This is a genomic window from Lysinibacillus sp. NPDC096382 (genome assembly GCF_044762845.1).
Taxonomy (GTDB): Bacteria; Bacillota; Bacilli; order Bacillales_A; family Planococcaceae; genus Lysinibacillus.
This window is the reverse complement of the sequence record NZ_JBIWFC010000022.1, coordinates 1-57,671: the sequence shown is the minus strand read 5'-3', so window position 1 is coordinate 57,671 and position 57,671 is coordinate 1. Positions and strand designations below refer to the sequence as shown.

53 protein-coding genes and 1 rRNA gene (1 of these 54 running past the window's edge) are annotated in these 57,671 nt (G+C 38.3%); 20 read left to right on the top strand and 34 right to left on the bottom strand.

The features are described from left to right. Both ACIQZA_RS22210 and ACIQZA_RS22205 read left to right on the top strand, forming a co-directional pair. Positions 1-224, top strand: the end of a protein-coding gene (locus tag ACIQZA_RS22210) for a methionine ABC transporter permease (protein WP_402883860.1). Its footprint begins 448 nt before the window's first position; only the last 224 of its 672 coding nucleotides appear in the window; its start codon lies off the left edge, out of view; the stop codon is at positions 222-224. Positions 225-237: 13 nt separating this feature from the next. Further along, positions 238-1,398: an alpha-hydroxy acid oxidase gene (locus tag ACIQZA_RS22205; protein WP_402883862.1), complete on the top strand. Its 1,161-nt coding sequence runs from the start codon at positions 238-240 to the stop codon at positions 1,396-1,398. Positions 1,399-1,816: 418 nt separating this feature from the next. Here ACIQZA_RS22205 and ACIQZA_RS22200 read toward each other — a convergent pair whose 3' ends face one another. The 3 genes from ACIQZA_RS22200 to ACIQZA_RS22190 form a co-directional block, all read right to left on the bottom strand. Beyond that, positions 1,817-1,960 carry a hypothetical protein gene (locus ACIQZA_RS22200; RefSeq protein ID WP_402883864.1) on the bottom strand — a complete coding sequence of 48 codons (144 nt, stop codon included), beginning with the start codon at positions 1,958-1,960 and terminating at the stop codon, positions 1,817-1,819. Between the two features lie 79 nt (positions 1,961-2,039). Then, positions 2,040-3,239, bottom strand: a complete 1,200-nt coding sequence (locus tag ACIQZA_RS22195) for a glycine C-acetyltransferase (protein WP_402883865.1) — start codon at positions 3,237-3,239, stop codon at positions 2,040-2,042. 58 nt (positions 3,240-3,297) lie between these two features. Further along, complete coding sequence (locus ACIQZA_RS22190; protein ID WP_402883866.1) at positions 3,298-4,374, bottom strand: nucleotide kinase; 1,077 nt, start codon at positions 4,372-4,374, stop codon at positions 3,298-3,300. A 426-nt stretch (positions 4,375-4,800) separates the two neighbouring features. Between ACIQZA_RS22190 and ACIQZA_RS22185 the strand changes: the two genes are divergently transcribed. Continuing rightward, positions 4,801-5,229: a helix-turn-helix domain-containing protein gene (locus ACIQZA_RS22185; RefSeq protein ID WP_400940756.1), complete on the top strand. Its 429-nt coding sequence runs from the start codon at positions 4,801-4,803 to the stop codon at positions 5,227-5,229. Positions 5,230-5,525: 296 nt separating this feature from the next. Here the strand turns inward: ACIQZA_RS22185 and ybaK are convergent, their stop codons facing one another. The 16 genes from ybaK to ACIQZA_RS22105 form a co-directional block, all read right to left on the bottom strand. Then, the gene (gene ybaK, locus ACIQZA_RS22180; RefSeq protein WP_402883868.1) at positions 5,526-6,017 is read right to left on the bottom strand and encodes a Cys-tRNA(Pro) deacylase; all 492 of its coding nucleotides are present in this window, start codon (positions 6,015-6,017) and stop codon (positions 5,526-5,528) included. 24 nt (positions 6,018-6,041) lie between these two features. Then, the gene (locus ACIQZA_RS22175; protein ID WP_402883870.1) at positions 6,042-6,755 is read right to left on the bottom strand and encodes a hypothetical protein; all 714 of its coding nucleotides are present in this window, start codon (positions 6,753-6,755) and stop codon (positions 6,042-6,044) included. A 326-nt stretch (positions 6,756-7,081) separates the two neighbouring features. Then, on the bottom strand, positions 7,082-7,645 hold the full coding sequence (locus ACIQZA_RS22170; RefSeq protein WP_142509439.1) for a VanZ family protein: 564 nt from the start codon (positions 7,643-7,645) through the stop codon (positions 7,082-7,084). A gap of 257 nt (positions 7,646-7,902) precedes the next feature. Next, on the bottom strand, positions 7,903-9,441 hold the full coding sequence (locus ACIQZA_RS22165; RefSeq protein ID WP_402883871.1) for an acyl-CoA carboxylase subunit beta: 1,539 nt from the start codon (positions 9,439-9,441) through the stop codon (positions 7,903-7,905). A 453-nt stretch (positions 9,442-9,894) separates the two neighbouring features. After that, complete coding sequence (locus ACIQZA_RS22160; protein ID WP_402883873.1) at positions 9,895-10,677, bottom strand: enoyl-CoA hydratase; 783 nt, start codon at positions 10,675-10,677, stop codon at positions 9,895-9,897. Continuing rightward, positions 10,674-11,591: a hydroxymethylglutaryl-CoA lyase gene (locus tag ACIQZA_RS22155; RefSeq protein WP_402883874.1), complete on the bottom strand. Its 918-nt coding sequence runs from the start codon at positions 11,589-11,591 to the stop codon at positions 10,674-10,676. Before ACIQZA_RS22155 ends, ACIQZA_RS22160 begins: the two co-directional genes overlap by 4 nt. 12 nt (positions 11,592-11,603) lie before the next feature. Continuing rightward, complete coding sequence (locus tag ACIQZA_RS22150) at positions 11,604-11,816, bottom strand: acetyl-CoA carboxylase biotin carboxyl carrier protein subunit (protein ID WP_132360160.1); 213 nt, start codon at positions 11,814-11,816, stop codon at positions 11,604-11,606. A 144-nt stretch (positions 11,817-11,960) separates the two neighbouring features. Then, positions 11,961-13,319: an acetyl-CoA carboxylase biotin carboxylase subunit gene (locus ACIQZA_RS22145; protein WP_142509444.1), complete on the bottom strand. Its 1,359-nt coding sequence runs from the start codon at positions 13,317-13,319 to the stop codon at positions 11,961-11,963. 16 nt (positions 13,320-13,335) lie between these two features. Beyond that, entirely contained in the window at positions 13,336-14,970 is a 1,635-nt protein-coding gene (locus ACIQZA_RS22140; RefSeq protein ID WP_402883875.1) for an AMP-binding protein, read from the bottom strand. A 30-nt stretch (positions 14,971-15,000) separates the two neighbouring features. Further along, the gene (locus ACIQZA_RS22135) at positions 15,001-16,143 is read right to left on the bottom strand and encodes an acyl-CoA dehydrogenase (RefSeq protein WP_402883876.1); all 1,143 of its coding nucleotides are present in this window, start codon (positions 16,141-16,143) and stop codon (positions 15,001-15,003) included. A 236-nt stretch (positions 16,144-16,379) separates the two neighbouring features. Then, positions 16,380-17,030, bottom strand: a complete 651-nt coding sequence (locus ACIQZA_RS22130) for a TetR/AcrR family transcriptional regulator (protein ID WP_400940852.1) — start codon at positions 17,028-17,030, stop codon at positions 16,380-16,382. Positions 17,031-17,726: 696 nt separating this feature from the next. Beyond that, positions 17,727-18,779 carry a YkvI family membrane protein gene (locus tag ACIQZA_RS22125; protein ID WP_402883877.1) on the bottom strand — a complete coding sequence of 351 codons (1,053 nt, stop codon included), beginning with the start codon at positions 18,777-18,779 and terminating at the stop codon, positions 17,727-17,729. 105 nt (positions 18,780-18,884) lie between these two features. After that, positions 18,885-19,991, bottom strand: a complete 1,107-nt coding sequence (menC, locus tag ACIQZA_RS22120) for an o-succinylbenzoate synthase (RefSeq protein WP_402883879.1) — start codon at positions 19,989-19,991, stop codon at positions 18,885-18,887. Then, positions 19,966-20,805, bottom strand: coding sequence for a GNAT family N-acetyltransferase (locus ACIQZA_RS22115; protein WP_402883881.1), 840 nt, complete (start codon positions 20,803-20,805; stop codon positions 19,966-19,968). The genes menC and ACIQZA_RS22115 overlap by 26 nt, the downstream gene beginning before the upstream one ends. 37 nt (positions 20,806-20,842) lie before the next feature. After that, a complete protein-coding gene (locus ACIQZA_RS22110) occupies positions 20,843-21,958 on the bottom strand; it encodes a M20 peptidase aminoacylase family protein (protein ID WP_402883883.1) in 1,116 nt (371 codons plus the stop codon). 5 nt (positions 21,959-21,963) lie between these two features. Beyond that, entirely contained in the window at positions 21,964-22,830 is an 867-nt protein-coding gene (locus ACIQZA_RS22105) for a MurR/RpiR family transcriptional regulator (protein WP_402883909.1), read from the bottom strand. A gap of 414 nt (positions 22,831-23,244) precedes the next feature. On the opposite strand from ACIQZA_RS22105, the gene ACIQZA_RS22100 reads away from it, so the two are divergent. Then, complete coding sequence (locus tag ACIQZA_RS22100) at positions 23,245-25,431, top strand: DNA topoisomerase III (RefSeq protein ID WP_400940795.1); 2,187 nt, start codon at positions 23,245-23,247, stop codon at positions 25,429-25,431. A 783-nt stretch (positions 25,432-26,214) separates the two neighbouring features. Then, positions 26,215-27,102: a helix-turn-helix domain-containing protein gene (locus ACIQZA_RS22095; protein ID WP_400940797.1), complete on the top strand. Its 888-nt coding sequence runs from the start codon at positions 26,215-26,217 to the stop codon at positions 27,100-27,102. A 499-nt stretch (positions 27,103-27,601) separates the two neighbouring features. Here ACIQZA_RS22095 and ACIQZA_RS22090 read toward each other — a convergent pair whose 3' ends face one another. After that, positions 27,602-27,793 carry an SCO family protein gene (locus ACIQZA_RS22090; protein ID WP_402883885.1) on the bottom strand — a complete coding sequence of 64 codons (192 nt, stop codon included), beginning with the start codon at positions 27,791-27,793 and terminating at the stop codon, positions 27,602-27,604. A gap of 459 nt (positions 27,794-28,252) precedes the next feature. On the opposite strand from ACIQZA_RS22090, the gene ACIQZA_RS22085 reads away from it, so the two are divergent. After that, positions 28,253-28,639 (top strand): hypothetical protein, encoded by a 387-nt coding sequence (locus tag ACIQZA_RS22085; RefSeq protein WP_402883887.1) that lies wholly within the window; start codon positions 28,253-28,255, stop codon positions 28,637-28,639. A gap of 170 nt (positions 28,640-28,809) precedes the next feature. Next, the gene (locus ACIQZA_RS22080) at positions 28,810-29,190 is read left to right on the top strand and encodes a hypothetical protein (RefSeq protein WP_400940803.1); all 381 of its coding nucleotides are present in this window, start codon (positions 28,810-28,812) and stop codon (positions 29,188-29,190) included. A 342-nt stretch (positions 29,191-29,532) separates the two neighbouring features. On the opposite strand, the gene ACIQZA_RS22075 is transcribed toward ACIQZA_RS22080, so the two are convergent. The 5 genes from ACIQZA_RS22075 to ACIQZA_RS22055 form a co-directional block, all read right to left on the bottom strand. Beyond that, positions 29,533-30,606, bottom strand: a complete 1,074-nt coding sequence (locus ACIQZA_RS22075) for a glycosyltransferase (RefSeq protein WP_402883889.1) — start codon at positions 30,604-30,606, stop codon at positions 29,533-29,535. 206 nt (positions 30,607-30,812) lie between these two features. Beyond that, on the bottom strand, positions 30,813-31,577 hold the full coding sequence (locus tag ACIQZA_RS22070; RefSeq protein WP_400940807.1) for a hypothetical protein: 765 nt from the start codon (positions 31,575-31,577) through the stop codon (positions 30,813-30,815). A gap of 1 nt (position 31,578) precedes the next feature. After that, positions 31,579-35,361: a DEAD/DEAH box helicase gene (locus ACIQZA_RS22065; protein ID WP_402883891.1), complete on the bottom strand. Its 3,783-nt coding sequence runs from the start codon at positions 35,359-35,361 to the stop codon at positions 31,579-31,581. A gap of 119 nt (positions 35,362-35,480) precedes the next feature. Then, complete coding sequence (locus ACIQZA_RS22060; protein WP_323654144.1) at positions 35,481-36,035, bottom strand: NADPH-dependent FMN reductase; 555 nt, start codon at positions 36,033-36,035, stop codon at positions 35,481-35,483. A gap of 292 nt (positions 36,036-36,327) precedes the next feature. Beyond that, the gene (locus ACIQZA_RS22055; RefSeq protein ID WP_400940812.1) at positions 36,328-37,173 is read right to left on the bottom strand and encodes an NAD(P)H-binding protein; all 846 of its coding nucleotides are present in this window, start codon (positions 37,171-37,173) and stop codon (positions 36,328-36,330) included. A gap of 262 nt (positions 37,174-37,435) precedes the next feature. Here ACIQZA_RS22055 and ACIQZA_RS22050 point away from each other — a divergent pair, with 262 nt between their 5' ends. From ACIQZA_RS22050 to ACIQZA_RS22020, 7 genes are all read left to right on the top strand, one after another. Beyond that, positions 37,436-38,482 carry a PseG/SpsG family protein gene (locus tag ACIQZA_RS22050; protein WP_402883893.1) on the top strand — a complete coding sequence of 349 codons (1,047 nt, stop codon included), beginning with the start codon at positions 37,436-37,438 and terminating at the stop codon, positions 38,480-38,482. A gap of 292 nt (positions 38,483-38,774) precedes the next feature. Beyond that, a complete protein-coding gene (locus ACIQZA_RS22045; protein WP_132360124.1) occupies positions 38,775-38,960 on the top strand; it encodes an SE1832 family protein in 186 nt (61 codons plus the stop codon). Between the two features lie 54 nt (positions 38,961-39,014). Further along, complete coding sequence (locus ACIQZA_RS22040; RefSeq protein ID WP_400940818.1) at positions 39,015-40,580, top strand: ABC-F family ATP-binding cassette domain-containing protein; 1,566 nt, start codon at positions 39,015-39,017, stop codon at positions 40,578-40,580. A gap of 705 nt (positions 40,581-41,285) precedes the next feature. Next, positions 41,286-41,690, top strand: a complete 405-nt coding sequence (gene spx / locus ACIQZA_RS22035; protein ID WP_053484570.1) for a transcriptional regulator Spx — start codon at positions 41,286-41,288, stop codon at positions 41,688-41,690. Between the two features lie 23 nt (positions 41,691-41,713). Beyond that, positions 41,714-42,157, top strand: a complete 444-nt coding sequence (locus tag ACIQZA_RS22030) for a MarR family winged helix-turn-helix transcriptional regulator (protein ID WP_142509466.1) — start codon at positions 41,714-41,716, stop codon at positions 42,155-42,157. Between the two features lie 221 nt (positions 42,158-42,378). Next, positions 42,379-42,522 (top strand): hypothetical protein, encoded by a 144-nt coding sequence (locus tag ACIQZA_RS22025; RefSeq protein WP_402883895.1) that lies wholly within the window; start codon positions 42,379-42,381, stop codon positions 42,520-42,522. A 27-nt stretch (positions 42,523-42,549) separates the two neighbouring features. Further along, on the top strand, positions 42,550-42,888 hold the full coding sequence (locus ACIQZA_RS22020; protein ID WP_402883897.1) for a hypothetical protein: 339 nt from the start codon (positions 42,550-42,552) through the stop codon (positions 42,886-42,888). Between the two features lie 31 nt (positions 42,889-42,919). Here the strand turns inward: ACIQZA_RS22020 and ACIQZA_RS22015 are convergent, their stop codons facing one another. Beyond that, positions 42,920-43,468: an RNA polymerase sigma factor gene (locus ACIQZA_RS22015; protein ID WP_132360114.1), complete on the bottom strand. Its 549-nt coding sequence runs from the start codon at positions 43,466-43,468 to the stop codon at positions 42,920-42,922. Between the two features lie 566 nt (positions 43,469-44,034). Between ACIQZA_RS22015 and ACIQZA_RS22010 the strand changes: the two genes are divergently transcribed. Continuing rightward, positions 44,035-44,904 (top strand): DMT family transporter, encoded by an 870-nt coding sequence (locus tag ACIQZA_RS22010; RefSeq protein ID WP_400940824.1) that lies wholly within the window; start codon positions 44,035-44,037, stop codon positions 44,902-44,904. Positions 44,905-45,076: 172 nt separating this feature from the next. On the opposite strand, the gene ACIQZA_RS22005 is transcribed toward ACIQZA_RS22010, so the two are convergent. Continuing rightward, positions 45,077-45,247 carry a hypothetical protein gene (locus ACIQZA_RS22005; RefSeq protein WP_402883899.1) on the bottom strand — a complete coding sequence of 57 codons (171 nt, stop codon included), beginning with the start codon at positions 45,245-45,247 and terminating at the stop codon, positions 45,077-45,079. A 441-nt stretch (positions 45,248-45,688) separates the two neighbouring features. Between ACIQZA_RS22005 and ACIQZA_RS22000 the strand changes: the two genes are divergently transcribed. Next, complete coding sequence (locus ACIQZA_RS22000) at positions 45,689-46,486, top strand: MerR family transcriptional regulator (RefSeq protein ID WP_400940829.1); 798 nt, start codon at positions 45,689-45,691, stop codon at positions 46,484-46,486. Between the two features lie 18 nt (positions 46,487-46,504). Further along, positions 46,505-47,149: a methyltransferase family protein gene (locus ACIQZA_RS21995; RefSeq protein ID WP_400940832.1), complete on the top strand. Its 645-nt coding sequence runs from the start codon at positions 46,505-46,507 to the stop codon at positions 47,147-47,149. 140 nt (positions 47,150-47,289) lie between these two features. Here ACIQZA_RS21995 and ACIQZA_RS21990 read toward each other — a convergent pair whose 3' ends face one another. Next, a complete protein-coding gene (locus tag ACIQZA_RS21990) occupies positions 47,290-48,147 on the bottom strand; it encodes a M23 family metallopeptidase (RefSeq protein WP_400940834.1) in 858 nt (285 codons plus the stop codon). 287 nt (positions 48,148-48,434) lie between these two features. On the opposite strand from ACIQZA_RS21990, the gene ACIQZA_RS21985 reads away from it, so the two are divergent. Next, on the top strand, positions 48,435-49,817 hold the full coding sequence (locus ACIQZA_RS21985; RefSeq protein WP_400940836.1) for a dipeptidase: 1,383 nt from the start codon (positions 48,435-48,437) through the stop codon (positions 49,815-49,817). Between the two features lie 48 nt (positions 49,818-49,865). On the opposite strand, the gene ACIQZA_RS21980 is transcribed toward ACIQZA_RS21985, so the two are convergent. Beyond that, positions 49,866-50,438 carry a nitroreductase family protein gene (locus tag ACIQZA_RS21980; RefSeq protein ID WP_400940838.1) on the bottom strand — a complete coding sequence of 191 codons (573 nt, stop codon included), beginning with the start codon at positions 50,436-50,438 and terminating at the stop codon, positions 49,866-49,868. A 346-nt stretch (positions 50,439-50,784) separates the two neighbouring features. Continuing rightward, positions 50,785-51,279 carry an amidase domain-containing protein gene (locus ACIQZA_RS21975; protein WP_132360098.1) on the bottom strand — a complete coding sequence of 165 codons (495 nt, stop codon included), beginning with the start codon at positions 51,277-51,279 and terminating at the stop codon, positions 50,785-50,787. A gap of 183 nt (positions 51,280-51,462) precedes the next feature. On the opposite strand from ACIQZA_RS21975, the gene ACIQZA_RS21970 reads away from it, so the two are divergent. Further along, a complete protein-coding gene (locus ACIQZA_RS21970; RefSeq protein WP_400940841.1) occupies positions 51,463-52,485 on the top strand; it encodes a DUF2804 domain-containing protein in 1,023 nt (340 codons plus the stop codon). Between the two features lie 342 nt (positions 52,486-52,827). Here the strand turns inward: ACIQZA_RS21970 and ACIQZA_RS21965 are convergent, their stop codons facing one another. From ACIQZA_RS21965 to ACIQZA_RS21955, 3 genes are all read right to left on the bottom strand, one after another. Further along, the gene (locus tag ACIQZA_RS21965) at positions 52,828-53,058 is read right to left on the bottom strand and encodes a hypothetical protein (protein ID WP_402883902.1); all 231 of its coding nucleotides are present in this window, start codon (positions 53,056-53,058) and stop codon (positions 52,828-52,830) included. Between the two features lie 18 nt (positions 53,059-53,076). Further along, complete coding sequence (locus ACIQZA_RS21960; RefSeq protein WP_403009976.1) at positions 53,077-53,310, bottom strand: hypothetical protein; 234 nt, start codon at positions 53,308-53,310, stop codon at positions 53,077-53,079. 199 nt (positions 53,311-53,509) lie between these two features. Then, entirely contained in the window at positions 53,510-54,229 is a 720-nt protein-coding gene (locus tag ACIQZA_RS21955; RefSeq protein WP_142509474.1) for a glycerophosphodiester phosphodiesterase, read from the bottom strand. A 167-nt stretch (positions 54,230-54,396) separates the two neighbouring features. Between ACIQZA_RS21955 and helD the strand changes: the two genes are divergently transcribed. Continuing rightward, positions 54,397-56,634 (top strand): RNA polymerase recycling motor HelD, encoded by a 2,238-nt coding sequence (gene helD / locus ACIQZA_RS21950; RefSeq protein WP_402883906.1) that lies wholly within the window; start codon positions 54,397-54,399, stop codon positions 56,632-56,634. A gap of 947 nt (positions 56,635-57,581) precedes the next feature. Here helD and rrf read toward each other — a convergent pair. Next, positions 57,582-57,671: ribosomal RNA gene (gene rrf, locus ACIQZA_RS21945) — 5S ribosomal RNA — on the bottom strand; the annotation flags it as partial.

Genomic DNA, 57,671 nt, shown 5'->3' with positions numbered 1-57,671 from the left:
CATCCATTATTTTAGGTTTAACGATTGCCACAATCGGTCTTATAGGAGCAACAGCAATGGCAGGAATGGTTGGTGCTGGTGGTCTAGGTGATCTCGCATACCGTTATGGCCATTTACGCTATGAGGTCGATGTGATGTATGCGACAGTGTTTATCTTAATCATCCTTGTGCAGAGTATTCAATCACTAGGTAACCGCTTTGCTGCGAAGTTAAAGAAAGATTAGTAGGAGGTTTACGATGACAAAGACAACACATAGCGATCTACTGTTAAAAAATATTAATGCACAGGCCCCCTTCCCTATTTGCTTTACAGATTTAGAAAAGGCAGTTGCAGAAAAATTGGAAGCTGGTCCGTTTGGTTACATCCGTTCAGGCGCTGGCGGTGAGCAAACATTAAGAAATAACCGTACAGCCTTTGAAAAATACTCTATCATTCCACGCTTTTTACAAGATGTTTCAAGTATTGATACATCGATTGAACTGTTCGGAAAAGTATTTCCAACTCCGTTCTTATTTGCCCCTGTTGGCATGAACAAAATGGCGCATGACGAAGGAGAGCTAGCCGTTGCACGTGCAGCTGATCAACTAAAAATCCCTTATATTCAAAGCACAGTTTCAAGTTATGCACTCGAGGATGTGGCACAAACAGCTCCCACTGCTACTAAATGGTTTCAATTATATTGGTCAACAAATGAGGAAATTGCCTATAGCATGGCCGCTCGAGCCGAGGCTGCTGGTTTTGAGGCTATCGTTTTAACTGTAGATACAGTCATGCTTGGCTGGCGTGAAGAAGATGTTCGTAATCAATTTTCACCATTAAAGCTTGGGTATGCACGAGGAAACTATATGAATGACCCTGTTTTTACCGCTTCCTTACCAGATGATTCATTCGAGTCATATATACAAGGCGTGTTGCAAAATATATTCCATCCAACATTAAATTGGGACAATGTACGTGAATTAAAGCGCCGTTCGAATCTCCCTATTTTGTTAAAGGGGATCTTACATCCTGAAGACGCAAAACTAGCTATAGAAAACGGCATTGACGGAATTATCGTATCCAACCATGGTGGCCGCCAATTGGATGGCGTAATTGGTTCACTTGATGCACTTCCTGGCATTGTGAAAGCTGTAAAGGGACAAATTCCTGTTATTTTAGATAGCGGTGTGTATCGTGGAATGGATGCCCTTAAGGCACTCGCTTTAGGAGCAGATGCTGTTGCCATTGGTCGTCCCTTCGTCTACGGACTTGCATTAGAAGGACAGCAAGGAATCGAAAAAGTAATGACGAATTTATATGATGAATTAAAAGTTTCTATCGCATTAGCGGGGGCAATATCTATAAAAGGACTACGTGATATCACATTGGTGAAAAAGGATGGAGCCAACTGTAAATGAATTAATACTGATGAACGCTAAAAGCAGCGTACGTCATTCATTCAAAATTAAAGCAGTCCTGCATTACGGGGTGGCGATCCGTCGCTCCGACTGTTTTATCCGGCATTTCGAGGCGGCTTTCCGTCGCTCTTTCTTCTACCTGTCACTTCGGGGGTGCTTTCCGTCGCTTTGACGCTTCTTTCCGTCACTCTGTTAGGGCTATCCACGATTTCGGCCGTTCTTTCCACGACTTTGACGGTTCTATCCACGATTTCGGCTGCTCTATCCACGACTTTGACGGTTCTATCCGTCGCTTTGATCATTCTTTCGATCACTTCGACTCTTCTTTCTTTCGATCTATCTTCTATCCATCGCTTCCGGGCGGCTTTCCGTCGCTTTGACACTTCTATCCATCACTCTGACGGGGCTATCCACGATTTCAGCTGTTCTTTCCAACTTTGACGGTTCTATCCACGATTTTAGCTGTTCTTTCCACGACTTTGACGGTTCTATCCACGATTTTGGCCGTTCTATCCACGACTTTGACGGTTCTATCCGTCACCTTGGCTCTTCTATCCGTCACTTCGCTGGTGCTTTCCGTAGCTTTGACACTTCTATCCATCATAAAAGGGCTACCTCACTATTGAGGCAGCCCCATTTATTTATTGAATAACGCCTAATTCACGGCCGACTTTTTCATAGATTGCTAGAGCGTCGTCTAACATTTCTTTTGTATGTGCCGCTGTAGGCATGTTACGAACACGTCCTGTGCCTTTTGGAACCGTTGGGAAAACGATTGATTTAGCGTAGACGCCCTCTTCAAATAGTCGGCGAGAAAATTCCTGCGTAAGCTTTTCATCACCAATAATACATGGTGTGATTGGCGTTTCAGATTCACCGATATTAAAGCCAAGATTAGCAAGACCCGCTTTTAGATAATCGCCATTTTCCCATAGCTTATCGTGAAGCTCTGTTGAGTCAATCAACATTTGTACTGCTGCTGTAATCGCTGCTACATCACCTGGTGGTAATGCCGTTGAGAATAAAAATGGACGAGAACGCACTTTTAGCCAGTCAATTAAATTTTTCTTACCAGCTACATATCCACCAACAACACCAATTGCTTTAGATAGTGTACCAATTTGGAAGTCAATTTCTTTTTCTAAACCGAAATGCTTCACAGTACCCTTTCCTTTACCTGTCACACCTGACCCGTGTGCATCATCGACGTATGTTATTAAATCAAACTCTTTCGCAATCTCAACGATTTCTGGTAGTTTTGCAATATCACCGTCCATTGAGAATACGCCATCAGTAATGACCATGACTTTATTATATAAGCCTGATTCTTTTGCTTCTTTTGCCTTTGCACGTAAATCGTCCATATCAGAGTGATTAAAGGCAATGATTTTCGCACGTGATAAACGACAGCCATCAATAATCGACGCATGGTTTAATTGGTCTGAAAGAATTGCATCATTTTTATCCATAACAGCTGAAATAGCTGCCATATTACAGTTAAAACCTGATTGGTAAGAGATCGCTGCTTCGGTACCTTTAAATTCAGCAAGTTTTCCCTCTAGTTTTACGTGTAAATCAAGTGTGCCGTTAATCGTACGAACTGCCCCAGCCCCTACACCGTATGTCTCAATTGTTTCTTTGGCAATACGCTTTAAATCTTCATTCGTCGCTAAGCCAAGATAGTTGTTTGATGATAGATTAATTAAATTTTTGCCACGTACCTGAATAATTGGTCCGTTTGCTCCCTCTACTGGATCAATTTCATTGTATAAGCCTTGATCGTGTAAGGCTTTTAGGTTTTCATCTAAAAATGCATTCAATACTTTTGACAAGCGTATCATCCTTTCCTAAGAACACTATTCTAGTTCCTAGTGTAGCACAAGCATACTATTAGAAAAATTACTTTGTTAATCTTTCGAATAGTGGGGCAGTTTTTTCTCGCCAAAGAGATGATGATACACAATTATCTAATAATCGACGGACAGTATACTCCGCTTCTGCGTAACGCTTCGAATAACCCATTGCATCCTGCATCGCCTCTTTATACTTTGCCCGAATATCTTCAATTTGAACTTCTGCCTCCTGTGAAATTGCGCAATGTTTCCCTATATCGAAAATTTCATCCCCTAGTCTTCCGTCCTGTGGGTCAAAGATATGAGGCTCTGTACTATCAAAAATACAGAAATTCAATTCCGGGATAATGACCATGTCAACTGAGTTTGAATCCAAGCCGCACCAAATAATTTGTGCATCGAGCCCTCTTGCATTTGCTTCGTCTGCTAAACCTTTCATTAAAGAAGATTTACCTGTACCTGGCTTCCCTTTGATCATCAATCTTCTAGATACATTTTTTGTTATGCTATCTACGGTATTTTCGGAACCCCTCGGTGTTAATGTTCCGAGTATGCGATGGGTGCGCACTCCTGTTTTATTTAAGACGATTGATTGGAAAACATCTGTCTTTAAATTTTCAACCTGATCATTCAATGCCTGCCAGTTCATGCAACTCTGAGTGACTCCTTCCCAATCATCATGGATCTTTTTTGCATTGTTAAGCTTCGAAATACACTTCTCACGCCATGACTCTCGTTCCGTCATTGCATCAGCGAGCTGTTCGCCAACCCTTTCAAGCTGGATTTCTTCTAAGCAATCATAAAATGACATCACCCGATGCTTTGTTCCAAGGAAAACCGGTTCAATCCCCCAACCCGATGACCATACAAATAGTCGATTACATCCTTGAACATACACTGCCTCAACAATATCCTCCAACAAAGCATGCTTATACCACTCCACCGCAAAGCCTTGCTTTACATAAAAATACCCAAGCTCTTTAAGAAGTTCTGATCCTTTAAACGTCGGTGCACCCTGTAAAATATACACTAATTCAGCCTCATCCATCATTTCTTTATATAAATGTTTAATTCCTTGCCCAGTCAGTGCGTGTCCATAATAGTAGGTCACATTTCCGTTCAATTTCGATCCCCCTTTATCTTATGCCTTGCATTATATGAAGGAACCTTAAAAAAAATGAAGAGCTATTTTTAATTTTTACACATAAAAGTAGCTTCCTATTTAATAAAATAAGTTCATGCCCATAGAGTGCCGCCAATAAAAGCCTCTCGAATAAATCCATTAAACTAACGAGGTAGTAAAAAAAGGGATACCCAAAATGAAGTCGAACTTTTAAGTTTGGAGGGAGATAACTTACATCTCGCCCATATTTTATGGTAAATGAAAAGCTTGTTCATTTTCTATCTATTTTCACCAAAAGTGCCCGATTGCGGAAGTAGCAACCATCTGTTTCAACTGTTTGCTACTCTTAGGTTACATCATTCTACCTTGCGATTCTTACAAATTTTTATAAGCTATTGTAAAAATAAAATGACAGGAGTTGAAATCATGGAGTTCTATAAAAAGCTAAAAGAAGAACGCTTAAAGCATAATTTATCACAAGAAGAATTAGCCATTAAATTAAACATTAGCAGACAATCCGTTTCTAAATGGGAGCTTGAAAAAGGTTACCCCAATATTGAAACGCTTATTGCATTAAGTGATTTATTCAATATTAGTATTGACGAATTAATGAAAGGAGACAATTCCTTAAGAGTTACAAGCATCAAAGAAGAAGAGACGAGAGAATTGAAAATGACAGATCGGTTCAAATGGTTATATGTACTGAGTTCAATTTTAGTAGTATTTTGGCTTTTTGTACTTCCCTGGTCCAAACCATCAGGTCTTACATTAAGTATCATTAATCTCATAGCTGTTATTTACTTTGGAATTGTCGTTAGCTACATCAAAAATAACAAGAACAAATTTTTTAATTAAACACGCAATTATGCCTGTGATGCAGGTCAGTTAACATTAGCTGAAGTTTGGAGGGAGGTGTATGGTAAAAAAAGTAGGGACTACTTTGTTTGCAATTGGTATAGTAATGATGTAAATAGGTATGCCTTATTTATTGGGCTATTCAACAAATGAATTTTTAAAGTATCCTTTATATTTAGAATTGATAGTAGGTTATATTTGCTCCTGCCCCTACAATAATCCTTCTGTGCCGAGCAGTTTACCGCTTATCTATGTGACCCTTCTACAAATTATCAATAAAAAAACTACCCAGCATATCATTGGGTAGTAGTGATTGATGCAATCTTTGCTTTTGTCACAGCGACTAAATCATCTAGCTGTAAGTGGATTTGCATACCGATTTTCCCGGCACTCACTATAATATTTCCTTGCTCTTGGGCCGACGAATCGATGACAGTTGGATAAAGCTTCTTCATGCCGACTGGAGAGCATCCGCCTCGCATATAGCCTGTATAGCCAAGTAACTCCTTGACCGGGAGCATGTCGATTTTTTTCTCTCCTACAACCTTTGCAGCTGCTTTTAAATCAAGCTCATCTGCTACAGGAATAACAAATACAAAAAGCTTTTGTGCACTTGCCTTTGCTACTAATGTTTTGAAAACACGAGCAACTGGGTGACCAATTTTTTCAGCAACCGAAATTCCGTCAACTTGGCCGTCACCAGTCTCATATTCAATTACTTCGAATTGTATTTTTTGTTGCTCCAATAATCTTATCGCATTTGTTTTCGCATGCTTTGCTTTTGCCATACCAAAAATCTCCCATCTGTAGCATTAGGCTATCATGGAGATCATGGAGTCATTTCTCGGTCGATAGCCGTCTTTTGCCATTTGAATATGAGTGGCGTACTTTTCAGAAGCGTGTTTATATGTTCGCGCCTTGTATGCCTCCGCATAACTCTTACCGAAAATTGTATCTACAAATGGATCCAATTTCAATTCCTTCGAAAAACGTTCTGGTACTTTGACTTCAATATCTTCACGTACAAAAGCTGACTCACTATCATCTACCTCTTGACCATTTAATTGCGCTTGCATGTGCTGTATTTGAGCATCTACACGTAAATCCTGTGGTGATGGCTGCACGGGTCTCAGCGCTGTATTCCGCACCCGCTCTAAAATTTGTAACGTTTCCTTGGCATTCGCATCATCTACTATAGGCGCTTCCTCATTTACACGCTCTACCTGTGAATATTGCTTTTGCATTTGCTCATGTGCGAACACATTTTTCGTCTGTTGCATATCTTGAATGATTGCTTGCTGTTGAGGTGTGACCTCTTTGGATTCCTCTTTTTGTTGCTCAAAGAGTTCTTGGTCTGTATGCCCTAAAAGTAAATTTTCTAGCTCAAGCAATAACGGATTTTTCTTTGGTGGAAAATACAGTGCACTTTTTCGATATGCATCACCAGCTTGTTTTCGCTGTAAAATCTTTTTACGATTATAGTGTGATGATATTCTTTCTTGTTCTATTAAACTAGATAGTTTCATATGATTCACCTCGGCTTTCTTATTTAATATGCAAGTTAAATAATAGATATGATAATTTCCTCTATTAACTTTATCTATTCCTTCAGAATAGTTTCTGTACCCTAATTATCGGAATTTTCTTTACCAAATTCAAGAGCAAATTAATACTAAGCTCCTAAAGAAATATTTCACTTTCAACGAAATAGATATAAAGACCTAACAAAACCCTCAATATTATATTCATTTAGTATTTCAATATTTAATTTCAATAAAATTTATTATCGTTACCACTTTATAAATGGTGTTAATTCACCACTAAAAAAACAGCCCCATAACAAGGACTGTTTCTATCTGTCTTTTTTAGGTTTAATAAGTATACTTTTATAGGCTAAGTAACCAAGCCATGCACCGAGTGTATTTAAAATTAAATCATCAATATCAGCCGACCCAACCGTAAAAATAAACTGGATCGTTTCTACCGCTAGACTAGAGAAAAAGCCTGCCCAAATAACTGTCCGCGCTTTACGAAACTTTTTTGATAATAATGGAAGTAAAAAGCCCATTGGGGTAAATATCAATAAATTGCCTAGTAAATTAATAATAATGATATCCAAATTAAAATACTGAGAGTAATTTATATAGCGAAGAATTGTATCAAAGGGAATAAAATTTGTGGTTAAACGCCAGTCACTATAATCAAACAGCCCTAATTCGTCTAGAGAATATTCGCCATTAAATAAAATAATAATTACATTCACTAGTCGATCAATAACTAGTTTATAAAAAGCTATAACGGAATAAATACAAAAAAATATCCAACCTATTATCTTGATTGGTAAATAATATGTATCTATCAATGAACGATAAGGTAACGGTAGCTTGGCACTACCCTGTATATTATTTTTTGTCATGCCTGTACAACCTACCTCCTGTATCCTCTCATAATTTTAATATGCCTCCCTTCCCCATGCAAGTGGCAAAAATAAGATGGGTGAAGCGTTTTAAAGCATACTAGCATATTAGGAATACTTTATCCCCCTTTACTATACGTTTGTCCAGATTCAATTAGAAAAGAGAAAAAAACAAATTTTAACAAAATACAATCCTTAGCTTTTGGTGATGCAAAAAAAGCTGCCTCAATTAAACTGAGACAGCATTCTTTCAGACTTTATACTGGATTTACTCCATGTTTACGTTCCGAGAATAACAAATATTTTGACATATACAGCTCTAAACGTGATTCAAGTGCTTTTCGTAAATCATTTGGCTCAATAACATCGTCAATGATGAGCTCTGAAGCTAGACGATAGACATCGATTTCCTCTTGATATTCCTTGCGTTTCTCTGCAATAAAGTTCGCTTGCTCCTCTTTTGGAAGTTCAGCGATTTTATTTGCATATACTGCGTTGACCGCTGCCTCTGGGCCCATTACAGCAATTTGCGCGTTAGAAAGCGCAATACAGCAGTCTGGCTCAAAAGCAGGACCTGCCATTGCATACAGCCCTGCACCATATGCCTTGCGAACAATGACCGTTAATTTAGGGACTGTTGCCTCGCTCATTGCGAAAATCATTTTCGCACCATGGCGTATAATCCCAGCTTTTTCAACTTGCGTACCAATCATAAAGCCTGGTACATCTGCAAGGAAAAGAAGCGGAATATTAAACGCATCACAAAGTGAAATGAACTTTGCTGCTTTATCAGCTGAATCGTGGAACAAAACGCCCCCCTTTACGCGCGGTTGATTGGCGATAATTCCAACGGATTGCCCATTAATGCGCCCAAGTCCTGTAATTAATTCTGGAGCGAATAATTTTTTTACTTCACAAAACGAATTTTCATCTATAATACGGTCAATTAGCTTATACATATCAAAAGGAACGTTTTGATTTTTTGGTATTAGCTCTTCAATCGATTTATCGAATGTAGCTGGTGGCTTTGGAGCCTCCACCTTACCGCGCTCTGCATAATTGTTCGGGAAGTAGCTCAAATATTTACGGGCATAGGCAATTGCTTCCTGCTCGGTTTTAGCAAGCACATCTCCACAACCGGAAACGGAACAGTGCATTTTCGCTCCACCCATCGTTTCCAAATCTACCTTCTCACCAATAACCATTTCCGCCATACGTGGGGATCCTAAATACATCGATGCATTGCCCTCTACCATAACTACAATATCGCAGAATGCAGGGATATATGCGCCTCCTGCTGCAGAAGGTCCAAACAGTAAGCATATTTGAGGGATTTTACCTGATAGTTTTACCTGATTATAGAAAATACGTCCTGCTCCTCGTCGGCCAGGAAACATTTCTAATTGATCAGTAATACGTGCACCTGCCGAATCGACTAGATACAGTAATGGGCAATTTAACTTTTCAGCTGTTTCTTGAATACGAATCATTTTTTCTACTGTACGTTTACCCCAAGAGCCAGCTTTAATCGTCGAATCGTTTGCTAATACACAAACGGTACGGCCATGGATTTTACCGATTCCTGTTATAACGCCATCTGCCGGTAAGTCACCAACTAAGCAGTTTGCGTACAAGCCATCCTCTGATTGCAGCCCATCATCTAATAATAATTCGAGTCGTTCACGTACAAATAATTTTCCTTGCTGCGCATTTTTATCGTGATATTTTGGCAGACCGCCTGCTAAAATTTGTTCCTTCATTGTTTTAGTCGTATTTTCTGTCGGTACATTGCTCATAGTTAATTCCTCCTTTTGCCCATTCGGTTACGCCTTAGCATAAATAGTTAATAGTATACCTAGATTTCAGTTCATCATCATAGCTTGGGGTTGATTTCCGTTCCGGCTGGGCGCTTTCCTGGGGCGTTCGATGAGCCGCTTCGCTTCGCTGCAGGGTCTCATCTGTAACGCTGATCCCCGAGGAGTCGCCCAGCCTCCACTCCAATCAACTTATGGCATTGCATATGTTATAACTAAGTATTATTCCAAACTTCCGATAATGAACCAAAATCTATTAGAAATTCAACCTTGTATGGTTCATCACTATAACGTGGGTTGATTTCCGTTTCGACCAAGAGCTTTCCTGGGCGCGTTCGATGAGCCCCAAGAAGTCACCTAGCCCCACTTTTTGATGATATGCCAATATTTTAAAATCCCTACTTTAAAACCATTCAAAGTCTATCATCAGAGCTTTTATTTCCCTAAGTATTGCGGTGTTCGTTTTTCTTGGAAAGCAAGTAAGCCCTCTAATCGATCTTCTGTAGGAATCAGAGCATTATATGCAAGTGATTCGATTTTTAAACCCGTAGCTAAATCTACTTCAACTCCTTGATTCATGGCGATTTTCGCCTGTACTAAAGAAAGTGGAGCATTCTTTGCCATTTCGAGTGCAAGCTGCTGAGCCTTTTCTAGTACTTCATGTCCTTCATGAACATACTCCACAATACCGTAGCTTCTCGCTTCCTCTGCATTTAGTCGACGTGCTGTATAAATTAATTCCTTCGCTTTTCCAATGCCAATTAGTCGTGGAAGTCGTTGTGTGCCTCCTGCCCCTGGGATGATGCCGAGAGATGTTTCCGTAAGGCCCATCTTTGCATGTGCAGCTGCAAGACGTAAATCACAGGCTAATGCTAGTTCGAGTCCGCCACCAAAAGCAACACCATTTAATACGGCGATAACTGGTTGAGCGAGTGCTTCTACTTTTGCCACTGTTGCACCGATTAATTGCACAATCTGCTTTACTTGTCGGTCTGGCATCCCTTTACGTTCTTTTAAATCTGCTCCTGCGCAAAAAGCTTTTTCCCCTGCCCCCGTTAGTAAAACGACTCGCACTGCCAGATCACCGTTTATGTTGTCGAGTGTCGTGCTCAGTTCTTGGAGTAGTTGTACAGACATTGCATTTGCAGCTTCAGGTCTGGAAAGTGTAATAAGCCCGATGCTACCATCTAATAATTCAAAACGAACGAGTTGCGTCATAATTGGCTCGCACTCCTTTCATTACGGGCAATCGCCATTTGTTTAGAGGCAACGGCCTTCCCTAGTTTCTGTTCAATAAATAGCGCAGCCTCTAGCACTTTATCCAGCTCTACACCCGTTGTAATACCCATTTCATCTAATAAATACAGTAAATCTTCCGTAGCTACATTACCTGATGCTCCTTTGGCATACGGACAGCCGCCAAGTCCACCAAGCGCACTATCAAACTTCGTAATCCCCATTTTTAAAGATTGAACAATATTCGCTAGCGCTGTGCCACGTGTATCATGAAAATGCATCGCGAAATTTTCTGCAGGATATCTTTTTAGTAATTCTTCTAAAAGATTCTCCACCTGTGTCGGTACACCAACACCAATCGTGTCACCGAGCGAAATTTCATCGACGCCCATTTCTAATAATTTTTCTGTTACTCGCAAAACCTTTTCTGGTTGTATGTAGCCTTCATACGGGCACCCAATTACTGTTGAGATATAGCCTCGTACGTTTTTATGCGCTGCCTTTGCCCCTACCACAACTTCCTGTAGTATCGGAAATGTTTCATTAATTGTTTTATTAATATTACTTTGATTATGGCTTTCACTTGCTGACATAAATACGCTCACTTCATCTACTTCAGCCTGCAATGCACGTTCTAAGCCCCGCATGTTCGGTACGAGTGCTGCATATGTGATATCTTTTTGGCGTTTAATGGCCTGAAGAACCTCCACTGCATCTGCCAGCTGTGGAATCCACTTCGGATGCACAAAAGAAGTTACCTCAATATAATTTAATCCAGTTTGACTAAGTAAATTTACTAATTGCACTTTATCGGCAGTTGCAAGATGCGTTTTCTCATTTTGCAAACCGTCACGAGGCCCTACTTCCTTTAACGTGACATGCTTTGGTAGCTGCATAAAGAAGCCTCCTTATTCAATTTCTAAAATATCATCATCAACGTTAATGAAATCCCCTTCGTTCGCAATGATTTTTGTGACTACGCCATCTTCCTCTGCTTCAATAGGAATCTCCATTTTCATCGACTCTAAAATTGCCACATCTTGTCCCGCTGTAACTTTCTCGCCCTCTGCTACAACAATTTTCCATACTGTTCCTGCCATGCTCGCTTTAACTGTTGCCATTGTAATCCCTCCAAATGTTATGAATGTACTGATAACGCATTCGCACTAATATTTAAGTGCGAATGCTTTTATCAAATTCGCCTTGGCGTAATTGTCGTTGCTGTCGCTTCGCCCTCGCACAGATAAACAATACGTCCAGAGGTTTTATTTTGTCTCTGCTAATTGAGGTAGATAATATTCATCTACAAATTTAGTTGTTGTATAGCCCTTTAAAAATTGTTCATGTGTGACTGTTTTCAGTAGCATTGGAATATTTGTTTGAATTCCTTCTATTTTATACGCTTTAAGTGCCTCAATAAGTCGCTCACACGCAATTGCTCGTGTTTCTCCCCACACAACTAATTTGCTAATCATCGGATCGTAAAAAGGTGTTACCGATGTGCCAGCCTCTACGCCACATTCATGGCGAATACCTTCACCTGTTGGTAATTCAAAAGCCGTGATTGTACCTGGAGAAGGGAAAAAGGTCGAAGGATTTTCGGCGTAGATGCGTACTTCAATCGCATGCCCTTTTCTTTCTATACTATCGCGCGTAAATGCTAATGGTTGTTTTGCCGCAATCTTTAATTGCTCCTCTACAAGATCTAGTTTCGTAATTTCCTCAGTCACCGGATGTTCAACCTGTAAGCGCGTATTCATCTCTAAGAAATAAAAGTTTTGCTCTGCATCTACTAAATACTCAATCGTTCCAGCATTCACATAGCCAATATGCTGAACTGCCTTGACTGAAGCATCTAGCATACTTTTTCTTGTTTCTTCAGAAATGAAAGGAGATGGTGCTTCCTCAACTACTTTTTGATTTCTGCGTTGAATCGAGCACTCGCGCTCAAATAGCGGTACGACATTGCCATCGTGATCCGCAATAATTTGTACCTCGACGTGATGAGGATTAGCAATAAATCGTTCCATATACATCGTGCCATCACCAAAGAATGACTGTGCACGCTTTTGATTTCCCTCAAAGGCCTTTGCCAATCCCTCTGCATTTTCTACGAGTTGCATTCCGATACCCCCACCGCCAGCAGAGGCTTTTAACATAATCGGATAGCCTAGACGGGAAGCAATTTCAATAGCTTCTGTTACATCTTTCACAGGTTTCTCTACGCCTTCAACAATTGGTACACCTGCCGCCTTCATCGTTTTCCGGGCTTCTAATTTACTACCCATCGAAGCAATAACGTCTGCGCTAGGCCCAATAAAAACTAAGCCTGCCTCTGTACAACGTTTAGCAAACTCAGCGTTTTCTGATAATAAGCCATAGCCTGGATGAACAGCTTCAGCACCGCTTTCCTTCGCCACTTCAAGAATACGATCAATATTTAAATAACTTTGTGCAACAGGTGGTTTTCCGATACAGAACGCCTCATCCGCTTCCTTAACATGTAAGCTTTCAGCGTCCGCCTCAGAATACACCGCAACTGTTAGGACATTAAGTCGTTTGCATGTTCTAATAACACGTCTTGCTATCTCTCCACGATTTGCAATTAAAACCTTTTTGAACATAACACCGGCCCCCTTCTTACTTCACTGCTGGAACAAAACTCTCTCGTAATCTATACTTTTGAACTTTTCCTGATGCAGTCATCGGATAGTCGTCGATAAAGAAAATATGTCGTGGTATTTTATGTCTAGATATTTTATCCCGACAATAATCCCGAATTTCTTCCCCTGTTGCCTGCTCTCCTTCACGCAAAATGATCCAAGCTGCCGCTTCCTCTCCATAAACAGGATCAGGAACGCCAGCGACCTGTACATCTGCAATTTTCGGGTGTGTGTAAAGGAATTCTTCAATTTCTCGAGGAGATATATTTTCACCACCGCGAATAATCATATCTTTTAAACGCCCTGTTACACGTACATAGCCCGCCTCATCCATCGTTGCCAAATCCCCGGTATGCAGCCAACCAGCCCCATCAATTGCAAGAAGTGTTTCTTCTTGGTTTTTATAGTAACCTTTCATGACATGGTAGCCTCTCGTACATAGTTCCCCTTGCTCATTTGGCGCAGCTTCTTCGTCTGTACCAGGAACGACGATTTTAACTTCCAGATTCGGTAATGCACGACCAACGGTTTCTACCTTTAACAATAGCGGGTCATCTGCTCTCGTTTGTGTAATAACAGGTGAGGCTTCTGTTTGTCCGTAACAGATAGTTACATCCTTCATTCCCATTTTGTCGATCACGGCTTTCATCACCTCAATAGGACAATTAGAGCCTGCCATTACTCCAGTGCGTAACGTTGATAGATCAAAAGACGGAAAATTCGGTAAAGTAAGTTCACTAATAAACATCGTTGGTACACCATGTAACGCTGTACATTTCTCTTTTTCAACTGTTTGTAGTACTTCAGTAGCTGAAAATTCCTGCACGGGTACCATCGTCCCGCCACTAGTCGTAATGGCTAATGTTCCAATTACACAGCCAAAGCAATGGAAGAATGGGACAGGGATGCATAAACGATCTTCGAAAGTTAAATCCATACATTCTGCAATATTAATCGCATTATTGACTAAGTTATAATGCGTTAACATAACACCTTTCGGAAAACCTGTTGTTCCCGAAGTATATTGAACATTAATAACATCATCATAATGAAGCTCTTGCTGTCTTTTATCTAATTGCTCCTCTGTTATTTGCGCTGCAGCCGATAACACATCAGCCCAGTTTAGCACTCCGGGGTATTTTGTCTCGCCAATTAAAATAACATTTTTCAATAAAGGTAGTCGCTTTGATTGCAAATTACCCGGTTCACAATGTTCAAGCTCTGGACATAACTCTTGCAGTGTATTCATAAAAGAATGGTCTCGATAATTTTCAATTAACATAATCGTTTTTGCATCGGATTGCTTCAATAAATATTCCAACTCGCTTGAGCGATAATTAGTGTTGACAGTGACGATCGGAGCACCCATTTTACCTGTACCAAATTGCAACTGTACCCATTCCGGGACATTGGTCGTCCATACTGCAATATGCTCGCCCTTCTCTATTCCAAGAGCCATTAACCCTCTAGCTACTAAACGACTTTGCCGATTGAGTTCCTCGTAGGTCATCCGTAAATCCCTGTCTGCATACACTAATGCTTCCCGTTGTGGATACTTTTCCGATTGTTCATCTAGCAATTGACCAATAGTTTGATACACAAGTTCCGCCATGAAAATCCTCCTTTTAGCTACCTAAGATCATTAACAGCCTATTAAACGAGAAATAACGAGACGTTGAATTTCAGACGTTCCTTCACCAATTTCCATTAACTTAATATCACGCAGATGACGCTCTACATCGTATTCTTTCATATAGCCTGAACCGCCGTGAATTTGAATGGCTTGATTACAAGTTCGGAAGCCCATTTCAGAAGCAAATAATTTTGCCATTGCCGCTTCCTTCCCGAATGGTTTCTTTTGATCTTTAAGCCATGCCGCCTTATGTACTAACGTACGTGCAAGCTCTATCTCCATTGCCATATCGGCCAATTTAAACTGTATTGCCTGAAGTTTTGAAATTGGTGCACCAAATTGTTCACGTTCTTTTGCGTATTTTAATGATTTCTCATAAGCTGCCTGTGCAATTCCTACAGATAATGCTGCAATGGAAATACGTCCTCCGTCTAAAGTATTTAAAAATTGGCTAAATCCGCGTTTTTCATCCCCTAAAAGATTAGCCCTTGGTACACGAACATTTTGCAAAATAATCTCACATGTATTGGAGCCACGTACGCCCATTTTGTCGTAATTGCAGTTGATCGTTACGCCAGGAGTATTAGTTGGTACAATGATAGCTGAGATGATTTTTTTACCATCCTCACGTTTACCTGTCACTGCCGTCACAATAATTTGACGTGCATGGCCAGCATTTGTGATCCAGCATTTTTCACCATTAATGATGTAATCATCACCATCAATTACGGCTGTTGTACGTGTCCCACCAGCATCTGAACCAGCATTGGGCTCTGTTAGACCAAACGAACCTAATGTTTCTCCCTTCGCTAATGGAATAAGCCATTCTTGCTTTTGCTCCTCTGTACCGAAATTATAAATAGGCGAAGCACCTAAGCTAACTGCTGCTGCATAGCTTAATCCTGTGCCACCACACGCACGACCGATTTCTTCAACAGCAAGTGCGTAGGAAACAGTATCTCCGCCTGAACCACCATACTCTTCAGGAAATGGAATACCTAATAAGCCTAGCTCTGCCATCTTGTTAAAGCTCTCTATTCTCATCGTCGATGTCTCGTCAACCTCACGAGCATACGGTTTAATTTCATTTTCAGCAAAATCACGCACCATGTCTCGAATCATTGCTTGCTCTTTCGTTAGTTCAAAGTTCATCCCCAGTCCCCCTAATGTTTAATGTGCCATAGCGGATTTCGTTCAGATGACAGTTGCAAAAAATCAATTATACCTCGGCATAATAGCGTCCGGAATCGGCCGGAGGCTTTGGGCCAACGTGATGTTGGTCACTCAGTCGTTGCCACAGGACATGACGGTTTTAGACTGAGTTCCTCTATTTCAATGGGTGTTTAAACACCCATTGAAATAAGTTAATACCGACTAGTCGGTTTGTTTTAACTATTAATAAAACCAGTTTTTGCTTCTGGCTTCTCTTTGACCATAAATTGAACTGCTTCTTCCACTGCTTGTTCAGTGACAATCGCACGCAATACCATATCCGTAAAGACCTCTGTAATTTCCTCCATTGTTAATGGACCAGATTGCTTAAACCATTTGTATGTCCAGTTAATCATCCCAACAATAGCCATCGTTACAATAGTACAAGGTAGTTCTGTACGAAAATCCTTTGTTTGTTGGCCTTCCTCTATGACTTTTTGTAAAATATCCCGATATTGATCTCGTTTTTTATGAATAATTTCATTATAATCCCCTGGCAATGAACGGCTTTCCTCATAAAAAACAGTAATATGTGCTTGATACACATCAAATACTTGAGTCAGTGTTTGCAGCATTGCACATAAACGTGTAATCGGTGTATCGTATTTGTCATATGCCTCCTGTGATTGTTTAATAACATAGGAAATAAATACATCGTGAATTTCATACAACAACTCATCTTTCGATTTAAAATTATGATAAAATCCACCCTTTGATGCACCAATATATTCAACAATGCGATCAACAGTGACATTGTGATAGCCATCTTGCTGAAATAGCACTACAGAAGCGTCAACAATGCGTTGTTTTAACGTTTTCTTTACCATAGGCATCTATCATCCTTCTTATAACTCTTTACTCCATCACTCTTTATAATTAGAAAAAGTTTGGGTCATCACCCTAATGTGTGGTTGATTTCCGTTCCGGCTGGGTGCTTTGTTGCTGCCGCTTCGCTTTCGCTACAGAAAACATTTGTTGCTGACGCTTCGCTTTCGCACAGAGCAAAGCTTCCTGGGGGCGTCCGATGAGCCGCTTCACTCGCGATGCTCGCTCCAGGGTCTCATCTGTGACGCTGATCCCCGAGGAGCCGCCCAACCTCCACTCCAATCAACTTACGCATATAGTATATGTTTTAGCAAAATGCCATCCCATCTATCGGCGGAGAAACCTGACTTTTCTTAATTATAAAAAAACTACGACACCATTAATATAGCATTTACAAAAATTAGTGTCTAGCATCGATGTAGATTTTATTTAAAATTACGAGAATTTATTTTACATAAAGCAGAATTTTCAAAACCTATACAAATCGATTTCGCCTTGGTGTAATTGGCCGCTGTCGCTTTGCTTTCTCTACAAGAGAGATTTGTAACTGCCGTTTCACTTACGTTACATAAAACATTTGCTGAATGAAGATAAACAAACATACAATTACTGTATGATTTTCAACTTGTTTTCATTACTAAGATCCAAAAAAATTCCCTAGCGCTGTATAAGAACACTAGAGAATCTCAAAAATATAGTTATGAAGCTTTTGGTATTTTACGTAGCCACGAGATGATAATAGCAATGATTAGTGCAAAGCCTAAATACCCCATTGTTGAATATACCTTTCCAACTAATGTCGTGAACCCTACTAAACTCGCGACAAAGCCTATTAAGCCTATTACCACAATACCCAATTTAAAGCTTTTATGGTCAGGCGCTATAAAACGTACTGTAAATGCATAAAGCATTCCTACAGCTGTATTGTACATCATACCTAATAGAGCAATAGACATTAAAATACCTACTACAGGATGAATTTGTTTTGCTAGCTCTAATGTTGGCATTGCCGTCCCACCAACTACATCCATTTTAACGAACAAAGCAATATTAATAAGTATGATTAAAACACCGAGCATTACGCCACCAAGAAGACCACCTAAACCAGCAATCTTGCGCTCTTTTACCGTTCCCCCCATAACAATTAACATCGCAGTACCAGCAGCTATGTTATAAGATACATAGAGAAGTGCACCCAATATCCAATTAGAAGACGCAGATGTTTGCTCCTGTGCTAACACATGCTGTTCGGCAATTGTTAAGTCCATCGTGAAAATAGAATAAATTAATATAATAAAAACGATTCCCATTAAATATGGCGTCACTAAAGCTATTATATTAATAATGTTTTTTACATTTAATAGCAATGTTAAAATCGTAATGATTACCATAAAAATACTACCAATCATCGGATTTATATTAAACATTTGCTCGAATGTAGACCCCGAACCAGCAAACATCACAACCGCAACGCCAAATAAGAAGAATGTAATGACAATATCTAATAGTACCCCAACATACCGTCCACCAATTTGATAGATAACCTCTTTATGAGAGGTCGTTTGTGAATCCGCTCCTAATTGTGCTAGACTCATCCCTAAAAAGGCAAATGCAATTGTTGCGACAATTCCCCCTGCTATACCGTAAAGACCAAAGCTCGTAAAATATTGCATAATTTCTTGTCCTGATGCAAAGCCAGCACCAACGATTAACCCTACAAATGCGCCACCTATCTGCCAACTTTTTTTCATAGACCACCTGCTTATCTATTTTTTAAAATCCATAAGACGGTTGATTCCTCGTAGGAGTCATCGCCTTATGATTTAAGTTCTATCCATAAGTTTTCTAAGATCGCATTATTTATATATTTTCTGTGCTACTGTGAATAAATCGATTGTCTCCCTACTCACTTCATAGCCGATTCCTGCTTTTTGAGGAACTTCAATATAACCGTCCTTCACTACAACTTCTGGGTTGATGATATCTTTTTCCCAATAACGGTTTGAGCCTGCAGTATCTCCAGGTAAAATGAAATTCGATAATGTAGTTAATGCCACATTATGTGCACGACCAATACCAGACTCTAGCATGCCTCCACACCAAACTGGAATGTTATTTGCCTCACAATAATCATGTATTTTCTTCGCTTCTGTTAAGCCACCAACACGACCAATTTTAATGTTAATAATTTTAGTACCGCCTAACTCAACAGCTTTACGTGCATCTTCTAAAGAATGGATACTTTCGTCTAAGCAGATTGGCGTATCGATTAATTTTTGTAATGCTGCGTGGTCAATGATGTCATCCGACGCCAATGGTTGTTCGATCATCGTTAAATTAAAAGCATCTAGCTGCTTGAGCGTCTCAGCATCTTCGAGACGATAAGCTGAGTTCGCATCTGCCATAAACGCCACATCAGGGAACGTTTCACGTAATGTACGCATGACCTCTACATCCCAGCATGGCTTAATTTTGATTTTCATTCGTTTATAGCCTTCATTCACAAAGCCATCTACTAACGCAATTAGGTCCTCGATTGTTTTTTGAATACCGATACTGATCCCTACTTCAATGTTATCCTTTTTACCACCAAGTGCGGCCGCCAGTGATTGATTCGTCTGTTGGGCGTAAATATCCCAAATAGCACCTTCAATCGTTGATTTCGCCATATTATTTTTGCGAATTGGTTTAAATAGCTCATTGACCTCATCCGGATGCTGAAGCTCTTTATTTAAAATAAGAGGGATTAAAAAATCCTCTAGCATATGCCAGTTCGTTTGCAATGTTTCCTCGTTGTACCAAGGAGAATGGAATGCAACAGATTCTCCCCAACCGATTGTTCCTGCCTCATCCTTGGCCTCTAAAACTAAAAAATCTTTATCCTCGAATGTGCCAAAGCTAGTTGTAAATGGTTCTTTTAATTTCATTTTTAAATGTCTAATGGAAATTTCTATAATTTTCATATTGGTTTACCCCTTCCAGATCTAAAGTTTCTAATTTTACGAGGACATACTCGTTGTAATATTCTTGTTGCTGCAATTGAACTGCCGCATAGCCTTGTGCAAATAAGCGTTGTAATAAATATCTCGTTTTGAAACGCCAGTCCAATGCTAATGCTGGATCTTGTAGCTTCAATGCTTGAAAATCCTTTGGTACAGGCAATGTATATGAGCTTTCCTTATATTTTAAATTTTCAGATATATTTAAACATAGAAATCCTTGTTCATTTAATACACAGCTAGCCACTGGTATGGCATCCGTCGTATCTATTGAAAGATTTTTACTTACGTAATTAGAGGTTATATGCCAACACACCTCAAAACGGTCTGAAGGTAGTCCCTTATTTAAGCCATCCTGCATTTCACCGTAGCAGTTTTCTATATACGTATTACAAATACCATTTAATTTGGACAGATTGAGAAAACCATTTCGAGTTTCCAGCGGATCAAACGTCCACACCATTAAATCGTAGCCCCTCTCAATAGCAATAGCTTGCTGGGCATATTTTAATTGTTCACCTATTCCTTGGGAGCGGAAATTTTCGTCTATCCCTAACATATGGGAACATAAATAGCTTTTGCCCTCTCGAAACCCCGAAAAGCCATAGCTAAAGCCAACTAATTGATCACCATCATAGGCACCAACAACGATACCGCCATTTTTCACAGCTGTTAAAGTTTGATGAATGGGAATTGAAGGCATGCCCCAAACGTTATATTCCAATTGTTGAACTTGCTCCAGCTGTTCGATTGTCTTTATTTCCCTTATGTTAATCATTGCTATCGCTCCTTTCTTAATGGCCCTCAGTTAAGGTCTATAAAGCTCGTAAAATAGCTCTCGTGATAATGTTCACGCCGGTAATAAGCCGCTCTCGATTAAAGGTCATGTTCGGATGATGTAATCCTGGTATTACACCACAGCCTAAGCCTAGCATTGTTGCTTTCAGGTTCGGACGTTCATACGTATAAAAATGAAAATCCTCTCCTCCAGGAGTGACGACTGATGAAGCACATGCTTTTTCACCAACTACGTCAACTATCGCTGCTTTCATATGTTGTAATGCCTCATCATTCACTAATGCTGCAACAATATGTGCATCTACATGTAAGGAAATTTTTGCACCATACATCACTTCTATCGATGCTTTTACACGTTCAATACCATCCGTGAGAGTTTGCATTACTTCATTTGTTTGTGCTCGTGCATCGATGCTAAATGTTGCTTTCCCCGGAATAATATTCGTCGAGGTTCCTCCTGCATTAAATTGTGTCATTTTGACTGAAGCAGAGACATTGGGGTCTGTCCAGAGCTTTTGTAAACCTTCGACAAATGCAGCCCCTACTTCAATTGCATTAATGCCGAGTTCAGGTCGTGCGCCATGAGCCTCTTCCCCAAGAATTGTCCCAGTAAAAAGCTTTGCAGCACCGTGGTACAATGCTGGAGCATACGTCCCGTCCCTTAATTCTTTTAACGGACGAACATGGACACCAAATAAGTATTCTAAATGATCGATAAGCCCCTTCTCGACGAATGCGCGAGCGCCCTGTGCCTTTTCTTCAGCAGGCTGAAAAAGAATACGTACTGCGCCTGGGAGTAAATGCTCCATATCCTTTAACACGAGTGCCGTCCCAATAGCCATCGTCATGTGACCGTCATGGCCACAAGAATGATTAGCCTTAAATTCACCATCTACTTCCTGCCATAGAGCATCAATATCCGTACGAAATCCGACTCTCGGTATTCCTTCACCAATATCTACATACAGTCCCGTCATATCCTCAAACAATTGAGGCTCCATCTGTGCCTCCTTCAATAAACCGGCGATGTATTGCGTTGTCTTCTTTTCTTGCCAGCTAATTTCCGGATGCTCATGTAAATATGTAAAAATATCAGCCAATCTCGGCTGTAAGTTTTGTAAAATTTGATTCATTGTATTCAACTCCATCGATTTGCTAAAAAGCTATGTTGGAAATCATCATATTTTACGCGTTGATTTTCATAATAGTCGTGATTTTGTGCAGTCATACCTGCAATTAGTGTATTTAAAAATGAAATCAGTGCTGGCATTGCATCAATCGTAGACATTTCTTGTTGTTCATTCACTAAGGTAATCGTCGCATATTGCGTGATAGGTGCAATTTTAGAATCTGTAATACCAATAATCTCGCAATTTTTTTCTTGAATTTCGGCTGCAAATTGAATCGGTTCTTTAAAATAACGATGAAACGATAAAATAATGACCACACTATCCTCATCAATTTCTTGTAAAGCTCTAATGATTTCACTAGTTTCAAAATCTAAAAGCACTACGTTAGGACGTAGTATATTTAACGTAAAACACAACCATTGTGCCGCTAAATGGGAGGACCCATTCCCGACAATATAAATTTTTTTCTTCGTATGCAGCAGAATGGAAGCACGATTAAAATCTTCCTCGTTGATGTTCTTCGCAACATTTAAAATACTCGCTGCATCCTTTTCCATCGTTTTTTCATAAAAACGCGGGGTCTCAAAAAGTGCCTGCTTTGATTGCAAATAATTGTGTAAGCTACTAGTATTTCCTTCATTGAATAACTGCATCGTAATCTCACGCTGCAGCTCAGCATAACCCGATAATCCGATAGCGTAGCAAAAGCGGATAACCGTCGTTTCACTTACCCCTGCCTTCTCCCCCACATATGCGGCTGAATGAACACCAACAGTCTGCAAATTTTTGAGGATGAAGATCGCTACCTTTTGCTGACTCTTTGAAAGCTCCTGATATTTATGTTGAATGACTTGTTGAATTGTTTGATTATCCATCAAAGAAGTTCATCCTTCTCATTTTATTTTTTGAAGCTCAAACTGCATTGTTACATACAGTAGCATACTTATTTTCTTAACTCAATATATTTTCTGAAATTTCTGTTTATATTTAAAAAATAAAAATTTTGCAAGAACAAAGAACCATTCTGTGGCACCGGTTTCAATCTACGAAATGAACAACAAAGGTAGCTCATCTTCAAAAGTTGAATCATGTGAATAAGTTGATTGGAGTGGATACTGGGCGATTCCTTGGGATCAGCAAGAGAAACGAAGGCTAAAAGCATCACGTCCTGTGATAACGCCTTCGTGACCAACATCGTGTTGGCAAGGAAGTTTAAGGGTTATACATACTTCAGCTATTACTAACTATGTTACTATTAACAGTACAAGATAGTAAAAGGAGTTCAAAATATGGCGAAAAGTTTAGTTTTAGCAGAAAAACCTTCAGTGGCACGCGATATTGCAAATGTACTGAAATGTAACAAAAAGGGTAATGGATTCTTAGAAGGTGACAAATATATCGTCACATGGGCGCTGGGTCATTTAGTAACACTTGCCGACCCAGAAAGCTATGATGAGAAATATAAAAAGTGGGACTTAGCAGATTTACCGATGCTACCAGAACGTTTAAAACTCACAACGATTAAGCAAACAAGTAAACAATATAATGCTGTTAAATCACAACTAATACGTGGTGATGTAAATGAAATCATAATAGCAACCGATGCTGGACGTGAAGGTGAGCTAGTAGCACGCTGGATTATTGAGCGTGCTAAAGTAAATAAACCAATTAAGCGCTTGTGGATTTCTTCTGTAACGGATAAAGCAATCAAAGAAGGCTTTGCAAATTTAAAACCAGGTAAAGCATATGAAAACCTTTATTTTTCAGCTATAGCGCGTTCTGAAGCTGACTGGTATATCGGACTTAATGCGACTAGAGCGTTAACGACTAAACATAATGCACAGCTAAATTGTGGACGCGTTCAAACACCAGTTGTAGCAATGGTAGCAGCACGCGAAGATGAAATTAAAAATTTCAAAGCGCAAACATATTATGGTATTGAAGCAAAAACATCGGAATTAAAATTAACATGGCAAGATGCAAACGGTAATTCTCGTAGCTTTAATAAAGAGAAAGTCGATGCCATTGTAAATACTTTAGATAGGCAAAATGCAAAAGTAATTGAGATAGAACGTAAACCGAAGAAATCTTTTTCTCCAGGTCTATACGATTTAACTGAATTACAACGAGATGCCAATAAAATGTTTGGCTACTCAGCGAAAGAAACATTAAATATTATGCAAAAGTTATACGAGTCGCATAAGGTGCTTACTTATCCTCGTACAGATTCACGCTATTTATCTTCTGACATCGTTAGCACGCTTCCAGAAAGATTAAAGGCATGTGGTGTAGGAGAATATCGTTCTTTAGCAAATAAGGTGCTTACAAAGTCTATTAAAGCGAATAAATCGTTTGTAGATGACAGTAAAGTATCAGATCACCATGCAATTATTCCAACAGAGGAATATGTTAACTTTGCAAACTTTAACGATAAAGAGCGAAAAATTTATGATTTAGTTGTAAAACGTTTCTTAGCCGTTCTATTCCCAGTACATGAATTTGAGCAATTAACAGTGCAAGCTAAAATCGGCAATGAAAAATTTATCGCACGTGGTAAAACGGTAATTACTGCTGGTTGGAAAGAAGTTTATTCAAATCGTTTTGAGGATGAGGAAACGAACGAAGATGTAAAAGAGCAATTACTTCCTCGTCTAGAAAAAGGACAGGAGTTAAAGGTGAATTTAATTTCACAAACTTCTGGCCAAACAAAGCCACCTGCTAGATTTAACGAAGCTACTCTTTTATCAGCAATGGAGAACCCTACAAAATATTTGAACACGCAAGATAAACAGCTTGCAGATACATTAAAATCAACGGGTGGACTAGGTACAGTAGCAACGCGCGCTGATATTATTGATAAATTATTTAATTCATTCTTACTTGAAAAACGTGGGAAGGATATTCATATCACGTCTAAAGGTAGTCAGTTACTGGATTTAGTTCCGAACGAATTAAAGTCACCTGAGACAACAGCTGAATGGGAGCAAAAATTAGAGTTAATTGCCAAAGGAAAGTTAAAGAAAGAAACGTTTATCAATGAAATGAAGCAGCATACGAAAGAAATCGTAGCGGATATTAAAAATAGTGATAAGAAATTCAAGCACGACAATATCTCAACAAAGACTTGTCCCGATTGCGGTAAACCGATGCTTGAAGTGAACGGTAAAAAAGGCAAAATGCTTGTGTGCCAAGACCGTGAATGTGGTCACCGTAAAAACGTAGCACGTGTCACGAATGCCCGTTGTCCACAATGTAAGAAAAAGCTGGAGCTACGTGGTGAAGGCGATGGACAAATTTTTGTATGTAAATGCGGTCATCGTGAAAAATTATCTGCTTTTGAAGCACGCCGTAAAAAAGAAGGAAGCGGTAAAGTGGATAAACGTAGTGTACAGAAGTATATGAAGCAACAAGAAAAAGAGGCGGAGCCGATTAATAATGCATTTGCGGATTTATTAAAAGGTATGAAATTTGATTAATTTTAAAACAAAGTATAAAGAGGTCCCGCATTAGCGAGGCCTCTTTTAATCTTCATGGTTCATTTTGATCAGCATATTGATTTAAGCCACGTTTTTCTAGTTCTTTAACAAATATTGACCGTAGAGGCACATTACTCATATAAGGTTTTGGTCCAGTAGATAGTCCATCTCCTAGTACTGTTGATGCTCCACACCAGCAATTAGTAAGGCCTACAAGTAAATAAATCTTCGTAAACGTTAATATAGACTAGTGTCTAACTTGGGGAAATGATACGTACTATGAATGTGACAGTACCCCCTGCTCAAATAAAAGTTTACCCTCGCTAATACCAATAATCGTTACCCCTCCGTTAAATAAAATCAAAGTGTGTATTTAATTAATATCAACAGAAATTTAATAGACAAAATAAATTATATTGTTTATCGGATTAATTAATTTAAAAAAATCACGTATTTTGCATGAATAGCAATATGCGTGATTTTTTTATTATTTAAATTTCATATTATCAATTTATGTATGTTTAAACATTTAGAACATCTTTAATTTCATTGGTATGTAAGGAAATATAATATATTCAAAGAATCATTTGATTGATTATTAACTACCAATTAAGTCCCAAATAGAACTGATAATAGTTCCGACATTTACTGTAAAGACCTTTATTCCTAGCAACATCGTCATCTCCTCCTTTCATCTTACTATATATATTATTGGTTTTTTATACATTTTTTGTTAAAATGTAAACAAAAGTTAACATCTTAAAGTTGGAGGAAGTAGTACAAATGAAAATTGGAGAATTAATTAGAGAGTTACGGCTACAAAAAAACGTCCGTTCTAATGTTCTATACAAAAATTTACTGAGTAGACCAGCCATAGTAAAATTTGAACGAGGAGAAAGCGATACGACAGCAGAAAAATTTTTAAAAATGTTAGATTACTTAAATATCACGCTAGAAGAATTTAGTATCATATACAATGATGAGGAAAATAAGGACTTAGATTATACGAGGAAGTATGTTGAAGCTTTCTATAACCAAGATGTAGATGCTTTATACTTAATTGTTGAACAAGTTGAAAATGAATATAAATTAACGCACAACCTAAAGTTTTTACATTTTCGATCCTTGATATTGTTGTTGGTTGATGATCTTCTAGGAACAAAAGAACATACTAAAGAAATAGAATTACTCCAAAAATACTTAATGAATTGTGAAAGCTGGGGTTATTATGAAATCACTTTGTTTGCAAATAGTTTAAGTTTTTACTCAATAGAATTAATTGATCTTGTTTATGATCGTACAAAAAAAACATTACAGCGCTATCAAAATCTTACGAGATACCGTAATGAAATTGCTTTAATAATTTTCAATATTTTAGAAAAAAAAATTACGTGTAAGGATATAGATGGGGCTAAAAAATACCTTGCTGAATTAGAGAAAGTAAAAGTAAGTGTTATAGATAATATGTACATGCAAACAATGATTAAATTTTTCTCTGCATTAATCTCTCTTATAGATGGAGATACGTCAAAGAACAAAACAATACTGGAAATTATAAATGTATTTACTTTACTGGAACTAAAGCTTAAATCCACACAATGCCTTGAGCTTTATGAAAAAGTACAGGAAATTTATAATTTAAAATTCAAAGAGGACACCTATTCTCAATAAGGTTCCCTCTATCTTGCCTTGTTTCTTTGTCTCCTAAAAAGGGCATACAATATCCCATTAAGTAATAAAGGCTATATTTTAGGCATTTGAGAAAGCGTCGATATTTCGACTTGATATTATAACTTATGAGTCAAACTTTTTCTCCTGTTTTTAGGAAAGTCCATTTACTCAATACATATTACATCTTGACTAGGTTCGTTTTCACCCGAAAGCACTTCTTTAAAATTGTACCATCCCTATAAACTTTCACTTAGTATGCCAGCAATTCTTGATCATAAACCTATGTGTAAGAAGAGTAGCATTTTTAAATATCTTCTTTCAACAATTTGATATATAGAGACAATTATGGGAATTAGAGAAATCTTTTAACCATAATTTCTTTGCGTAATCGTAAAGTCAGATTGTATGACAGTTACTTAGACAAGGATTCTTATAATTCCTGATGAAGGAGTTTCGAGCAAGCTGTACTATACTCTTGTTTATAACCCGTTAAAAGTTCCTATTTTGATTCATCAGCTACTTTATATTTTGATAAATATTCTGACAGAACTTCATGGGTGTCATTTTCGGAATCTACGGTAAAGGCAACTATCTTATAATCTTGAATATTTAGTAAATCTTGGACTTCAGCCATATTACATGACATAGGCGGACAAACTGTGTTACAGTTCGTAAAAACAAATATATCCAACTAGGTTTCCCCTTTTAAATTTTCTAACGCTACACTTTCATTATTTTGATTAAAATAGATGCAATCATCTACTAGTTAAATTGATAATTACTACACTCTGACAAAACTATAACAACTCTATTAAACAAATAGGTTTTTTATCTTCAATATCTTTCCCTCCAATAACAACGTTTATTGGTATTTCCTCCTTCCCTTCTTTAAAGAAGATTTCAATTTCAATTAAAATCCCCAGGATCAAGTATCATTTATAATTTCAGACTGTATTCCCTCAAAATATATCAAGTTAACAATTGTTTACATTTTTAATAAATTAAAGGATATGCATTTATTATTAATTTGTAAGTAATTCAAAACCTCTAAAGTTCCAAATACATACAGTTTATTTGTACATTAAGAATTCAAGTTTTAGTTGAGGTGGTTGAAGTACTTATACAAATATCATAAAAGGAGTAGTTAGAAATGAAAAAATTTTTTGCGACACTATTGACTGTTACAGCTTTACTTTCTCCAACAGCTTTTAGCACTCAAGAAGCCCTAGCAGCTGCGCCGTATAAAGATAGTGTTACTTTGACAACGGGTTTACCAAGCATTTCGACAGTACGTGTAAAAAATAATGGTGTTTTGGCATACAATGTTGTAAATACAGGCTTTCAAAAAGTGAGCTTCCAAATTTTTGATAATGGTGAACCACTTTTTCCTGAACGTAGATATCTAGATCCAGGCAAAAGGGATGCTACATCATTAGGTGGAGTGTCGCCAAATAGGGAATATTCACTACGTATCTATTGTGAAAGTAGTACAGGTAAAGGATGTACTGCTGGTGCATCACTTAATGGTAACCCTTAAGAATAAATAAATTCTTTTATCAAGTATAGAAAAATTCCACTTACTATCAGATTTTATGAGCTCGTCTCTATGAAACAGCGAGATATACAGTTCATTTGTCTATTAGAAATTCAAGTGTTAGTTGGTGGATAATTGAAATACTTATAGAATCGGAAAAGGAGTAATTTGAAATGAAAAAATTATTAGCAACACTATTGACAGCTACAGCTTTACTTTCTCCAATAGCTTTTGACAATCAAAAAGCCCTAGCAGCCGCGCCGTATAAAGATAGCGTTACTTTGACAACGGGTTTACCAAGTATTTCGACAGTACGTGTAAAAAATAATGGTCTATTACAATACAATGTTGTAAATACAGGCCGAGAAAAAGTAAGTTTCCGAATTTTCGAAAATGGTGAACCACTTGCAGGATATATTTATCTAAATCCAGGTGAAAGAAATACTTCAACATTAGGTGGAGTGTCGTCAAGTAAGGAATATTCACTACGTGTATATTGTGAAAGTAGTTCAGGTACAGGATGCACTGCTGGCGCTTCGCTTAATGGTAACTAACACTTACTAAAAGAAGTTAAAAGCAGAAATTATTTAGAGCCCTCTACTTAGTCACCTTAATAGTCATTATCGATCAATATAAAGAGCAAATTCACCTTAATTGTGAATTTGCTCTTTTTCTATGCTTCAAATAAAAATATCGAAATTGACTGCATACTCAAACTCTTAAAACATATGTTGAGTTAACAGAATGTTCACAAATTAGAAAGGGGATGAATGAATGGATGCTCAAACTTTCAGACCTCGGAATGTGATTTTTATGACAATTGTTGTTTTTGTATCGATGTTAATTGGTTACGGTATATATATTAATTTTATTGATGTTCCTTTTCCATGACAGCCTTATTTCTTTAACTGACTTAACAAGAACTTTCGGTTGTCTAGTATGCGCTGATCTTTTGGCTTAAATTTACGTGCTTCTTCATTATGCTGATATGCATTTTCATAGAGACGCAAGCGATTGTATAACAAGCTTAGCTGTAAATGTGGAAGCCATGTGGAATAAGCGTGCTTGTGTATAGCCATTGTCTGCTCTATAGGTTGCTGTAATGCTTGTGAATACCAGTAAATAGCTTCTTTATTTTTCGATTGCTCCATAAAAAAATGACCGATTCGACAGCATGTTTCTGGTCTTGGTCGATCATATAATAATGACTGTAAAATAGTTTGTGTTGCTTGTTTTGAATCATGTAGCTGTTGGTAGCAATCCGCTAAGTTTAAGCAAGCTTGAATTTGATCATCAGCAGAGCCTTTTGTGGAATCTAGGAAAATATTATAATGATTGATTGCTTCTAAAAATCGCTGGTGAAATTTAAGCTCATTTGCGTAATGAAAAGTTTCTCTAGCTGAAAATGGGTGCCCTTCTTTCTTTAAACGCTCATAAATAGTAATATTGCGATGGATATCACTTTTTCTTGGTAAATGTGTGATTGCTATATCGCTATGAAAGAGCTGGCCTGTTACATCTAAATATTCATGGACGGCGCCCTGCCACTGAAAATTATGCGCACGTTTTACGAGACGAAATCTTTTTTCACTTGATTCTACATAGCCATCAGCATCCAGCGTTACATAATAATCCATGGAAACAGCATCGACATTAGGATGAAAAAGAGATTGTTTAAGTTGTAGGAACTTTTGCTGATGTTCTGTTGTGATCACGTCATCAGCATCCAGCCATAAAATAAAATCTTTCGTCGCTTGTTGAAAAGAAAAGTTACGAGCTTTGGCAAAGTCATCGCACCAGGTAAAGTCGAAAATTCGTGAGGTATAGTTCCGGACGATATTTTTTGTACGATCAGTTGAGCCTGTATCAATAATATTGATTTCATCCACTAAATGTTGAACGGAGTCTAGGCATCTTTCAATAGTACATTCTTCATTTTTAACAATCATACATAAACTAATCGTAAACATCGGTCCCCTCCTTTTTTTGTAATAATATATGCAAGCTTAAAAATTTAACGAGGCTATTTACCATTTTATCTCCTAACTTTTTGTTTTTATCACCTAAATTATTTAATTTGTCTCCTAACTTTTTGTTTTTATCGCCCAACTTTTATAATTTATCACCCAACTCTTCCATCAAAAAAAACGAACGCTGCACACGTTCGTTTTTTGTCTTATAAGTACTTTTCACGCCACTTTAGTTGTTCTTTTTCTGTGAGCTGTTGTTCTAGGTGTGAATCCCATTGATTTAAGAATGCATTCCAAACTCGGACGAACAAAATATCTTGTTCTTTATCGTGAAGGACAAATTCAAGGCATGGGATATCATTGATTTGTTTAGCGTCTGTTTCAACAATTTTTGAAATTATTTTTTGAGAGGCCCCAGCTCCAGCTTCAGCTTTTTCTTCATCCTCTTGCTGTAGCGCTTCTATTAACATTGCTTCTTCGAATTGCTCCTGCTTCTCAGCCTCTTCATCCACATAGCGATATAATTCTGGTAGGTCATCATATTCTTCTATATTGTCCTCGTCGACAGCAAGAAATGCAAGATGGCATGGGCTATAGTAAAGGTTAGCCATTTCGACATCTAGCTCCTCTTCGAAGATGCCACGTTCCAGCTGCTGCTGTCCTTTAGCGGTTAATCTATAGAAGTCTTCCGTTTGCTCAATAAGACTTACTCGGGACATTAACGATACTAAATCCTCAATAAATAACGGATCAACTAGTAATAGCTCACTTAATTCTTGTGCGTTTGCAAAATCCGCTTCCTGTATGCTCATTAACAGCATTGTCATCAAGACATCCATAGTAGAACGACGAACTGGCTCATAGGTTACTTCTACTGTTCGAATCGGGATGCACCATTCATCGGTTTTGACCATTTTAATATTTCGATTTTGCTGAATTTCACGCATTAAGCGCTGCTGTAATTTTGACAATCTACATCACCTGTCCTTCATGATTACGCAAGCCGTTATAGGATTTCACGGTCTCTAACAGATTGCTATACATCTCTCGTGTATCTGGATGCTTCGCACGTTTGGCAAACATCTCAGCACTTCCGACAAGTAATAATAGTTCTCGAGCACGAGATAAGGCAACGTTTAAACGACGATAATCTCTTGCAAAGCCAACGTCTCCCCCTTTAGGCGTATTACGTACCATACTAACTAATATGACGTCCATCTCCATACCTTGGAACTTATCAACTGTCCCGGTTCTAAATTGAAGATGTGGTAGCTGTAATTCCTGTTGTAGAAGGCGATTAATTTTCTTAACTTGCTCCCCATAGAAACTAATTACCCCAACACTTTTTTGTGCATCTTGAGGTATGTGGCCAGCAGTTTTAGCTTCAATAACAGCCTTGTTCATATCTATTAAAATACGACGAATTGTTTGTAGTTCACCCTCATTATAACGACTCGTTCCGCCCTTTACCTGCTCCTCTAGATAAGGTTTTTCAGTTGGAATATCAACCCATAGCAAATGATCATCTCGGTTCACAAATTGTCCTTCTAGGCAATGGTCTCGTGCTGCATCCGAATCTGGTAAACCACATTGCAGACCATTTTCCTCTTTCGCGTAAAACGGTGTAATACTGTGCATAATTTTTTCATGCATTCGATACTGCAATGCCAGCATTTGCTTATGTGTTTGCGGTAAGTTATTAAATAAACGTTCAAACAGTGATTCACGCAGTAAATTTTTTAACTCCTGTGCGCCGTCAAAGTTTGGATTTTCATCGAGCATTGCTTTTAATGTTTCTTCCAACGTATCGTCTCCAAGTAGTGGAGGTAGCTGATGATGATCGCCTACTAAAATAACTTTCTTACCCTTAAGCATTGGCAATAATAGCTCTGGTGGTGTTGCCTTTGAAACTTCATCAATAATAACAACATCAAATGTCGGGTAGTTCTCCATAAATTCCTTACTTGCCGAAGCAACGCATGTTGTACCGATAACATTCGCATGACGCACATATAATTTACGAATTTCATCTAAATCATATTCAGTAGCATTTTGTAGCTTGTCACGCCATTGCTCTTGTAACTTTTTTCGAAGAGGTAGTTGCTGTTCCTTGCGCTGTAATTCCACTATTGCTGTTTTCGAGGATGCCATTGCTTCCACTACTTCCTCGGAAGTGCGCTCTGGTGTTGATTGTAGAAGCTTTGTGCATGCTGTGAGCTGCTTCTCCTTCTTCAATCCAGCTATATTAATTTCTTTTATATTTTCTTCTAATTGTGTTAGCTGTAGTTCAATCTCTTGTAAGCTAGTCTGCGCTGTTTGAAGTGCCGCTTTCTTTGGTAGGAGCTGTGTATTAGCATGCTCCACTGCCTCAAGTTGTTGACGTGCTGTTTGAAGAGAAGATTTCGATTGTGACACGAGCATTTTTAAATGTTCTACAGACTCTTCTGGCTCAGCATCAATTTGGAATGCCTCAGCTAACTGCTGAAGTCGTTCTGTATGCTGTAAAAATGGCTGCAATTGTCGTTGCAAGCTTTGAACGTCAAAGCTAGTAATCGCGCATTCTTGATGTAATAGGCCTCCAATACCTTTACGCAAGGACTCAAACTCCCGATCTTTATGATCTTGTTGTTGCTTAAGAGCTACACCCTTTTGCCAGACAAAATCACGACGCATATATAATCCGAGCAAGAAATGCTCAATTTGCTCGGCAGATGGTGTTTGATCATCTTGAAAGGCTGTATTGAGCTGTGCAAAAACACCTGTTAAATTTTGCAACGAAAACGATTGAACTTGCTGCACTCTACTTTTAGCAAGGGCACGTTCTTTTTCTTCATCGGATACTAACGATTCAAGCTTTGCGATCGCTTTTTGTAGACGTGAATTGATAGTTGCCCATGCGTCTAAATCTTTAGCATCCTCTAAATGCTGTAAACGACTGATTTGCTGTGACAGCACATAAGATGGGCGAATTTGATAGTGCTGTAAAAATCGTTCAATTCGCTCATAGGACGTTAAATTACTGATATATTGTTCGGCTTCCTTCATTAACCGAAGACGATTATTTTCCTCTTCATATTTCAATTGGATATCTTTGAACTGCAGTGCTAGATGCTGCTTTTGCTCTTGCAGCTCCTTATATTGAGCAGCTGCTTCCAATTGCTCAATTTTTTGAGTAGTTTCTTCTATAGTAAGCTTCAGCTGTTCGATAGACGGACTTTCAGCAAGAGTCTGCTCAAGCATCTTTACAGCAGGCTCGATTTGCGCCAGCTGTTTTTCGTAATGCTCTTTATGTGCCTCGTTCTCCTGCTGTCCAGCTTTTGCAGCCTTTAATTCTTTCTTTAACGCTTGTATTTCCTGCTGTAAAATTGGCTCGTCAATTGCGGCCTGCTCTTTTGCAGCTATTTCCTTTGTTAACTCCTCAAGCCACGCCTCAAGCTTTTCTAGCTCTTCCTCAGCCTTGATAATACTTGATTTTAGTTCTTGCTCACGTTCTGTAAAAGCTGTTATTTCCTCTTCAATCGCTACAAGAGTTTGCTCACGCCAATGAAGCGCAACATTTTCCTCAATAAACTTTTTACCCTCTTCTTCTATGCTTTCCGTTCTACCGTAACGTAAAATTCGAATTTCTTGATTGGAAAGAAGTCGTCCTAAAGCATTATCCACGGCGAGATTTGATTGAGAAGCTACGAGTGTTTTTAAGCCCGCCTTAACATTTTGCTGACAAATTTCAGAAATAACAGTTGTCTTACCTGTGCCAGGAGGTCCTTGAATCACATACAAATCTTCAACAGACAATGCTCCTAAAACAGCCCGCCTTTGATATTCGTTTAAATTATTGTGAAAAACAATATCCTCTTGAAGCTTGGAAGCTCGTACAGTTGGGCGTTTTTCAAATAGTATTGTCTCTAAATTAGGGTTAACTGCCTCGCCTTTTTCTAGCTTTGTAAAACCATTGCGTAATCGTCTAATTTGACTCAATGTCGCAAAATTACTAAAGCTCGCTTGCTTTGAACGAAGGTTAAGTTGATCTTTACGTGCTAAATCCTGCACAAAAGGCTTTAAGTCAATTTCTATTGTCTGCTTCCCTGCATTAGCCTTCAATACTTGTCCAATTTCACCGCGTACCCCTTGAATGCTCACACTTAACCCTTCAAGCTTCTTCCATTCCTTCGATTTTATATAAGGGCAGACAATTGTCAGCCTAGTAAAATCTTCGTTAAAATAGCTTTGCTTAAACTCTGTATGAATATCATCAATGGTCGCATCGCGTTCTTGAATTTTTAAATAGCCTTCCCAGCTTGAGATACGCTTTTTCACATATTCTGTGCGTTCCTCGGCTATTGGTAGCTCTCTTATTTTTTTATGAAGATCAAGCGGAATCCCTGCTCCATTATTCGGTCTTGTGACAAGTTGTAATGCTGCCGGTAAACGACGGTTTGTATTAATTGGGCCTCGCATATGTACAAAACGAATATTTGTAGCTAATAATCCTTCAACCTTTAGCACACAATCCATAATGGCTGTTTTCTCCGCAAGGACGTCGGTTAACTTTTCATTTTGCTCCGCATTAAAATAAATCGATAAAAATGTTTCACCAACCGTTTTTGCTTTGCGCTTTTCGATATAGACGGTGATTGTTTTTTGTAAGGCAAAAAAGGCATGCTCGTTTGCTGAGCATTCCTCTACCGCTTCCTTCGCCTTATTAGTCAATATTAGACTACAGCGTTGTTTTTCTAGTATAGCGATGTCCTGCATGAGCAGCCCTCCCTTCCGTTTCACTAAAATACTATTTTATCACATCGTAAAAGGATACTTGAAAAGAAAAATCCCCTGCACAGTGATTTCTTTCCACTGCACAAGGGATGCATTTTATTTTAATGTTGATCAATCGGTTCTTTCGGCAATGTTTTGCTCATTTCACAATACTGTACAAAAACACGAGCCAATTCACGTAAACGATTATGAACATCTTCGTCAACTATATTATTATTTGCATCAAAGTGAGATGTGTGTGTGTATACATAGTTCGGAGTTACAAGTGCACGGAAGTAATCTAAAATTGGTTTCAACTGATTTTCTACTACTAAATGGTGCTGATACGTACCACCATTTGCCACAATCGATACAGGCTTATAGCGCATTGTTTTCGGATGCAAGAAGTCAAATGCATTTTTTAAAACGCCTGGAATCGATGCTTGGAAAATTGGTGTAGCGATAATATACGCATCCGCTTCTTCGAACTTTTGAATCATTTCTTTCATGTCATCATTTAACGGTGAACCGTCTACAATTTGATGCTTATATTGACTAAAATGCATAATTTCTAACTCGAAACCTGCATCTAATTCTTTAATATATTGCTCCACTTGTTCTAAAATAGCACCAGTTTTACGACCAAACATTGTGCCATCAACGAGTAAAATTTTCATTTTCACTTTGCCTCCACATTCATTTCTACAATAATATTGTAACAAATGAAAAGAGGCACGGAAAGAATTGTAGTAGTTAAAACCGTAAATTCAGTCTTTAGGCGGAACGGAGTCTACACAAGAAATATGCTTTCGAAAAATTATTAAAATAATATTTCGCTCATAACGTGGGGATGATTTCCGTTCCGGCTGGGCGCTTTCGCGCAGATAAAACATCGCTGATCCCCAAAGAGTCGCCCAGTCTTCACTCCAATCAACTTGTCTGCATTGATTAAATTTCGGTAATAGACCTTTATTTATCCTCACGACGTTGGAATTTTACTTCTTTATCTACAACGGTTTCCTCTATCTTATATTTATCTCGATTAATAACGACTTCACGATTTACTTTATCTTCTTCATCGTTAGAACCTAATAAATTGTGCTTATTCCAATTAAATAATTGCTCTCTTGAAACATCATCATCCTGCGTTTCAGGGAAATCTAGCTTAGCCAATTCCTGTGATGGATAAATTGTAACTGACTGTTTATCACCATACAGCGCAATAACGATCATCGCCTTCGCAACTTGGGAAGCTTCTATAGCTCTTGAACGCTTTAATGGCCCAACTAATAATGGCTTTACTAATTTTAAAACTTTCTCTCCCGCCTTTTCACCAAAGCGAAATTCCTCTCTATCGCCAACCAATAGAGATGGGCGAATAATTGAAAGTCTCTGTAAGCCTAGCTCCATAAGATCATGTTCAAGCTTTCCTTTCACTCGATTATAGTAAAATGGAGAACTTTCATTTGCACCCATCGCCGTAATAACTAACATATGTGGGATTCCTCGATTTTTTGCTAATGAGGCAATCGTTAACGGATATTCAAAATCAACTTTCTCAAATTCCTCACGTGATCCTGCCTTTTTTATTGTTGTTCCTAAACAACAATAAAGCTCATGTGCAAATTCGATATCTTTTTCCTCTAAAGCATCAAAATTACGAATTTTTACTTCTAGCTTTGGATGCGTAAATGCTAGCGCTCTTCGTGCAATAACCGTAACTGAAATGTATTCATCATTTTCACATAATTGTTTTACAAGAGAGGTACCTGTTAATCCAGTAGCCCCTACAACAATCGCTGCGCGCATTCCCATTGGTTGTACCCCCTTCTATGCTCATTTGCCCCAAAAGTTACTCTGCCGGAACGAAAGTTTTGCTGAAAAACTGCAACAATCCTATGTATCTTCTTGCAAACTCTACTTTATTTATCGGTCAAAGAAAGAGCTCTTACTCATTTAATTTTAGGTTTTTATCAATTATGCCTCGGTAAAATTGATTTAATAATCCTAATTTTTTACACATACTTGCCCATCATTCACCATAGTTTAAATAGACGGATGAAAGGATGGGATACATTTGCAAAACGAAATTCAAACAACGGAACTAAAAAAGACGATTGTTTTCATTATTGAAAGCTGTATCGATAAAGGGCTGTATCCTTTTGAACGGGTTGCAACGCTGGCAAAGCTACTTACAAATCAAGAAGTTTTCATATTTGTAAAGACCCCTTCAAACGATGGAATTCAAATTTTAATGAATGAAAATCTCTCGCCAATCTTATTTGAACATTTCGATGAGCTACCAAAGCAAATGAAAGGTATTCAGCCTGATTTAATTGTAAGAGATGGTCGTAACTCCGAAAGCTGGCAAATACAGAATTTACGACCGTTCTGCAAAATTATCATTCATTTTGATGATTTTGGTGAGGGTAGCCAAGCCTGTGACTGTGTATTGCTAGCACTCTATCAAGAAGTTAAAGATTATTTACCATCCCATTATATTGGGGGGAGTTTCAACTTCGCATTACCACAAGCTTTTCAGAAGTTTGATGATAGACCAGACAGTAAAATACCTGAAAATCCACCTCATATTGTTGTTGCTTTTGAGGATGGGGACGAGCATAACTTAACCTACCGTACTCTTCGACACTTAACGCAGCTACAAATTCCACTACAAATTACAGTGATGATTGATGAAAGCTATCGCCACGCAACCGATGATCTGCAAATGATGGTGCTTAGTCGTCGTAATACCGCCATTCTTCGTGATAAAAACGCACTCCTAAAACTATTACCAAAAGCAGATGTAATTATTTGCAATGCTAACTATACACCTTATAAAATCGCCTCTTATGGTGTACCTTGTATTACTCTTGCACAAACTGAGGCTGAGCTATTACATGCCTTCCCTCGCGAACAGAACGGCTTTATTCACCTTGGACTTGGTCGCAAAATGAAGCAATCACAAATCCAAAACGCTGTCATGGAGTTTTTATTACATGAGGCCCGAAGCGAACGAGCTGTAAAAAAACAACGACAGCTCAATCTAGCAAGTAATAATGAAGCACTACAGTCACTACTTTTAGATTTCGCTTACGATCGACACAATATCGCTTCTACTTAGTGATTCTTTGAAGGTGGATATGATACAATGTAGAAGAATTTCATCTTTAATTATAGAAGTGAATTCAAGCAACATTAGTACCCGATTGATAGTAACTAATAAGCGGTGGGGGATTAAAAAACCTCCATCGCTTTTACTTCTTTCAGCAGGTGTCCAAACACCCGCTGAAAGAAGTTAAAGCCTCCGGCGGATGTCACGGAATCGAACACAAAGCCGATTCCGGACACAATTATGCCGAGGCATAATTGATACGCATTCGTTATACAACTAAACACATAAAGGAGCAGTCATCATGCCATCAAAAAGTGATATTGAATATCAAATTAGAGAATTAAAAATGGATTATATGAATTTACAAGGCGACATCGAAAAGCTTGAATCTACAGGTCATAATGATCAAGTAGCAAAAGCAGAGCAACGTCTTGCAAATATGGAAGCAACGCTAGCGCAATTAAATAAACAATTAGCAGAACTATAAAAATGATATCGGCGGTCATAAAAAAACTTAGGCCGCTCTCTCGGAGGAACGTATATGGCAATATTAACAGTTGAAAATTTAGGTCATTCTTTCGGTGACCGCACGCTTTTTAAAGATGTCTCTTTTCGTCTAGTTGAAGGTGATCATATTGGTCTTGTAGGTGCAAACGGTGTTGGTAAATCAACATTAATGGGCATCATTACAGGCCAAACAATCCACGATACTGGTAAAGTTGAATGGCTTCCAGGAACGCATTACGGCTATTTAGATCAGCACACTGTATTGACAGCTGGCCGAACTATGCGTGATGCATTACGTGACGCATTTCTTCCTTTATATAAAAAAGAAGAAGAGCTTAATGAAATTACAGGAAAAATGGCTGAAGCAACACCTGAAGAATTAGAAGATTTACTAGAGCAAATGGCTGAAGTGCAAGATGCTCTGGACGCAGGAGATTTCTATTCTCTTGATATGAAAATTGAAGAGGTTGCACGCGGTCTTGGTCTTGATGCAATTGGCTTAGAACGTGATGTTGCTGCCCTTTCAGGTGGTCAACGTACAAAGGTTTTACTAGCTAAGCTATTACTTGAAAAACCAAAAGTTTTATTACTAGATGAGCCGACGAACTATCTAGATGAAGAGCATATTACATGGTTGAAAAACTATTTAAAGAACTATCCACATGCTTTCTTATTAATTTCGCATGATACCGAGTTTATGAACAACACGGTGGATGTTATCTTCCAACTAGAATTTTCAAAATTAACTCGCTATACAGCGACATATGAAAAGTTTTTAGAGCTTGCTGAAATCAATAAGCGCCAGCATATTGATGCTTATGAAAAACAACAGGAGTTCATTAAAAAACAAGAGGATTTCATTGCGAAAAATAAAGCTCGCTACTCAACTACTGGTCGTGCAAAATCTCGCGCCAAGCAACTTGACCGTTTAGAGCGTATCGATCGTCCTGAAACAGCTGTAAAGCCTGAATTCGGCTTTAAAGAGGCACGTTCTTCAAGTCGTTATGTAGTAGAGGCTGAAAACTTAGTCATTGGCTACGACAAGGATAAGCCGTTACTTCCTCCACTTACATTTGCTATTGAGCGTGGGGAAAAAATTGCTCTAGTTGGTATGAACGGTGTTGGTAAATCAACATTATTAAAAACAATGTTAGGCAAAATAAATCCGCTAGATGGAAAAGTAATTCGTGGTGACTATCTTTACCCATCATACTTCGAACAAGAAGTAAAAGCTGAAAAAATTACACCTATTGATGACGTATGGAATGCCTTCCCTTCTATGGAGCAAGCACAAGTACGTGCAGCATTAGCACGCTCAGGACTAAAAACGGAGCATATTACTCGCCCTCTTAATTCTTTATCTGGTGGTGAGCAAGCAAAGGTTCGTTTATGTAAGCTCATGATGGATGAAGCAAACTGGCTTCTATTTGACGAACCGACAAACCACTTGGATGTCGATGCAAAAGATGAGCTAAAACGTGCCATGAAAGAATTTAAAGGCACAATCATACTAGTAAGCCATGAACCTGATTTCTATGAAGGTTTAGCAACAAAGGTTTGGAATGTCCAAGACTGGTTTACTTCAGGACAACAAAGCTAGAAATATTATCAATATGGGCAGTTACCGCTGTGATTCATGGATCAAATCGGGACTGCCCTCTTTTTTGACTGGAAATCGAGTGTCGATTGTAGCAATTTGGTGGTTCTTTGAGCTACATGAGTGGTTTTTTGAGCTGTCTGATTAAGTTCCTCGGCCTACCTGAGCGGTTTCTTGGCAAATCCGATCTGCTCCCTGCCTACCAGAGCGGTTTCTTGGCAAACACGAGCGGTCCCCTGGCCTACCAGATCTGTTCCTTGTCCAACTAAATCTATTCTCTGACCTACCTGAGCAGTTCCCTTGCCCATTCAAGCCTGAAAACAGCCCTCTTCTCAGCACCGACATAAAAATTTATTTATCTATGCATAAAAACCTGCATTAAATCATAATAATAATCAGTGGATTAACAATATAACTATCTCCTTCAAATCAGACTATTTCTCTCTATATTAGAACAGCTCTCTTTTTTCTATGAGCTTCTATTATTAATTGAGTAAACTTACATCATTGTAAGCTGAATTCGCGAAACTTTTCGCTCTTTTGTGCGTATATTTTAGTGTAGTAGAAAAAATTTATTTCTGTTTAAAAATTTTCAAAAAACTATTGATTTATATATAGCTTACTAGTAAGATATATGTATAACCTAATTAACTTACTAATAAGATATATATTAAATATAATTCTAAAAAAGAAAGCGGGGAATGAAGAATGACAGTTACAATTTATTCACAAGCGAGCTGTTCTTCATCCAGAAAAGCATTAAAATGGTTAAAAGATCACAAAATCGAATATAAAGAAAAACGTATTACTTCACATCCACTAACACTTGCTGAATTTAAAGAAATTTTAAGCATGACAGAAGATGGAACAGACGAAATCATTGCAACTAACTCAAATGATTTTAAAAATTTAAATGTTGATATTGATCAGCTCTCTATCCAAGAGTTGTTTGCCATCATCCAAGCTCACCCAAGAATGTTACGAAGCCCAATCTTAATTGATGAAAAACGTATTCAAGTTGGGTACAATGAGATGGACATTCGCCGTTTTATTCCACGAAGAGTACGTGCTTATGAGTTAAACGCGATGACAAGATTGGCACAAGAAAGTTAAAACAGTTTTGGAGTTGACCTTATATGGATCAAGAAAAAGAAAGAGCCATTACCTCGTTGTTTGAAGTAGTATCTTCCATAGAGCGTAAGTGGGCAAACGAGTGGAATAATCATAATGTACTCGGCTTTTCAAAATCCCATATTTTAATTTTAGACTACTTATCGCAGGAGGGACCAAAACGCCCTTCTGCCATTGCTGATCGGTTAAAAGTGACGACAGGTGGTGTCACTGTTTTAACAAGTAAGCTCATTAATGCTGGCTTTATTGAAAAAACACAGCATGCAACGGATCGACGAGCATCCCAATTGAAAATTACTGCTGATGGCGAAAATATTTTAGAAGATTCCCGCCAGCAAGTTAGCGCAATTATACAAAATATGTTTGGTATGCTGTCAGCTGAGGAAGTACAAACATTACGTGATATTTTTGCAAAATTACTCAACGCTGAACCTAATCGACATGAGTAAACGCTTCATTTTCACACCGTAAAAAGTTAGACATGCAATCTAACTTTTTACGGTGTTTTTCTTTTTGGGCTAGTTTACGGTAATTCCCCCTTTCGCTTTATCAGCGGTGTCTGAGGTTTTGACGGAAATAACTCCCGGAGTGATGGATAGAACAGGCAAAGTGACTTGACTAAAGTCTTGTGCCTAACGGTGGGATTTCGAGGTTAAGCGGGGTTTCTTGCTTGTTAGCGGCGAAACTTTATGGTTTAGCGGCGTTCTTTGCTTGGTTGGCGGCGCAACTCTATGGTTTAGCGGCGTTCTTTGCTTGGTTGGCGGCGCTATTCACAGTTTTAGCGGCGAATTCCAACATAAGCTGGAAAATTTAGAAAAACTAAAATCAGGGTTGAAAAACTTTGTATAGAATCTTACACAATATTAAAGATTTGACTCGGTTTACCGGCGTTTCTAGCACTGTTAGCAGCGATATTCGATGCTTTATCAACGATTCTTACTCTTCTATCAGCGATGTTCGGGAGTTTATCAGCGATTCTTACTCTTCTATCAGCGATGTTCGGGAGTTTATCAGCGATTCTTGCTCTTCTATCAGCGATGTCCACGTTATATCAACTTTTACCACCATCGATGTTCATCCTCCAGGCTATAAAAATCCATCAAAAAAAGATGCATCGCAAAATAATTTTGCAATGCATCTTTTTTTGGATTGGATTGGCCGGGCGAATACTTCCGTCTAAGTAATTATGCTAGTGCGACCAATGCATTTAGTTATGCTGGCAGCACAGACTCTACTATGGATGCATCGGCCATTAGCATTTCTTTTAAACGAGCTTTTGCACGGAATAAACGCGATTTCACAGTCCCAATTGAAACTTTCATAATTGAAGAGATTTCCGCAAGTGAAAATTGGTCTATGTAGAAATACCATAATGTTTTACGATAAATTGTATCTAATTGACCCATTTTATCCTGTACTAATTTAGTAACAATATCTTTTTCAATTTTTTCTTCTGTTGAAATGTCATTATTGGGAACCAAATCTAATATCGGTACGTCTAATGTTTCAGGTTGGTTCATCATGTATTTACTACGTCGTGTTTTTTTACGGTAGCGATCTCTAAATGTATTCATTGTAATTGTTGTTAGCCAAGCTTTAATATGCTCCACCTCGGCAACGCTATCCTCATAGCGCACAACTTTTACCCATACTTCTTGCATTAAATCTTCAGCTTCTACATTATTGCGAGTAAGTTTTAAACATAAATGGTATATGTAACGATTGTATTCCTCATATACGCCTTCTAATTTTTCATTCATCGTGTATTCCTCCGCTTCTTGTTCTTGCTTCTATACACATTCTCGCAAAATAATGTATTACACTCTATCGTATTGGCTTTCAATTACATTACAATCGTGTAAGCTTAAATGCTTTCACTTGTAATATTCGTAAATAATGTTTTATTACTATATTTATTATTCAGAGAAAAGCTTTATAACACGCCCTTCCCCCTTCTTTTTTATTGAATATACAATAGTATTCCCTTAAATTTCCCAGCGCGAAGGAAATCAGATTTTTCATACATTTTAAACACTTAATTCAGCAACCCCAATCGAAAGGCAGAAGCAACAACTTGAGTGCGGTTCTTTGCTTCATGGGCTTTTTCGTTCGGAAATTCGATAGTTCACCGGGTTCAGACCATTTTTTTCTAATCAAATTCAAAAAAATGTTATATGATAAATGAAATAATATAAAAAGGAGCTGGCTATTATGATCTTCTCACCATTATTTGAACACGATGTACCTGAAGTTATTCTCCCTTAACGGAGAATCATCATTTCTCCGTTAAGGACAGGCATTGTCTAGAGATAACGGAGGGGAAAAAATGAAAAAAACCTTATTAGGTTCCTTATATTTATCACTTGCTGCAAGCATTTGGGGCGGCATGTACGTAGTAGTAAAGGTAGTTGTCGATACCGTACCACCTTTAGAATTAGTATGGCTGCGCTATACGATTGCCATCATCGCTTTGTTCATCATTGGCACTATTACAAAGCAATCGTGGAAAATTGATAAGCGGGACTGGCTGTTAATTTTTATGATTGGGCTAATTGGAAATACGATTTCTATCGTTGCCCAAGAAATTGGTACTATGCTGTCTACTGCACAAATGGGCGCCATCATTACAGCAACGACACCGGCATTTATGGTTGTTTTTGCGCGATTCATTTTAAAAGAAAAAATCACTTTTAAAAAAGCTGTATCTATTATTTTAGCGACGTTTGGAGTCTATATGATCGTAGGTAATGCACATATCGATTTCTCCCATCAGTTAGGTGGGGTTGCTTTACTAATCGCTGCCCTAACCTGGTCACTGATGTCTGTCCTTATTAAACGGGTACCAGAGCAGTATTCACAAATCGTTGTCACTAGCTACGGAACACTTGTCGCTATCATGGTCTTAACACCTTTAGCCATTCCAAGACTAATAAAATTAGACTTACATGCTATGGCAGAACCATCCATCTGGGGTGGCCTACTCTACTTAGGCGTTATCTCTACAGCGTGTGGCTTTTTACTGTGGAATCGTGGATTACAGATGCTTAATGCCGCAAGTGGTGGTTTATTTTTCTTCTTTCAACCAATTGTCGGTACCTTCCTAGGATGGCTATTACTAGGTGAACAAATTGGCCTATCCTTTTGGGCTGGAACTGCATTAATCTTTAGTGGTGTACTATTGGTTATTCGTGAATAAACATACTAAAAGCTGAATGATCTCTCTCATTCAGCTTCTTTTATGTTGCTGAAGATCACTCTACTTTATTTCACATAACGTCGTAAGTGTTTTGCTGTATATGAGTTTTCTATATCCAATAAATCAATAGGATAACCTTCAAAAAGAACATTTCCTCCTAAGTTTCCACCCTCTATCCCCATATCCACGATCCATTGTGTTGGAACATAATTAATGTTTTCTTTTTACTTAAAAGTTTTTTAAACAACACTAATAAATTGTCAATGTCAGCTTCGTGCAACCCTGTACTCGGCTCGTCCAACACAATAAGGTCATTACTTGGATCGCCCAATATTCTTGCCATTTTTACCCTTTTTAAGCTCCCCACCCGAAAAGGTGTCTAAACTTTGACCTAAGTGTATATAACCTAAATTCGCCATAATTAAATTGGCCATAAACCTTTGAATACCTTGATCACTAAAAAATCCTAGCGTTGCAACCATTCCATACTTTTTGAAAACGATTAAAAAAACTTTGAAAATCTTCGATTAAAGTTGTCGTAGAAGACATTTAAAAATCCCTTATCAACATAAAACTAAAAATTCGAAATTTTTAAACAACATAATTATACTCGTTTGTAAATTAACACCTGTTAAGTGTATACCCAACTTGATTTTAAATCGAATCCAAAAAAATTATTCCTGACTCAGTCTCGTAATCCATTTGGGACGATAAAAAAATTTAGCTACATTGATTGACCCTCCCCTTAGAGGAAGCATTATATTTAAAACAGGGGGTGATTGTTATGCTTACAATCAGTGAGTTTTCAAAGATCTCACATTTCACATTGAAGACTCTTCGTTATTATGATGAAATTGGACTTTTAAAACCTGCTTTCATAGACGCTAAAAACAACTATCGCTATTATAATATTTCTCAATTAGAAACAGCTTTATTGATTGCACGCTTAAAAAGCTATTTATTTTCATTAGAAGAAATTAAGGTTATTTTAGCTAACCGGGAGAATACCGAACTTCTTAACTCTAAAATGAAAAGCAAGCAAGAAAATCTGACACAGCAGATTACATTTTATTCTTCGTTGTTAAAAAAATTAAAGCATGATATTCAACTATTAGAAGAAGAGGAAAATATCATGGGTTATTTAGATCAGATTGAGGTTAAACTTGTGGATCACTTAACCTATCATATATTATCTCAACGAAAACAAATAAATACCGCTGATTTTCTATTACACTTTAATGAATTGTTTAGCAAAATTTTGTTTGAAAATTTATCATCTATTGCAAAGCCACTTGCTATTTTCCATAGTTCAGAATATGAACCTGAAAATTATGATGTAGAAATTGCGATACCCCTTGCAATGGCCACAAATAAAACAAGGGTGCTTAATCCTGGTCTTTGCGCAATGGCTACGCTTATTGGATCTTACGATGAATTACCTTCTATTCATACAAAGCTGCATGTTTGGATTGATGAAAATAACTTTAAACTGAACGGTGCTCCGTTTGAAGTTTATCAAACGGACCCCTATAGCACACCGGAGGAGAGTAATATCATTGAAGTATATTTTCCCATAGAATAAATGAAGGAGCGTCATACAATGTACGGTATAAAAAAACCAACGATAAAAGAAAAAATCTTGATTTTAGTTGCTGAGATTATCTATTTAATCATTGCCTATTATTTACTTTTCATTACCTATGACAAATCTGGCATTTCACTAGGGTTTTTTATTGCTTTAATTATTACAGCTTTACGATTAACAGCTATGATGTTTATATGGTTGCCTAGGGGTATTGCATGGCAAGAAGCCATCATGAACAGTATAGCTTTTGGGATTTATTATTTAGGTTTCCCCATTTTAATGATTACAAGTAATCAGGATGCAAACTTAACGGTACTTATTGTAGGCTGGATATTATTTTTAGGCGGCAGTATGTTAAACACAATTTCAGAGTTACTTAGAAAACCTTTTAAAGATAATCCTGTAAACCAAGGTAAACTATATACAGATGGTTTGTTTAAATATGCGATTCATATTAATTATCTTGGAGATTGCCTTTGGGTACTAGGCTTAGCGCTAATCTCTAACAATATTTATAGTTTGCTTATCCCTCTAGGTTTATTCTTAGTATTTGTTTTTGGCTATATTCCAAAATCTGATGATTACTTACAAAATAAGTACGGAGAACAATTTACACTATATAAGCAGACAACTAAAAAACTAGTTCCTTTTATTTGGTAAATAGCAACAAACTCTGAGAACGGAGTATTCAAGATCATCTATTGTATGGTGATCTTTTTTAACTTCTTTCAGAAAATGTTATATGTAGCGAAAGCAAAGCGTCAGCTACATATAACAACTGTAACTGACGCTTCGTATGTTTAAGATACCGTATCCCCTTGTATTGGCTCCTTACCATCTTTAAAAAGAATACGAATGGACTTTCCATATACCAGATCAGGGGAATCCATTACCTGAAAATGAATATGAGGTTCTGATGAATTACCAGAGTTTCCACATTTCCCAATAAGTTGCCCTTCTGTTACGTTATCGCCTGATTTTACTAAAATTGAGTTATTTTTAAAATGTGCAATCATACTAAATTCATGATTAGCATGTTCAATCACGACATAGTTTCCTGCTGGATTATGTTCATCCATTTCACCAGGCACATTATCTTTTATTCCATCTACAACTTTTACGACTTTACCATCTGCTGGCGCTATAAGATCTTCGTCAAAAGCATAAAAATCTTCATTTCGAATTTGGCTATTTTGATAAGATTCCCCATCTCGAACTTTTACTAAATCGTAAGCATATCGCTGACTTTCATATACATAATGATAATTTACAAATTCATTCGTACCACCCCAAACAACAAACCACTCATCTCTAATTGGCATTATGTATTTATTTTTCGTATATTGTTGGTCCGTTTTTGGATATGTAGTAAAAGGCTTTAAATAAAAACGCTGTATTTGATTGAGTTCATCAAAGGAAGCTACAACTACTTTCTCTCGTTTATCATCTGACCATACGTAATGTGTTAAATTTTGTAATATCGTCTTTGTTTCTAATTGATAATTTTCCACGCCACTATTAAAAGATGTGCTTAGCTCAATGAATTGTTCTAAAGTGACGATCTGCTGAAAGTCTTTTGATGTAGTATCATAAATTTTTTCGTAACCTTCTCTTAACCAAATATCTATGACTTCTTCTGGACTACCGAACTCCCTCACGACAACAACCCCCATTAATGTATAAATAAATCATTTAATTGTATTTACGAGGTTTAATTACAAAAAGTTTCAATAACTACTTTTTTTCTCATCGCCATAACGTGGTGTTGATTTCCGTTCCGACTGGGCGCTTTCCTTGGGGCGTCCGTGAGCCGCTTCACTGCAGGGCCCATCTGTGAGGCTACGCATTAAGAGAAACGTTAGAAACCATTGCTATAACAAGATTCCCCAACCACATTATGCTATACTATTTCTATTATCGAAATATTTGAAAAGAGGGATGCTAGATGACAAATTTACAGCAATTAGATGCGTATTTCTCAGAACATCGCGAAACACATTTAAATGAATTAAATGAATTTTTACGTATTCCAAGTATTAGTTCTTTATCAGAGCATAAAGGAGATATACAAAATGCCGCTGAGTGGCTAGCAAATGCTTTTAAAAAGCTAAATCTTGAGAATGTCTCTATTACGCAAACTGCAGGTCACCCTGTTGTTTATGCGGATTGGTTACACGCAGAGGATAAACCAACAATTCTATTTTACGGTCATTATGATGTACAACCGGTTGACCCACTAAATTTATGGGAAACAGAGCCATTCAACCCGACAATCCGAGACAACAAACTATTCGCTCGTGGTGCTAGTGACGATAAAGGGCAAGTGTTTATGCACTTAAAAATGATTGAAGCATTATTTGCAACAACTGGCACTTTACCAGTGAACGTGAAATTCATCTATGAAGGTGAAGAAGAAATTGGTAGTCCTAACCTTCCTGCCTATGTTGAAGAACATAAGGAGAAACTAGCTGCTGATCTAATTTTGATTTCTGATACAGGTTTATATGGCCCTGGTAAGCCTGCTGTATGCTATGGATTACGTGGCTTAACAGGTGTTCAAATTGATGTTCGTGGTGCAAAAGGCGACCTTCACTCTGGTCTTTACGGTGGCGGTGTCCAAAACGCTATTCATGCATTAGCTGACATTTTAGCATCCTTCCGCGATGAGCATGGCACAATTCAAGTTGAGGGCTTCTATGATAAAGTTTTACCATTATCGGAAGAGGAACGCGAAGCTTACCGTGCGCTTGGTTTCGATGAAGAATCCGTGAAGGAAGAAGTTGGCGTGAAAGAATTATTCGGTGAAGCTGGTTATTCCTATTTAGAACGTACTTGGGCACGCCCAACATTAGAGATCAATGGTGTGTTTGGTGGCTTCTCTGGCGAAGGCATTAAAACAGTGCTTCCTGCTGAGGCTGGCGCAAAAATCACATGCCGTCTAGTACCAAATCAAGAGCCTAATGAAATTGTAGCACTATTAAAAGCACATATTGAAAAACATAAGCCAACTGGCGTTGAAGTGACAATCTCTGAATTCGATAAAGGTCGCCCATTCTTAACACCATTTGATCATCCATTTATCCAAGCTGCTGGCCGCTCATACGAAAAAGTATATAATGTGCCAACTGCTTACACACGTGGAGGTGGATCAATCCCTATCGTAGCTGCCTTTGATGAAATTTTAGAATTGCCAGTAGTGCTAATGGGCTTCGGCTTATCAAGCGAAAACTTCCATGCACCAAATGAACACTTCCATTTAGAAAACTTCGATAAAGGATTACGCGTTTTAAGTGATTATTTATTCGAGGTAGCTGAATTACAAAAATAAATTAAATAAATCCCCTCGTCTATTTTAAACGAGGGGATTTTACTTTTGTTATTCTCCAAAAATTGAAACGATATCTACTGATTTTTTACGTTCTTTCCCTTTTGGTACTTCATCAAAATAGCCAACTTGTAGCATCGCGATCACGCGCTCACCTGGCTGAATCTTTAGAGCTTCACGGAATTTCGGGTTATCTAGGAACCCAGGTGTTTTCCAACATGAGCCGATTCCTCTATCCCAAGCTAGCAATTGCATATTTTGAATAAAAATACTTGCCGCTCCGTAATCTTCTAAACGCTCTTTTTGTCGAGCATCCTCTGGAACGATGACAAAAGCATAGCCACCCGGTAATGTAAATTTCGTCATTTGCTTCGCTAAATCTTCACTTGAAAGCTCCTGCCATTTCGGTATCGTTAGATCACGCAATAAATTATGAAGACCATCTAACTCCTTACCACATGCAACAACTAAACGCCAAGGCTCTCGATTTCCATGATTCGGTGCCCACACTGCATCGTCAATAATGGCCAATAAGTCTTCACGATCTACCGGCTGTCCATTAAACTTTTTAATAGATCGACGCTCAATAATCGCATCCCTAACAGATAAAATTTGTTCGCTCATTTACTCTTATCTCCTTCTAAACACTACAATAATTAAGATTTATCTTCATTCAGCAAATGTTTTATGTAACGTAAGTGAAACGGCCGTTACAAATCTCTCTTGTACCGAAAGCAAAGCGACAGGTACAGAAGACTAGACTCCCTTCTCTGAAAGTGATGAGATAAATTCAGATATAGTTCCTTTATTTGGTGTCCACATACCTACTGAATGAAGATAAAGCCTCCGGCGGATGTCACGAATTTTGTAATCACAATTCAAAATCCGGACGCAATTACGCCAAGGCAAAATTAATATCTTCTCTCTTTCACATTATCACAAAATGATGAGCTTTAACACTACTATCACCTTAAGCAAAACTATCTTCTATATGAATATAATGATAAGTCATGCTTGGCGTATAAGCCGTTGAATCTTCATAAAAATACGGTCGATTAATGCTATCTGAAGTGTGTGCATTAACATATGGAATACCATTTTGGATACTTGTCACAATTACGGAATGATCAACTCTTCCATCCCCTTGGAAATCATAAAAAATGATATCCCCAAGTTCTAATTCTTCCGCAGATTGTACACGCCTACCCTTCAATCCCGTTGTAGAGCCTTCCAAATACCATCTAAGGGAATGTGCAACAGACCAGCTAAAGCTCCAATTTCCATGTTGAACCCACCAACCTTTCCCTCTATTTGGAGCACCTCGCATCGGTGCTCCTCCAGCAAGTAAACATTGGGATATATAGTTCGTACAATCAACAGTAAAATTCGGAAATGCTGGATTACGCCTGTTCCACCACAAGTTTGCATACTGTACAGCGGCCTGTCTGTTATACATTTTTGCCACGCTTCCCCTCCTTAAGTTCAACATATGTATAATGAGGGATTTCTATTAGCTAGGTCCTTATTCATAAAAATGTCGAATGTGGTCTTATTTGGCACTATCATTGCCAATTTTGAGATAGTTTTTGCTACAATAAGGGTAAGGAATTATAGGCTTTTATATTACGAATCAGAAGGGATGTTGAAATTGAAGCAGCATGCTGAGAAAGAAATTATACAACCTACTCTTTTATGCGATAAAAAAGGTAATTTAAATCCAGCTGCCATTGGATTTGCTCGTAAACCTCTCATAAACAGCAATTTAAGTGGCCATATCATGCGCAAAAAGAAATGGAATTATTGGTGTGTCTATGGCGATGAGATCATCTTCTCAGCTACTATTAGCCATCTAGACTACGCAGCGGTCTGCTTCGTCTATTTCCTTGAATATGAAACACAGCGCTACTTTGAAAAAACAATTACAATTCCATTGGGTGGAAAGTTAAAAATGCCTACGCAGGTGCTAGATTCAGTATCCTTCAAAAATAGTGAAATGATGATTGATATGACATATGTACAAAATGAAACACATCTATCCGTTTCAATCCCAGACTTCGATGGAGATGTTTTACGTGCAAAGCTTGTCATTCAGCATCCGCCTACAGATGAGTCATTGAATGTAGTCATCCCTTGGAACCGTAAAACATTCCAATTCACAGGTAAGCATCATATACTCCCCACTTCTGGGTTTGTGACGATTGGTAATCGCCGTTTTATGTTTTCTCCTGAGGAAAACTTCTCTGTCCTAGAATACAGTCGTGGCGTTTGGCCCCGTGAATCCACATGGACTTGGGGAATGGCCTCACAGCGAGTTCGAGGCAGACGAATCGGACTCAATTTAGGGGGTAAATGGACAGACGGAACCGGAATGACGGAAAATGCTGTTTTCGTTGAAGGTAAAATGACAAAAATACATGAGGATGTACTGTTCAATTATAATCAAGAGGATTTAATGCAACGATGGAAAATTAAAACTAAATTCACGAACCAAGTTTCATTAACATTCTCCCCATTTTTCGAGCGTGTATCCGTCACAAAAGCTGGTCTCATAAAATCTGAAGTACATCAAATGTTTGGCTATTTCGACGGCTCCGTATTACTAGACAATGGCGAAACACTTGTCATCAAACAAATGCTAGGCAGTATCGAAGAAAACCGCGCAAAGTGGTAAGAACCAAAAATTAATGGCTTGCTATACTCTTCACATACTAGGATTTAACGCACTGATTCGCACACCTCAGCGCGTTAAATCCGAAAAAGCCCTTAATAGCGCCTTTTTCGGCGATTGGCGGTTTTATCCGCCGCTTTAGCTGGTTCTATCCTCGTCAATCTGCCGGGGCTGATTCTCGATTTTGGCTGTTCTATCCACGGCTTTGACGGTTCTATCCACGATTTCAGCTGTTCTATCCACGACTTTGACCATTCTTTCTGTCGTTCTGGACTTCCTATCCTTTACTTTGACCATTCTACCCGTCACTTCGACTCTTCTTTCCATCGCCCTAATTTCTATCCATCACTTCGGCTTTTCTTTCCGTCGCTTCGGCTCTTCTACCGCTACTTTTGCCTTTCTATCCTTCGCTCTGTTGGGGCTATCCACTATTTTGGCTGCTCTATCCACGATTTCGGCGGTTCTATCCACGGTTTCAGCTGTTCTATCCACGACTTTGACCATTCTTTCCGTCGTTCTGGACTTCCTATCCTTCACTTTGACCATTCTACCCGTCACTTCGACTCTTCTTTCCATCGCCCTAATTTCTATCCATCACTTCGGCTTTTCTTTCCGTCGCTTTGGCTCTTCTACCGCTACTTTTGCCTTTCTATCCTTCGCTCTGTTGGGGCTATCCACTATTTCGGCTGCCCTATCCACGATTTCGGCTGCTCTATCCACGGCTTTGACGGTTCTATCCACGATTTCAGCTGTTCTATCCACGACTTTGACCATTCTTTCCGTCGTTCTGGACTTCCTATCCTTTACTTTGACCATTCTATCCGTCACTTCAGCTTTTCTTTCCATCCTCCGAACTTCCTATCCGTCGCTTTGACTTTTCTTTCCGTTGCTCTAATTTCTATCCGTCACTTAGGCTTTTCTTTCCATCGCTCCGAACTTCCTATCCGTCGCTCTAATTTCTATCCGTCACTTCGACTCTTCTTTCCGTCGCTCTAATTTCTATCCCCACCCCTGCCATTCAAACCTACTAATCAGTCAATCCAGATACTATCTTTTCCGGGTCGTCTGTAAATATTGCCTGTACACCAAGCTGCTGTAATTGCTTTGCATGCTCGACATCATTAACTGTATAGACACGGACAGTTGCTCCTTCATTAAGAGCTTCTTGAATGGATCTCCGAAATGCTGTAGGTAGGCTAACATGTATAGCATCTGCCGGTATTTGAGCTGTATAGCAGTTAAAATCAACTAAAATTTCTGCAAACAGTGCCGCTTTTTCAATATATGGTGCTCTTTGTGCGACGATCTGAATAGATTCATGATTAAAGGAGGAAATAATGACTCTCTCTGTCATTTGATATGCAGCGACCTCCTTAATTACAAGCGCTTCTATCCCGTTATATGGAAATATATCGGTTTTGAGCTCAATATTAATGCGGTGATTTGTGCCTGCAAATAGCTCTAAAACATCTCCTAGAGTTGGTATACTCTCCTCCTCAAATTTAGAAGAAAACCATGAACCATAATCAAATGCACGGAGCTCTTGTAGCGTGTAATCCTTTACGTAGCCAGAGCCATTAGATGTGCGATCGATCGTTTCATCATGAATAACGACTAACTCCCTATCCGCTGTTAAATGAACATCTAGTTCAATCCCTGTAATCGAAAGCTTTGATGCGGCCATAAAAGCAGCCATAGTGTTTTCTGGGTAATGTGCCGAAACGCCTCTATGGGAAAAAATATCCAAATTCGATAACCTCCTATTTCGCCCAACTCTCAACTCAGGTGGGCCATTAAAATTTCGATTTCTCTTCTTTCTTAATTAGCCTATTACAATTTCACTTGATGGTAAATATTATATATAGTAGTATGAGAATCTATTTGAAAATGCAAGTACTTAGGAGGTGCTAAAAAATGACTGCACAACATCCAGATTTTCAGGCTGAAGTGGAGCGGCTAGCTTACACTAAAAATTACATGCAGCAAATTTTAAATGAATCACAAAGAGGTTTGCAATCTGCTCAGGAGAATATTCGTAAGTCAATGGCAGATCTGGATTATTTAGATTCAAGTTTGGGCTATATTAATATTTTAGCAAATGCTCGTTTCTTTGAAATGGCCCGAAACCAAAAGGAAGGCTTAGAGGCTATTCAAAAAAAGCCTTACTTTGCCCGAATTCATTTCCAAAAGACAGGAGATCCTGAAGAATTTCTTTATATCGGAAAAACGTCTTTGTTTCATCGAGAAACCCATGAGCCTATAATAGTCGATTGGCGTTCACCGGTAGCAAACGTCTATTATGATGGTCGCCTTGGGGATATGGAATATGATGTTCGTGGAGAAATCCATAAGGGACATCTATTTGCCAAACGCCAATATAAAATTAATGATGGTGAATTGCTCGATTTACGGGATATTGATTTAACAACAAACGATGAATTACTGCAAGAAGCGTTAGCTGGAAAAGCAGATGTGCGTTTAACAGAAATCGTCTCCACTATTCAAAAGGAGCAAAACGAAATTATACGAGCACATCTTCGTCAGCCTATTATCGTACAAGGTGCTGCTGGTAGTGGAAAAACTACAATTGCCCTACACCGAATATCTTACTTCCTTTACACGATGGGCGAGCATTTTAACCCTGAGCAGCTTATGATTTTAGCACCGAATAAGTTATTTATCGATTATATTGGTGATGTTTTACCAGAGCTTGGTGTCGATAAAATTTGCCAAACAACCTTTTCCGATTACGTTCTAGCCGCGACGAAGCTAAAATTGAAACTTCAAAACCCAAATGAGCAGTTAGAATCTCTTGTTGCAGGAGAACCCCAACAGGTAGCTTCTTGGATATCTGAAATGAAGGGCTCGCTTTATTATCGGGATGTAATAGAACGATACGTTCAAATAATCGAGCAGGAAATTGCCAACCAATTTGAGGATGTTTTCATAGAAAAATACTGCATTATGCGTGCCTCCCATTTAAAGAAGCTATTTTTATATGAATTTTCTTATATGCCGATTGAAAAACGACTAGCACATATTAAAAAAGTGCTAGCAAGCCATGCTCGTCAAAAGAAACAGGCTATTTTAAATGCACTTCATAAAAAATATGATGAAGCACTTGGCAGAGCACTTGATGGATTTCGTGATGATGACAAACGGCGTCGGGTTGTCACGAAGTTTATTGATGAACGTGATGAACGCATTCCGGCCATTGAAAAAGAGGCAAAATCAACAGCAACAGTTTATATGCGACGCTTTGCTAAACATAACATCAAGACTCTCTATCGTACTCTTCTAACAAATGCTGAGCTTTTAGCAGAGCTTGCTCCAGAATGGCATTATCTTGAGCAACAGCAATTTTTACAGGCACATACTAAAGAACAATGGGCGCTTGAAGATTTAGCTGCAATTTATTATTTACAAGCTCGTATAAAGGGCATTCCTGATGAATGGAAAATGCGAGTCGTTTTCATCGATGAAGTACAGGACTATAGTTTATTTCAGCTTGCTGCTTTAAAGACTGGCCTTGAAACAGATATGTTTACAATGGTCGGTGATTTAGCACAAGGAATTCACAGCTATCGTTCTCTTACTGCCTGGGAACCTGTCCAAAATCTATTTCCTAGAGCAAGCTTTAGAACACTGCAAAAAAGCTATCGAACAACAATTGAAATTATGGAAGTCGCTAACAAAGTCTTAGCTCAAATGGATGAACAGCTTCCATTAGTAGAGCCAGTAGTTCGACATGGTAATGTCCCTACCTATATACAAGCTCAATCATTTGATGCCCTGCAAATGAAGGAAATTTTTGAAGCCATTCGAGCCAATGGACATCATTCCGTTGCTTTAATTTGCAAAACGACCGCAGAGGCAAAAACAATGCAGCAAGCATTAAAGGACAAAAAAATTGCTTCTCAGCTTCTAACTGAAAATGAGTCCATCAATCAGCAATTATTGCTCGTTGTTCCGAGTCATTTAGCAAAGGGCCTTGAATTTGATGCTGTGATCGTAGCTGCCTTCGATACACCTTTCTACGATACGAAGGTCGATCGCAAGCTACTTTATGTGGCACTCACTCGAGCCATGCACGAACTTTATTTAATTGGCCCAACAAAAAATACATTTCTATTAGAAAATGAACAGACATAATAATTGCGCTTTCGCTACTGTCGCTGCAAAAAACACTTACTGAAAGAAGATAAAAAAGTCGCTATTAAAGCGACTTTTTTGCATCGAACATTTAACTCATTTATCGATTCCGAGGCGGTATACGATAAAACCTCCCTCTGGATAAGTACGCCTTCACAACTTTCCACCATGACCTTGGTGCTTCCCTTGGAGGAGACTTCTTTTTAGGTAATGCCGGCATGCGCATGATAACGACTCCTTTCATAGGCTTACTAATACTATATGAAGATAGTTACAAATTTATGATAAAAAGGCCCCCAATATCTTACTGTGAATCCTCGGTTCATTCGTAAAAAACATGGCGGAATCTTAGCCATTTCTTGTACTATTTTTTTACTTATCCACAATAAAAAGAGAGATGTATCAAATATATGATTACATCCCTCTTTTTCACGTTCTATAAACCAAGTGCTCAAATATACGCTGTAAATTGTTTGCGTGTTAAGTTTTCATTTGGTCTAATTTTGCCGTTTTCATTTTATTGTCCGCCAGAGCGGTAATATACTCATTCGCCAGTGTGATGGATTGTTCTTGAAAAGCGAGCTTTGTCCAAGCAGTTGATATTCAAAAATTAAGGCTGCTTGGGTTGTTTCAAAGTGCCGGAGTCGTGCATTAGCTTTAAAGTACAATCAACTAGAAGAGGCAAGAAAAAGCTCTTGTGGCGCTTTCACATCGAATACTTTGGTTTTACATGCTATACATAAAGGAGCCATGCAAAGAACCGCGAATAAGTAAGTCTAACCAAAAAAAGATTTAATCGAAGTTAACTTGAACAGATACCTTGCTTTCTTGTTGGCACTTAATACTCCATACAGATCCTCATCTATTTTTAGAATACTAATAGGCCTAGAAATTATTTATTTTCACAGAAAAAAAAGCCGAGGAATTAAATCCTCGACTTTTTAGGTGCCTAGCGACGTCCTACTCTCACAGGGGGAAGCCCCCAACTACCATCGGCGCTAAAGAGCTTAACTTCCGTGTTCGGTATGGGAACGGGT

Excerpts from the sequence above, each read along its gene's own strand:
- ACIQZA_RS22205 (WP_402883862.1), top strand. The coding sequence starts at position 238 with ATGACAAAGACAACACATAGCGATCTACTGTTAAAAAATATTAATGCA.
- ACIQZA_RS22195 (WP_402883865.1), bottom strand. The coding sequence starts at position 3,239 with ATGATACGCTTGTCAAAAGTATTGAATGCATTTTTAGATGAAAACCTA.
- ACIQZA_RS22185 (WP_400940756.1), top strand. The coding sequence starts at position 4,801 with ATGGAGTTCTATAAAAAGCTAAAAGAAGAACGCTTAAAGCATAATTTA.
- ybaK (WP_402883868.1), bottom strand. The coding sequence starts at position 6,017 with ATGGCAAAAGCAAAGCATGCGAAAACAAATGCGATAAGATTATTGGAG.
- ACIQZA_RS22175 (WP_402883870.1), bottom strand. The coding sequence starts at position 6,755 with ATGAAACTATCTAGTTTAATAGAACAAGAAAGAATATCATCACACTAT.
- ACIQZA_RS22170 (WP_142509439.1), bottom strand. The coding sequence starts at position 7,645 with ATGACAAAAAATAATATACAGGGTAGTGCCAAGCTACCGTTACCTTAT.
- ACIQZA_RS22165 (WP_402883871.1), bottom strand. The coding sequence starts at position 9,441 with ATGAGCAATGTACCGACAGAAAATACGACTAAAACAATGAAGGAACAA.
- ACIQZA_RS22160 (WP_402883873.1), bottom strand. The coding sequence starts at position 10,677 with ATGACGCAACTCGTTCGTTTTGAATTATTAGATGGTAGCATCGGGCTT.
- ACIQZA_RS22155 (WP_402883874.1), bottom strand. The coding sequence starts at position 11,591 with ATGCAGCTACCAAAGCATGTCACGTTAAAGGAAGTAGGGCCTCGTGAC.
- ACIQZA_RS22150 (WP_132360160.1), bottom strand. The coding sequence starts at position 11,816 with ATGGCAACAGTTAAAGCGAGCATGGCAGGAACAGTATGGAAAATTGTT.
- ACIQZA_RS22145 (WP_142509444.1), bottom strand. The coding sequence starts at position 13,319 with ATGTTCAAAAAGGTTTTAATTGCAAATCGTGGAGAGATAGCAAGACGT.
- ACIQZA_RS22140 (WP_402883875.1), bottom strand. The coding sequence starts at position 14,970 with ATGGCGGAACTTGTGTATCAAACTATTGGTCAATTGCTAGATGAACAA.
- ACIQZA_RS22135 (WP_402883876.1), bottom strand. The coding sequence starts at position 16,143 with ATGAACTTTGAACTAACGAAAGAGCAAGCAATGATTCGAGACATGGTG.
- ACIQZA_RS22130 (WP_400940852.1), bottom strand. The coding sequence starts at position 17,030 with ATGGTAAAGAAAACGTTAAAACAACGCATTGTTGACGCTTCTGTAGTG.
- ACIQZA_RS22125 (WP_402883877.1), bottom strand. The coding sequence starts at position 18,779 with ATGAAAAAAAGTTGGCAGATAGGTGGCGCATTTGTAGGGTTAATCGTT.
- menC (WP_402883879.1), bottom strand. The coding sequence starts at position 19,991 with ATGAAAATTATAGAAATTTCCATTAGACATTTAAAAATGAAATTAAAA.
- ACIQZA_RS22115 (WP_402883881.1), bottom strand. The coding sequence starts at position 20,805 with ATGATTAACATAAGGGAAATAAAGACAATCGAACAGCTGGAGCAAGTT.
- ACIQZA_RS22110 (WP_402883883.1), bottom strand. The coding sequence starts at position 21,958 with ATGAATCAAATTTTACAAAACTTACAGCCGAGATTGGCTGATATTTTT.
- ACIQZA_RS22105 (WP_402883909.1), bottom strand. The coding sequence starts at position 22,830 with ATGGATAATCAAACAATTCAACAAGTCATTCAACATAAATATCAGGAG.
- ACIQZA_RS22100 (WP_400940795.1), top strand. The coding sequence starts at position 23,245 with ATGGCGAAAAGTTTAGTTTTAGCAGAAAAACCTTCAGTGGCACGCGAT.
- ACIQZA_RS22095 (WP_400940797.1), top strand. The coding sequence starts at position 26,215 with ATGAAAATTGGAGAATTAATTAGAGAGTTACGGCTACAAAAAAACGTC.
- ACIQZA_RS22085 (WP_402883887.1), top strand. The coding sequence starts at position 28,253 with ATGAAAAAATTTTTTGCGACACTATTGACTGTTACAGCTTTACTTTCT.
- ACIQZA_RS22080 (WP_400940803.1), top strand. The coding sequence starts at position 28,810 with ATGAAAAAATTATTAGCAACACTATTGACAGCTACAGCTTTACTTTCT.
- ACIQZA_RS22075 (WP_402883889.1), bottom strand. The coding sequence starts at position 30,606 with ATGTTTACGATTAGTTTATGTATGATTGTTAAAAATGAAGAATGTACT.
- ACIQZA_RS22065 (WP_402883891.1), bottom strand. The coding sequence starts at position 35,361 with ATGCAGGACATCGCTATACTAGAAAAACAACGCTGTAGTCTAATATTG.
- ACIQZA_RS22060 (WP_323654144.1), bottom strand. The coding sequence starts at position 36,035 with ATGAAAATTTTACTCGTTGATGGCACAATGTTTGGTCGTAAAACTGGT.
- ACIQZA_RS22055 (WP_400940812.1), bottom strand. The coding sequence starts at position 37,173 with ATGGGAATGCGCGCAGCGATTGTTGTAGGGGCTACTGGATTAACAGGT.
- ACIQZA_RS22045 (WP_132360124.1), top strand. The coding sequence starts at position 38,775 with ATGCCATCAAAAAGTGATATTGAATATCAAATTAGAGAATTAAAAATG.
- ACIQZA_RS22040 (WP_400940818.1), top strand. The coding sequence starts at position 39,015 with ATGGCAATATTAACAGTTGAAAATTTAGGTCATTCTTTCGGTGACCGC.
- spx (WP_053484570.1), top strand. The coding sequence starts at position 41,286 with ATGACAGTTACAATTTATTCACAAGCGAGCTGTTCTTCATCCAGAAAA.
- ACIQZA_RS22030 (WP_142509466.1), top strand. The coding sequence starts at position 41,714 with ATGGATCAAGAAAAAGAAAGAGCCATTACCTCGTTGTTTGAAGTAGTA.
- ACIQZA_RS22015 (WP_132360114.1), bottom strand. The coding sequence starts at position 43,468 with ATGAATGAAAAATTAGAAGGCGTATATGAGGAATACAATCGTTACATA.
- ACIQZA_RS22010 (WP_400940824.1), top strand. The coding sequence starts at position 44,035 with ATGAAAAAAACCTTATTAGGTTCCTTATATTTATCACTTGCTGCAAGC.
- ACIQZA_RS22005 (WP_402883899.1), bottom strand. The coding sequence starts at position 45,247 with ATGGCAAGAATATTGGGCGATCCAAGTAATGACCTTATTGTGTTGGAC.
- ACIQZA_RS22000 (WP_400940829.1), top strand. The coding sequence starts at position 45,689 with ATGCTTACAATCAGTGAGTTTTCAAAGATCTCACATTTCACATTGAAG.
- ACIQZA_RS21995 (WP_400940832.1), top strand. The coding sequence starts at position 46,505 with ATGTACGGTATAAAAAAACCAACGATAAAAGAAAAAATCTTGATTTTA.
- ACIQZA_RS21985 (WP_400940836.1), top strand. The coding sequence starts at position 48,435 with ATGACAAATTTACAGCAATTAGATGCGTATTTCTCAGAACATCGCGAA.
- ACIQZA_RS21980 (WP_400940838.1), bottom strand. The coding sequence starts at position 50,438 with ATGAGCGAACAAATTTTATCTGTTAGGGATGCGATTATTGAGCGTCGA.
- ACIQZA_RS21965 (WP_402883902.1), bottom strand. The coding sequence starts at position 53,058 with ATGGAAAGAAGAGTCGAAGTGACGGGTAGAATGGTCAAAGTGAAGGAT.
- helD (WP_402883906.1), top strand. The coding sequence starts at position 54,397 with ATGACTGCACAACATCCAGATTTTCAGGCTGAAGTGGAGCGGCTAGCT.